The sequence below is a fragment of the Salinivibrio sp. EAGSL genome (assembly GCF_013366455.1).
Classification (GTDB): Bacteria; Pseudomonadota; Gammaproteobacteria; order Enterobacterales; family Vibrionaceae; genus Salinivibrio; species Salinivibrio costicola.
In genome coordinates this window covers 1-57,671 of record NZ_JABWMG010000017.1, presented here as the reverse complement: position 1 = coordinate 57,671, position 57,671 = coordinate 1, and the positions used below count along the sequence as shown (strand labels likewise).

The window sequence follows — 57,671 nt, the reverse complement described above, 5'->3', positions numbered from 1 at the left end:
AAGCCAACATGGTGGTCATAAAATTGAATACGCGTTTTAAGTGCAAGCTGCACACTTTGCCAATCTTGTTGTTCAAAGCGTTCTTGTGCGCCCGATGTCACATCAAGAAAGCGACCGTACATGGCATCCGAGCCTTGTAAGATGGTGTTTGCAACCAGCTGCGCCATGGCGTCCTGTGTCATTTTCGCTCCTTTCCGTGAACGTTTTTCCCTCGGTTCAAGCTCGCAGAGTTTTGCTGAAAAAGCAATCGGCATCACTTTTTTGTTGACCTTGGCAGCATGATTCGATACACCTAAGGGGAACTCAACAAAATAAATGATAAACGCAACACACATGCAACTAACGATCAGCACCTTGACCACCACAACCACCATTATTACTGGCACACTTTGTGTTGGTGCGGGCTGATACGCACAGAATTTCCAAAAAAAGCCCGTACCTTCCCAGGTACGGGCTTTTTTTTATCTTAAAGAGAGAGGTCCCAAAAGGATGCGAGTTTTAAAATTTGGTGGTACATCGTTGGCCAATGCCGAACGATTTAGCCGCGCTGCCGATATTATTCTGAGTAATCAAGGACAAAGTGATGTCTCTGCGGTTTTGTCCGCGCCTGCTAAAGTCACCAATATTTTGGTCTCAGTGGTCGACAACACGGTCAAACATGGTGAGGCAGAGCTGCCACTTAAAGAGTTAGAAAGCCTTTTTACCGATCTTTTTCATGGGCTTGCCGAGTGTCAACCTAACCTTGAAACTCAGCCTCTATTTGACAAATTAACCCGTAGTCTCGGACAGCTTCGTCAATATGTGCACGGCATGAGCCTGCTCGGTTTGTGTCCCGATAGCACCTATGCGCGCGTGGTAAGCAAAGGGGAGCGTTTATCGGTAGCGGCAATGCATGCGCTCTTAGAAGCTCGTGGCTATGCCGTGTTTGATATTGACCCCGTTAATTATTTTGCTGCGTCGGGCAGTTATTTAAGTGCCGAAGTGGATATCGAAGCGTCATCGCAGCGATTTAAACAATCTCCGATCCCGGCGCAACATATCGGGCTGATGCCAGGCTTTATGGCCGGAAATGAAAACGGTGAGCTGGTTACGTTAGGGCGAAATGGCTCTGATTACTCGGCTGCTGTGCTGGCTGCGTGTGTGCGCGCCCAATGTTGTGAGATCTGGACTGATGTTGATGGCGTTTACAACTGTGATCCGCGTCTAGTGCCTGATGCACGCTTGCTAAAATCACTGAGCTACCAAGAGGCGATGGAGCTGTCTTATTTTGGGGCCAAAGTTCTCCACCCTAAAACCATTGCGCCGATCGCCCGGTTCCATATTCCTTGCCTCATCAAAAATACCGCCAACCCGCAAGGTGCAGGCACCCTCATTGGTGATGATAGTGGCGAGGACAAGCTGCCAATCAAGGGGATCACTACCTTAAGTGACTTGAGCATGGTGAATCTGTCAGGTCCGGGCATGAAAGGGATGGTGGGGATGGCATCACGCGTGTTTGGCGCCATGTCGTCGGCTGGGGTATCGGTTGTTCTTATCACTCAATCATCCTCTGAGTACAGCATTAGCTTTTGTATTCAAAACCAAGATAAAACCAAAGCAGAAAAAGCACTGAGTATCCACTTTGAGCTCGAGTTGAAAGACGGCTTGCTCGAGCCGGTTGAGTTTATCGATGATCTTTCAATTGTTTCCTTGGTGGGTGATGGTATGCGCACATCAAAAGGGGTCGCATCGCGCTTTTTCACCTCTCTGGCGGAAGTGAATGTCAATATTGTTGCCATCGCTCAAGGCTCATCAGAGCGTGCAATTTCGGCTGTTGTTCCCTCAGAGCGGGTATCCGAGGCGGTCAAAGCCTGTCACGAAAACTTATTTAATAGCCAGCACCATTTGGATGTCTTCATTGTTGGGGTCGGTGGGGTCGGCGGCGAGCTCATCGAGCAAATTCGTCGTCAGCAGGCCAAGCTTCGTCAGCAAGGGATTGTGATGCGTGTGTGTGGGTTGGCCAATAGCAAGGGCATGTGGCTGAACAGCCAAGGCATTGATCTGGATACCTGGCGCGATGATTTACCCAATCATCTTTCCGACTTCAGTTTGGCCGGCATGATCCAGTTAGTACAGCGTAATCACATTATTAACCCAGTGCTGATCGACTGCACCTCGAGCCAACAAGTCGCTGACCAATATACGGCGTTTTTACAGGCGGGGTTCCATGTGATCACGCCGAACAAAAAAGCCAATACCAGTAGCCTTGCGTATTACCACCAGCTGCGTCAGGCGGCGCGTGCAACCCATCGTAAGTTTATGTACGAGACCACGGTTGGTGCTGGCTTACCTGTGATCGAAAACTTGCAAAACCTGATTGCAGCCGGGGATGAACTGTCACGCTTTTCCGGTATTTTATCCGGTTCACTGTCTCACATCTTTGGCAAACTAGATGAAGGGGCAAGTTTTAGTGAAGCTACCAACGTGGCGCGAGAAAACGGCTTTACCGAACCGGATCCACGGGATGACTTGTCCGGGATGGACGTGGCGCGCAAGCTTCTTATTTTAGCCCGAGAGGCTGGCATGGAGCTTGAACTCGATGACGTCAACGTGGAGCCGGCCTTACCGCCAGGCTTTGATCAATCCGGTGACGTCGACAGCTTTATGGCTCGGCTTCCTGAGGCGGATGCTTATTTTAAGCAATGGTCGGAGCAGGCTGCGCAAGAAGGGAAAGTATTGCGTTATATTGGTGGGATTGAGAACGGCCAGTGCTTTGTGAAAATTCAAGCTGTCGCCAGTGATGATCCAATGAATAAAATCAAAGACGGTGAAAACGCATTGGCATTCTACAGCCGCTACTATCAGCCAATTCCGTTAGTTCTGCGCGGTTACGGCGCAGGGACTGCCGTAACGGCGGCGGGGGTGTTTGCGGATCTGATGCGAACACTCGGCTGGAAATTGGGAGTATAACCATGGCGGTACGTGTTTATGCGCCAGCATCGATTGGTAATGTCAGTGTTGGCTTTGATGTGTTGGGCGCCGCAGTTAGCCCTATCGACGGCAGTTTACTTGGCGATGTGGTTGAAGTAGCTGATGGGGGAAAAACGCCTTTTTCATTGCGCTGCCAAGGCCGCTTTACCGATAAGTTACCGTCGGATGAGCAAGATAACATTGTGTACAAAGCTTACCTGGCATACGCCGCAGCCTTGCAGGCGAATAATCAGCCTGTCAAACCTGTCGCTATGGTATTGGAAAAGAATATGCCGATCGGGTCGGGGCTGGGATCTAGCGCCTGTTCGATTGTGGCCGCTTTGGATGCGTTAAACCGCTTTCACGATCATGCGTTAGATGAAACCACCATGCTGGCGCTAATGGGAGAGATGGAGGCATCGATTTCAGGCAGCCTTCATTATGATAATGTCGCGCCCTGTTACCTCGGTGGGTTACAGCTCATGCTCGAAAGCCAAGGCGTGATCAGTCAAGCGGTGCCGCACTTTGAAAACTGGTATTGGGTCATGGCCTATCCTGGTATCAAGGTATCGACGGCTGAGGCCCGTACTATTTTACCCGCGCAATATCGCCGTCAGGATGTGATCGCACACGGCCGTTATCTCGGTGGTTTTATTCATGCGTGTCACACCCAACAACCTAAACTGGCGGCCAGTTTAATATGTGATGTGATTGCTGAACCTTACCGACAAAAATTACTCCCTGGTTTTGCTGAAGCACGGGCGCACGCGGCAAACTGTGGGGCATTGGCTACGGGAATATCCGGCTCAGGACCCACCCTGTTTAGTGTCTGTGACGATCAACAGGTTGCTGAACGTTTGGCGCAATGGCTGCGTGAGCAGTATGTACAAAATAACGATGGCTTTGTTCATGTATGTCGCATTGATGGACAAGGCGCAAAAGCAATAGGAAGTCATGCATGAAGCTTTACAACATAAAAGATCACAGCGAAGTCGTTTCGTTTTCTCAAGCGGTTCAGCAAGGGTTAGGGCGTGGACAAGGGCTGTTCTTTCCCGATGCTTTGCCACAGTTTGATGACATGGATGCACTGCTTGCCATGCCATTGGTTGAGCGCAGTACCGAGATCTTGTCGGCACTGATTGGCGAGGAGTTGCCCAAAAGTCATGTGCGTGAGCTGGTCAGCGAAGCGTTTAATTTTGACGCTCCGCTTAAGCAAGTGGGCGAACATATTCATGCGCTCGAGCTTTTTCATGGGCCGACATTGGCGTTTAAAGACTTCGGCGGCCGTTTTATGGCGCAGTCAATTGCAGCGGTGTCTGATGGTAAAAAGATCACTATCTTGACTGCAACGTCCGGGGATACAGGGGCCGCGGTTGCTCACGCCTTTTATGGGATCGACAATATTGATGTGGTGATCTTATACCCAAAAGGCAAAATCAGCCCACTGCAGGAAAAGCTCTTTTGTACCCTTGGCGGCAATATCCATACCGTCGCCATTAATGGCGACTTTGATGACTGCCAAAGCCTCGTCAAACAAGCCTTTGATGATAACGAACTGCGACAGACGATAGGGCTTAACTCGGCAAATTCGATCAATATCAGCCGTTTGATGGCACAAATCTGTTACTACTTTGAAGCGGTCGCCCAAGTGCCCAAGCACAAACGCGATCAATTGGTCATGGCCGTGCCGAGTGGTAACTTTGGCAACCTGACGGCCGGGTTACTGGCCAAAGCGATGGGGTTACCGATTAAACGGTTTATTGCCGGAACCAATGCCAATGACACGGTACCGCGTTATTTGCAATCCGGTCAGTGGGCACCGCATCAAACCGTGGCAACCTTGTCAAATGCGATGGATGTGAGTCAGCCGAATAATTGGCCCCGTATTGAAGAGCTGTTTCGCCGTCAGCAATGGCCGTTAGCTGAGCTCGCCTCTGGGTGGGCAGACGATGAAGAAACGGCAGAGAGCTTACGCGCGTTGGCTCAAGCCGGCTATTTATGTGAACCTCATGGGGCAATTGCTTACCGGTTACTTGAGCAGCAACTTGAAGATGGGGAAGAAGGGATCTTTTTATGTACGGCTCATCCGGCGAAGTTTAAAGAGTCGGTTGATGCCATTTTAGAAAAAGATATTCCCTTGCCCGGTCCGTTAGCCAAGCATGCGCAGATGGCACTGTTATCTAGCGAGCAAGACGCTGATTTTACCGCTTTAAGGGCGTATTTACTTCGATTGGCAAACGCGTAATAAAAAAAGCCCGCTCTCTACGTAGCGGGCTTTTTATTGGGTGTATCGACCTTTGTTTATAGCGAGCTAGTAAAGGTGCGAGTAATCACATCACGTTGCTGCTCAGGTGTTAGCGAGTTAAAACGGACGGCATACCCTGATACGCGAATGGTCAGTTGCGGATATTTCTCTGGATGCTTGGCGGCATCTTCCAACGTTTCGCGCTTCAGTACATTAACGTTGAGATGCTGGCCGCCTTCGTTAACGGCTTGGGTTTCGATTTCGACTTCGCGATAGTCAAACTCACCCAAAGAAGACAAAGCAACTTCTTGGTCTGCTTCAAAGCCCTGCTTTGCACAAACACAACGAGCTTGGTCTGCGTCTTTATTGATCAACCAGATAGAATTGATAAGGTCATCATTGGCCGCTGAGGTTACTTGAATGCCGGTGATCATGGCCTATCCCCTTTATTGATAGTGACTTTAATGATGTAAGATTTCATCATTTTGAGCCCTTATATATACGCCTTTTTCGATGTATATATATTGATTTAGGTCAACTTATAACCATTTTTAGGGGGCGGGTATTTATCTTGCATCAACATAAGTTCATTTATTTCAGTTATGTAGCACGTATTTAAGTGCAATAAAAACCTATTCGTATTAAAGAACTTGTCTGTGTTGTTATTTTATTACAAATGAAAGTTTTTATGCGCTCTTGTGTACACTCACAGGCTCTGTCTGGGCTCTGTCGGTGTGCGATAAGGAGGCAGCATTGCACTATCGGTGCGCAACTACGTAGGTGTGAGTCGGGAGGTTGAATTTAACTATATGATTAATATAGAATAAAAAGGTTGGCATTAATCTTTCATAAGCAATATGGCCTTAATAAAGAGGCGACACCTTTGTAGCGAGATAAGGAGCGACTTATGACTCAGCCAACCACGACCATGCCCCGTACTAGCTTGCCAACGCCAAACCGTGCGGTTCAAGGCCGCTGCCAGCGTCACTATCACGCCCACACCGAGCGAACAAAAGATCGGACTCCCCACTGATTTTAAGCGGCTGCCTCGTTAAAATAGCGCCGGTGTGATGATAAGGAGCAACCATGACTCAGGCGCAAACGTGGCAGCAGGTGCTGGCCGAAGAAAAACAACACGCGTATTTTCGCGATACCTTAGCGTATGTCGACGGTGAAAGAGCCAAGGGCGTTCCGATCTTTCCCCAAAAAGACGATGTGTTTAATGCTTTTCGATTCACCGAGCTTGGTGATGTAAAGGTGGTGATCTTGGGTCAAGATCCCTATCACGGACCGAACCAAGCACATGGACTGAGCTTTTCGGTACGGCCAGGGGTAAAAACACCGCCTTCATTGGTCAATATTTATAAAGAGCTTGCGACTGACATTGACGGTTTTAAGATCCCCTCGCACGGTTACTTACAAAGTTGGGCGCAGCAGGGTGTGTTACTTCTCAATACGGTGCTGACCGTGGAGCAGGGTAAAGCGCATTCACATGCTAAGTTAGGTTGGGAAACATTGACTGACCGCGTGATCGATGTGGTGAATTCGCAATGCGAAGGCGTTGTTTTTTTACTGTGGGGGGCACATGCACAAAAAAAAGGCAAAGCCATTGACCGTGATCGCCACCATGTATTGACGGCGCCTCATCCCTCACCGCTTTCAGCTCATCGTGGTTTTTTTGGTTGTAAACACTTTTCAAAAACCAATGCATATTTGCTCGAGCAGGGAAGCAGTCCGATTGATTGGCAACCGCGTTTAGATGACGAGACAGCGGATAAGCATGGATGAACGGTGAAGCGCTAGCCGATAAACAGACGCTAAGCGGATAGATGAGCGTTAAGCGGACGGATCCGCGTCGGATTGAAGATAAAAAAGGTGCTCATTGAGCACCTTTTAGTCATTTTATGTTGAGGGTGAGTTAATCGAGGTCCAGTTGAGAGAAATCGCCAAAAATATCGATGTCTTCCAATTCTTTTTTTAGCCGCTGTTTATCTTTCAGCGCTTCAATTTCTCTCCATTTACGTTTGACTGGTTTTGCGCGTCCATTGCGCCGTGGTGGGTCTTGCTCAAACATATCGTTAAAGGCAATGTTTTCCATAGTCACCTCTTTTCACCTTGCGGTTAGTTTTTTAATACCACACTCACCCCTAACATAAAATTGAACTATTTCTCATTTGTGGCAGTGAGATGAAGTTTTTATGAGATTGCGCTCACTGATTTTCCAAATCAGTGACGATTCACTCAACAGCGGCGAGTTTAAATTGACCTCGGTAGCCGTTCACGCGAAGATTGCGCGCCATATCATCATTCCTTTTTAATATGACGAGGGACAGTCAATTGAGCCTACTCACTTTTATCAATGATCTGATTTGGGGCTCGGTACTCATTTATGTGCTCATTGGCGGAGGTATCTTTTTCTCGCTGACGTTGGGCGGTATCCAATTTCGTCATTTCTCGCATATGTTCTCTGTTATGCGTCATAGCCGCCGCCATGACCACGGTAGCATTTCCTCTTTTCAAGCCCTTTGTACGGGTCTCGCGGCGCGCGTGGGCACGGGGAACATGGCCGGTGTGGCGGTGGCATTGTCGTTAGGTGGGCCGGGTGCCATTTTTTGGATGTGGCTGATGGCATTTCTTGGTATGGCAACGGCCTTTGCCGAAAGTACCTTGGCGCAAGTGTATAAGGTACAAGATCCCGACGGTTATTTTCGCGGTGGGCCGGCTTATTATATGGAGCATGGTCTTGGCATGCGTTGGATGGGGATCCTTTTTTCTATTTTACTCATTCTCGCCTTCGGGTTGGTGTTTAACTCGGTCCAAGCCAATTCTATTTCGCAAGCGGCTCAAGTGGCGTTTGGCTGGCCTCCTGCATACGTAGGCGCAGGGTTGGTGCTGGTCAGTGGGTTGATTATTTATGGCGGTCTGCGACAGATAGCCCGAACCGCAGAAGTCGTCGTCCCAGTGATGGCGCTGCTATATCTTTCGCTGTCCTTGTATGTGGTGATCATGCACCTTGATCAGGTGCCAGCCGTCTTTATGCTGGTGATAAAAAGCGCGTTTGGTTTACATGAGGCGGCATCCGGCGCGTTGGGTTATACCTTGGCGCAAGGCATGATCCAAGGGATTAAACGCGGCTTGTTTTCGAATGAGGCCGGGATGGGATCTGCCCCGAACGCGGCAGCGTCAGCGACGCCTTATCCGCCACATCCTGTCTCTCAAGGCTATGTGCAAATGCTCGGGGTTTTTGTCGATACTTTGGTGATTTGTACCGCAACTGTGGCGATCATTCTTCTGTCTGGAGAGTATATTCCCGGGGGGGAAGTGACGGGAGTTGAATTAACACAGCGGGCACTAAGTGCACAAGTTGGGGGGTGGGGAGAACAATTCGTTGCCGTGGCGATTTTTTTCTTTGCATTCACCTCGATTATTGCCAATTACTCGTATGCTGAAACCAATCTACTTTTTATCAATGGCCGCTGGCGTCCGGCACTCCCTTATTTTCGTGCGCTCGTTTTAGGTATGGTCATGTTTGGTGCATTGGCGGAGCTACCGCTTGTTTGGACGCTGGCAGACGCATCCATGGGGATGATGGCGCTCGTCAATATGATCGCGATTTTATTGCTGTCGGGAATAGTGAAACGTCTCGCGGCCGACTATCACACACAACGTTCGTTAGGGCGGGTGCCTGTGTTTGATAGTCGCCGGTTTCCTGAGTTACATAGCCAATTAGATGAAAAAGCGTGGCCGCTTCCTAAGCGCTAGGGGCAACGGTGTTTTTTTTGCACCGGAATGATAGGCTTAGCGATAGACAGACAACAAAGGGGTTAGCAAAATGCTGATTGTGGTTTCTCCGGCAAAAACGCTGGATTATGAGTCACCGTTACCAACCGAACGATACACAAAGCCGCAGTTCACTCCGCATTCAGAGGCGTTGATAGCGGTATGCCGTCAACTGACGCCTGCCGATATCGGCTCATTGATGAAGGTGAGTGATAAAATTGCTAGCCTGAACGCGGTACGCTTTGCTGAGTGGTCACCGACATTTACACCTGACAATGCTCGCCCTGCAGCCTTGGCGTTTAAAGGGGATGTCTATACAGGCTTGGATGCAAATTCGATGTCAGAGCAGGACTTTGACTGGGCACAAGCGCATTTTCGAATGCTTTCTGGCCTTTATGGCCTATTGCGTCCGCTTGATTTGATGCAACCTTATCGCCTGGAAATGGGCACCAAGTTAGCGACGCCGCGTGGCGATAACTTGTACCAGTTTTGGGGCGATATCATCACAGATGCACTCAACGAGACGTTAGCGACGCAAGACAATCCGCTACTGGTCAATCTCGCCTCCAATGAATATTTTAAAGCGGTCAACAAGAAAAAACTCGCAGGTGATATTATCACGCCCGTCTTTAAAGACTGCAAAAATGGGCAGTACAAGGTGATCAGTTTCTACGCGAAAAAAGCCCGTGGGATGATGGCGCGTTATCTGATTGATCAACGAGCGACATCCGTGACAGATATTAAAGGGTTTGATGTTGCTGGTTACTACTTCAGTGAAGAACTGTCTAAAGGTAATGAGTTGGTATTTCTGCGCGACGAGCAGTAAAGACAAGACTGTGAGTAGTAAAAAAGCCCCAATCGGGGCTTTTTTTGATCGACGCTACTGGCGCGTTATCTCAGTGTAAGATACGTGCACGTATGGTGCCTTCAATGGCTTTGAGTTTTTTCAATGCTTTATCCGCTTGCTCCATCTCCACATCAATGACCACATAACCAATCTGTGCCGACGTTTGTAGATACTGAGCGGCAATGTTAATGCCCTCATCGGCAAAGGTGGTATTAATTTTGGTGAGCACACCCGGGCGGTTGGCATGAATGTGCAGCAAGCGTGAGCGACCTTGATGCTCAGGCAATGACACTTCAGGGAAATTAACACACGATAGTGTCGACCCGTTGTCCGAGTATTTGATTAATTTTCCTGCCACTTCAAGGCCAATATTTTCTTGGGCTTCATGGGTCGAGCCGCCAATATGTGGCGTGAGTAACGCATTATCAAAGGCCTGCAGCGGTGAACTGAACGCTTCTTTATTGGTTTTTGGTTCCACAGGAAAGACATCGATCGCGGCCCCTGCGAGGTGCTGACTTTCTAAAGCGCCGCAGAGCGCGTCAATATCAACCACGGTCCCTCGTGAAGCATTAATAAAGATTGCACCCGGCTTCATGCGTGCGAACGCGTCGGCATCAATCATATTTTGTGTGCTTGCGGTTTCTGGAACATGCAAAGAAACAATATCACTGCGATTCAGTAACTCCGTTAGCGAGTTAACTTGAATGGCATTACCGAGTGAAAGCTTGTTGTCGACATCATAGTAATAGACTCGCATCCCGAGGTTTTCGGCCAAAATACTGAGCTGAGTACCAATGTGGCCATAGCCAATGATCCCAAGCACTTTGCCGCGCGCCTCGTAAGAACGTTCAGCCGATTTTAACCATTCGCCACGGTGAGCCTTGGCGTTTTTCTCAGGAATGCCGCGCAGTAGCAACAAAATTTCACCCAGTACGAGCTCGGCGACGCTGCGAGTATTTGAGAAGGGCGCGTTGAAAACCGGGATACCGCGTTTCGCGGCGGCATCGAGATCAACTTGATTGGTCCCGATACAAAAGCATCCGACAGCCACCAGTTTTTTGGCCTGCTTAAAAACAGCTTCGGTGAGCTGGGTACGTGAGCGTAACCCAACAAAATGCGCGTCTTTGATCGCGGTTTCAAGGTCTTCACCGGTGAGTGAGCCTTTGTGATACTCGATATTGGTGTAACCCGCTTGTTTGAATGATTCAACGGCTGTGGGGTGGACGCCTTCGAGCAGTAAAATTTTTATCTTATTCTTGTCCAATGAATAGTGTGACATGTGGGCTGTTCTCTTCCTTAGAAACAATAGTGGGTCGCAATGTTGCGCCTGAACGCCGGGGGGTATCGTCACCCTTTCCCCTAGATTTCTGGTGAAGACAGTGCAATGGGTGACGTGGTCAGTAGCCTGATCTTTTTACGCCAAGTCGCACATGGGCCTGCGATGAACCGGTATCAGAACAGTGACCAAGATAACAAAAATTTATATAAGGGGTAAGAATTATCCGTTCTATGCCATAAAAAAAGCACCTTTAAAAAGGTGCTTTTAACTTATTGATTACATTGAGCGCAAACGGTTGGTTTTTAATGCTGCTAATGGGCAGGTATAAGCCGTTGATCTGCAGGGTTATGCGTTTATTCTGCCGCTTTTTTCACCCCGGAATCGGTGCCGGTTAGGACGATATCGGCACCACGGTTGGCAAATAAGCCTACAGTCACCACGCCCGGGATCCCATTAATGGTATCTTCGAGACCTTTAGGATCCTGAATCTTGAGGTTATGAACATCCAAGATAACATTGCCGTTATCAGTCACCACGCCTTGACGATAGCAAGGATCACCGCCCAGCTTGACAAGCTCTCGTGCCACGTAAGAGCGGGCCATTGGGATGACTTCGACAGGGAGAGGGAACTCGCCAAGCACATCGACGTGTTTGGTATCATCGATAATACAGATAAATTTATCGGCAATGGCGGCAACAATTTTCTCGCGCGTCAATGCGGCGCCGCCGCCTTTAATCATATGATTGCGCTTATTGATTTCGTCCGCACCGTCAACATAGATATCGAGGTGACCCACTTCGTTGGCATCAAAGACTTCAATCCCTAACGCTTTTAAGCGCTCGGTCGACGCGTCTGAGCTTGATACCGCCCCTTTAATTTTTTCTTTCATTGGCTCAAGGGCATCAATAAAGTAATTCACTGTCGAGCCGGTGCCAACGCCAATAATACTGCCTGGCTTAACATACTCTACCGCCGCTTCACCGGTGGCTTTTTTCTTTTCGTCCTGGGTCATGGTAACTCCTGCGTAACGGGGAATAAGGCGTGATTATAGCGAAGCCAAATCGTGGCGTCAGGCTATGGGTCGCGAAATCGATGTGAGTCAACGTCTTAGTTGGCGAAATGATGGCTCACCAATGCCAGTGTTGGCTTGGTGTCAGTATATGGGGTAAAGGAATATCCCATTGCTCGCAAGGTAATGAATGCCAACGTTGGCAATCATGGGCGAGGCCAATGGCGGTCGCATTTGGCGCGCACAAACCCAGCGTGCGATCATAATAGCCGCCACCCATGCCTAGGCGCTGGCCGTCGGCGTCAAAAGCCACTAATGGCGTGGCGATGATGTCCAGTTTTGAGCTAGGGATCAGGGTGCGAATATCTAAAGTGGGCTCGGCAATGTTATAACGATTAAGGCGCATGCGCGTGTGAGGGTGGTACTGTAAAAACAGCAAATGGCCGCGACTGAACGGATGAACAACCGGTAAATAAACCTGTTTTCCTGCCTGCCAGCAGGCGTTGATTGCCGGTTGGGTATCCAACTCACCGTCAAAAGAGAGGTATAAGGCGATACGCTGCGCATGAACGACGTCAGGTAATGTCATAAAGCGTGCCGCAACCTGCTGGGCCGCCTCGGTTTGCTGTTCAGGCGAGAGCTGGCGACGCGCGTGACGGATGGTTTGGCGAATCTGCTGTCTGGGCTGCATAACTGTCCTTAATGCTAGCCTGTAAAGGAGGGCCCCGGGATGCCGTTGGGATCGATGGCCCTTGAACCCGCTGGTTCAAGGCGGGTGGGTAGTATAAACCGTAGGCTTCTCGGTACGAGCCGAGCTTGCTCAGTAGCTTATAACAACACACCCTTCGGTTTGCTTATCGGCTCAGGGACGTTGATCCGCTGACAAACACCCCAGGGAATTCGATTATTTTTGCGATCCTTGCACTGCCACTGCTTTATCGAGTTGGGCGGTCATCAGGGCGGTTCGTTGCTTGACCTGATCTTCAACTGTCTCCAACGCTTGTTTGGCATCATTTAATTCATGACAAACATTCAAAGCGGCAATGGCAATTAGCTGCTCTGTATTGGTTACTTTAGTGCGCTCTGCCAGCCGATGCAACCGTTGATCGAACTCGTTTGCTGCATCTTTAAGCGCTTGCTCTTGTCCAGGCGGACAATTGACGCGAACAAGGCGATCCAGGATTTTAATTTCAACCGGTTGTGTGTTCATAGTCCCAAGCTGGCTCCTCATACGGCCCGCAATGTCGAGGGCCAGATACAGAATAATGGCGCTATTCTAGCAATTATTTTCCCGAATACACTACATCGAAAGCCGCCTTGGTGAGTGATGCAGAGAATTTAGACAAAAATGGACACCGAGGGGTTGATCTTTATCATCGTGGCAACGGCCTTCCTGCTTTTACACTGGGCTTGTGGCCACCATAATGGACAGAATAATTCTGCATCGCACAAGCTGGCCAAGAATCACGGGTTTTTTCGCTGAGTGATTCAGCCCTGTGGTGTGAAATGCTAAACTAACCCACTTATTTTTGAGCGCACGACCAAGGGCAACATTGTGACTGAAACCCGTTTACCCGCATATGCGAAGACTGCAGAAATATTAACAGCAGATAGCCTGGCGGTTACGCCGGCAGAAATGCATGGATTGATCGCCGGCATGCTAAGTGGTGGCTTGGCACTGGAAGAGGGGAGTTGGCTAACCATGCTTTATGATTATACCAACCAAGGAATGGGCTGGCCGACCGAGTCAAAAACCTTGGCCATGCAGAGCTACCATCAATTGAAAACCCAACTGACAGGAACGGATTTAGATCTCGATATTTATGTTCCGGATGATGAACACTCGGGTGTCGTTGCCCGTGCAGAAGCGTTAGTGGAATGGATTAATACCTTTCTTGCTGGCGTTGGTCTGATTGGGACAAAGGGGCGTAAACTATCCAAAGACGTCACAGAAGCGCTCAGCGATTTAAAGGAAGTGGCGCAGTTAGGGATTGACGAAGACGGGGATTTGCAAGAGCAAGCGGACTTGCTTGAGCAGGTTGTTGAGCATGTGCGTGTGTGTAGCTTGGTTGTCCATGCCGAGCTTGGCGCACGTCTTGAAACTGACGACGAGACGCCAAAAACACGCCATTAACCGCAATGACGTCTGCGGTTTGAGGCGTGGTGATGACTCAGGGTGAGGAAAAGTAGGATGAAAGCCTATGACATAGTGATTGCTGGTGGTGCAATGGCCGGCGCAACCGCGGCACTGGCGTTAGATACGCTAAGTGGCGGGATGTTACGTATTGCGGTCGTTGAGGCGATGGTGCCAAACCATGGTGATCACCCAGGTTATGATGCGCGGAGTATCGCGTTAGCCGAGGGCAGTTGCGCTGCTTTTGAGCAACTGGGACTTTGGGAGGCGTTGGCGCCGTTTGGCACACCGATCCAACATATTCACGTTTCAGATCGTGGTCATGCTGGGCAAACGCATATTGATGCGCAAACGCAGGGCGTGTCATATCTCGGTCAGGTCATTGAACTGGCAGATGCCGGCGCGGTATTGCACCAAAAACTGCATGCGCGTCCCGCCATCGATGTCTTTTGTCCTGATGCAGTGATCGCGATTGAGCGAAAGCTTGACGCTGTTACTGTCACACTTAAACAAGGACAATCGCTAACGGCATCATTACTCATTGCCGCCGATGGCGGTCGCTCACCTTGTAGTCGTTTGCTCCATCTCCCCCGGCAGCAGCACGACTTTGGCCAAGTGGCTGTGATTGCCAATGTGTCTACGGCGCTTCCGCATCAAGGTCACGCCTTTGAGCGTTTTACCGACACGGGGCCCGTCGCGTTACTGCCCATGTCGCAAGGACGTTGCTCATTAGTGTGGTGCATGACTCCCGATGAGGCGCAACCGCTCACCCAAGTCAGCGATTCGGTTTTTTTACAACGCTTACAACAGGTTTTCGGTTGGCGTCTTGGTAAGTTACTTCATGTCGGAGAACGTCATACCTACCCGCTGGTGCTCAATCAGATCGTGCGGCCGGTGAGTCATCGTGTGGCGGTAGTTGGCAACGCAGCACAAAGTTTACATCCCATTGCAGGACAAGGCTTTAACCTCGGCCTGCGAGATGTCATCACGCTGGCTCAAACTGTCAGCGCAGCCTTCCAGCGCGGGCAAGATATTGGCGCGATACCGGTCCTGATGGATTATGCCAGTCAACGCCAGCCAGACAGAGATACAACCGTCGCACTAACATCAGGGCTCGTTCATCTTTTTTCTAATCAGAGTGCACTACTTGCAGCCGCACGGAACGCAGGTTTGGGGTTGATGTCGACCATAGAAAGGGTGAAACAACCCCTCGTGCAACGCACCATAGGATGGGTAGAACCGAAATGAAGATGATCAATGCAGATGTCGCGATTGTAGGTGGCGGAATGGTGGGGCTAACACTTGCCGCCTCACTGGCAGAAACGGACTTACGCATCGTTGTGATTGAAGGTAAAAAACCGGTAACAACACTAGACGATCTACCAGAAAACCGTGTATCGGCACTGAGTCGCGCGAGCGAGAATATGCTTCGTGCCTTAGATGTTTGGCCGGGTATCGTCGCACGCCGACTGGCAAGCTATCAAAAAATGCACGTTTGGGAGAAAGATAGCTTTGCGCAAATTGATTTTGACGCACAGGCATTTGGTCAGCAAAACCTAGGACACATTGTTGAAAACCGCGTGATTCAACTTGCCCTGCTCGACAAAGTGCAGCAGCAGAGTAATGTCACTATGCTCATGCCTGAGCAGTGCCAGTCTATGATGCAAGGTGAGCGCGAAACCTGGTTGCAATTGGCCTCGGGAGGTGGTGTGACGACAAAGCTGGTTGTCGGAGCCGATGGCGCTCGCTCATGGGTGCGCGAGCAAGCACACTTTCCATTGGTTCAGCGAGATTATGGACACCATGCTGTGGTGGCAACGGTACGTACAGAAGCCCCTCATCGAGGCGTTGCGCGTCAGGTTTTTACGCCTGATGGCCCTTTAGCGTTTCTACCACTGTCCGATCCGCATTTATGTTCCATTGTTTGGTCGGTGCCGCCTGAACAAGCGTCGGAGTATCGCGACATGGCGTCTGATGGATTCGAGCGGGCGCTCACGGCTGCCTTTGACGCTAGATTAGGCCGATGTGAGGTGGCCGGACCGCGTGCGAGTTATCCTCTTACCATGCGTTATGCTCAGAATTTTGCCTCTGAGCGCATTGCCCTTATCGGTGATGCCGCACATACCATTCATCCGCTTGCCGGCCAAGGGGTGAATTTAGGGATGTTAGATGCGGCCGCGTTAGCACAGACACTCGCGCAACTTTCAGAAAAAGGGAAAGATGTCGGGGCGTATGCGTCACTGCGTCATTTCGAGCGTTGGCGTAAAGCGGAAGCCATGCAAATGATTGCGGCGATGCAGGGATTCCGGAGCTTGTTTGATGGTCAAAACCCAGTGAAAAAGCTCGTTCGTGGTGTAGGTATGCGCGCGGTGAATCACCTACCCGGCGCCAAACAGCCCTTTATGGCCAAAGCCTTGGGGCTAGAGGGAGAGCTCCCTGATCTCGCGAAGTCACCTGCTCGGCGCGCCCATTTTTCTTGATCGTGTGACAACGGAAATTGGCGAAAAAAAGAAAATATGCTAAACAGCATGACGAACAGCTTGTCTGGAAGTTTGTATTTACCGACGGATGTTGCACATTAGCACTGGATACAACCAGAGCCTACAACCTGAGTATTGGGTATAACAAGGTCATTGGGTCTAACAAGGAACAATATTATGAGCGATATTCCATCCGGATTAAAATTTACTGAGACGCATGAGTGGGTGCGTCCTGAAGGGGAAGGTCTCTTCACCATTGGCATTTCCGATCATGCTCAAGCGTTGCTTGGTGATATGGTTTTTGTTGATTTACCTGATGAAGGTGACACCTTTGATGCCGGGGATGATTGCGCAGTGGCCGAGTCGGTCAAAGCGGCGTCAGATATTTATGCGCCGATTTCCGGGCAAGTGATCGCCGTGAATGAGGAGTTGGATAGCGCCCCAGAGTTAGTCAACAGCGATCCTTACGGCGATGGTTGGCTCTTTCAAGTTCAAGCCACTGACGAATCAGAAATTGATGCCTTGTTTGATGCACAAGGGTATGAAGAAACCTTAGGCGACCAAGATGCCGATTAAGGTGTAGTACCAACCGTGTGCCACTAGCATTGACAAGTGAGGGATCCTGGCGGGATCCCTTTCTGTTTATTGGCTTCCCGGTAAGTGATGTCGGCGTGATCAAGCGCCGCGGTCACCTGTGTTTGCCAAGCCGCATGGGGAGATGTCAAGCTCACCACTTATTTATCGTCAGTCAGAGAGTAAGGTAGAGGCTCACGCTGCCAGATAAACTCTGGCGCATCCGCTAGGCGAAATGCTGTCTCGTCATCGAGGTTGTTTGGCAGAACCGCTAGCACTGCTGCCTGGCCATTAGCTTGACGGTAACCGGCAATCACGGTTCCACCAGAGCGCCAGTTTTCACCGACAGAACGCTCGATTTTATCCCCTGCTACCGGTGTATGTGTGGCTTGTCCTGTGAGTTTATACATAGCCCGCTTGTTTATTCCTCGGTATTTAGCGCGAGCAACGGTCTCTTGGCCGGTATAACAGCCTTTGGTGAAGCTGATGGCATTCAATGCCTGCAAATTCAACGATTGAGGAATAAACTCACCACTGGTTGCGGCTTCTATGCGAGGGAGTGCGGCATCGATTTCATATCGATCCCAATATTCACTGCTGAGAAGGACCGCGGACGACTGATACTGATTCACGAGCGCGGTTGCCGCATCGGGAGTGATCGCGAGTAACCAACGATGAGGCGCGATCATCACCGCCGTTCCCTGCTCGCCCTGGCGGACGTTACCTTGTGGGCCAAAGTGGTCAGTCACCCACTTTTCCGCTTGGGCGCCAACCACGCCAAGAAGTACGCAGTCGACTTTATCAAATGCGATCTTAGAGAAGATGGCGTATTTTTTGACTTCCTGTAATTGGGTTGCCTCAATCGATGCCGGCTGCACCATGGCTAAGCCATCTTGGAAGTGGAAAAAACGTAACACGGACCAGACTTTACCTTTTGGATCGCAATGCGCCGCTAAGGTCGATTGATCCACGTCGAGCTGCTCAATATCGCAAGTGAGCTGGCCTTGTAAGTATGACTTAGTGTCGTCGCCACTAATTTTGGTTAACGCCCAATTATCGAGGGCAACAATGGCCAGTTCCGGCGTCTGGTCACTGGGGTGTTGTGCCACAGGCTCAAAAGCTTGGGTTTGATACCATTCGCTCATATAAATCACGCTCTCCGTTGAGAAAACACAGGCTATCTCTCGTATAGTAATGGTGCATAACAGGCTTGTCAGCCTTTGTATTGTAAGGGTATTGCGCCAAACGACGGATTAACGCTAGAGAGCTCTCAGATTCGTCTTTTCTTTTTTGGGAAAAGTGGTCGTCAGACCCTGGCGTTGATAGTATCCATCCACTGATATCAGTGATAGAGGTCAACATGGTTAACACTGAAGATAAAGCGCGAATTCGTTGGGCATGCCGTCGGGGGATGCTGGAGCTTGATGTATTGGTCATGCCCTATTTTGAGGCATGCTACGACACATTGAATGAAAATGAAAAACAGGATTTTGTCGCATTTTTAGAAAGCGCCGACCCGGATCTGTTTGCCTGGCTGATGGGGCATGGTAAACCTGACGATCCTAAGATGGTCTCTGTTGTCGAGAAGGTAGTTGCCTATAACCGAAGTAAGTTGCGTACATAGCCAACTCCATTGCCCGCGCTATGTCACCGTCTGTTTATTCCTGGTCGGCATGATGGTGGCATGGCTATTGGCGGTGCATGTGTCCCTCCCGCTTTGCGCGCGTGCTTTCCTGATGCTTCACGTTGTCCGTGAATTGATTCACTTTCAACACCGACTGGTCGAGAGTACCGGCTGTGTCACTGTGTATTTTGATGATTGGATAAGGCTACCCAGCGGCGAACGCCAACCCATCACATGTATCTGGGCGACGCCTTGGCTGATGATGCTCAAAGCGCAATCGGATGCGCGCTGTTTGTATTTGTGGCGCCATGGCTTGCCGGACTATCATTTTCGTCTGCTTTATCGGCATTATTGTCAACCAAAGCAGGATAGTTTGTGACATATTTATGACGCCTTGGTTGCCTTGCTTTACTTTTTCCTAACATCGCCGATAGTTAGTGCAAGTACGTGATTAATCCAGTCTTGCTCTGAAGGTGTTGTAGGGTCGTTATGAAAATAAAACACAAGTTACTTTCTCTTACCGTGATGTCGGTGTTGGCATTACTCGCTGTGATGGCTGCGGCCTGGAACGCGGAAACGCGGTTAGATAAAATGCATCGCCAGTTAACCGCGGTGTCCGATCTCGAGGTCGTACTGCTTAATTTACGCCGTAATGAAAAAGACTTTCTTGCTCGGATGGATCCCAAATACCTCTCTCGGTTTGAAAACAACGTCGCAACCTTTAATCAGCAACTGACCGACTTTCGAGCACGCAGTGCCTCCCTTGGGTTAGAAACCGTCACGATTGATGACGTTAAGACAGCCATGCAAGCTTATGCAAATGGGTTCAGCGAACTGGGTGACGGCTACCAAACATTAGGTTTAACGACAGAGCAAGGCTTAAGAGGCCAAATGCAAAGCGCGAGTCAAGCGCTCGTGGCCGCAACTGAAAACGATATTGTGCTGGAAAGCAGTGCTCGCTTGTTAGTGGCGGACGCCAAGCTGTTTGTTCAAAGCAGTCATCTGGATTACATCGACCAATACCAAAATCATATGGATGCCTTAACAGATTATCTGGAAGGTGACCTATTGGCACTGTTTAAAGCTCACCAGTCTGAAGTTGAAAACGTTGTTGCGCAGAAAAAAGCATTAGGTTTGGCGCCAGATAAAGGGCTTTTGGGCGAGATACGGAGTCAAACGCATCAAGTGGAAAAAATGTTTGATGCGTTAAGCAAAGAATACCAACAAGCGATCGATCAAGCGCTACGCCAGACCATGATAGTGACGGGGTCGATAGTATTGGTGTTAGCGATCATCATGACGGTGGTTTCTCTGTGGATGAACCGAGGTATTCAACGGCGCATCGCGCTGTTCAGTCAGCAGATGGCGGCCATTACTCAGCAACGGGATCTGACCTTGCGCGCCGATGAGGCTGGGCAAGATGAAATTTCACTGATGGCAAACGATGTCAATCAGATGCTGAGTAGTATCCAAAAAATGGTGGTCGATGTTAGCCGAGCGGTGCAGGCTTTACACCAAAGTGCAGAGCAGGTGGAGTCTCGCACCGAGCAAACCGGCACCGCACTGGCGACGCAGCTGGATGAAACGACCCATGCTGCAACGGCGATGAATGAAATGGAAAGCACGATTCGGGATATTGCCGGCAATACCGATCAGGCGGCTGATAACGCGCGAACCAGCCTAGGTCGTGCGCAAAATGGACAGCAAGTGGTGGATGATACCCGGGCGATGATCATGACATTGGCCGAGACACTCAGCAATACCAGTAACGAGGTGCTTGAACTGAGTAAGCTGTCTGAGACCATTGGCTCGGTATTGGATGTCATTAAAGACATTTCAGAGCAAACGAATCTGCTGGCGCTCAATGCTGCCATCGAGGCCGCGCGTGCGGGGGAGCAAGGACGAGGGTTTGCAGTAGTCGCGGATGAAGTGCGTCAATTAGCGACTCGTACCCGGCAATCGACCGATGAAATATCGGGCATTATTACTTCGCTGCAGGCGCAAACACAGTCAGTAGCAGAGCGTATGGAGCAAAGTCGAGAAGATGGCGAAAGCTCTGTCACCAAAGTAGATGCCGCCTCGCAAGAGCTGTCACAGATTATGCAAGATATGCAACAGATTATGGATATGAGTACGCATATTGCGACGGCGATAGAGCAGCAAAGCTCGGTTGCTAAAGAAGTTAACCAGAACGTACACAACATTCAAGACATTGCCCAGACGAGTACTGAACGCGCGAGCCAAAACCGTCAAGCTGCTCATCAAGTCGCAGAAGAAGCGGCTAACTTAGAGCGGGCCGTAAGTGAATTTAAAAGCTAATCATACGGCCAGTCGAGAGACTGGCCGTTGTTTATTGCGACGATACCATGCGCCACATTAGCAAGGCTGATCGGGAACGAGGATGGTCGGACCTGATTGGGCATGAGTGTCAGGATAGTCAATGGTGTAATGTAGACCACGACTTTCTTTGCGTTGCATGGCACAACGCACCATCAATTCAGCGACTTGGAGTAAATTACGTAATTCGAGCAAGTTATTCGAGACACGAAAATTAGCGTAGTACTCGTGCGTTTCTTGTTTAAGTAGCTCAATGCGACGCAAAGCACGTTCTAAGCGCTTGGTTGAGCGCACAATCCCCATATAATCCCACATAAACAGGCGCAGCTCATGCCAATTGTGCTGAATCACCACTTCCTCATCGGAACAAATCACTTGGCTCTCATCCCAAGCTGGCAACGCTGTGTGTGGCTCTATATGGTCTGAGTGGGCTTTAATATGCTCAGCGGCAGACCACGCATACACCACACATTCGAGCAAGGAGTTAGAAGCCATGCGATTTGCACCGTGTAGCCCGGTATAACTCACTTCACCAATGGCATATAAACCAGGCAGATCCGTAGTGCCATTTTTATCCACCATCACACCACCACAGGTATAGTGAGCGGCCGGAACTATCGGGATGGCGTCTTGGGTCAAGTCAATGCCGTACTCTTTTAGCTTCTCGTAAATGGTGGGGAAGTGCTTGGTGATAAATTGCGGATCTTTATGGCTGATATCGAGATACATACAATCAGCGCCAAGCCGTTTCATTTCATAATCAATCGCACGCGCCACGACATCACGGGGAGCAAGCTCACCACGCGGATCAAAGTCTTGCATAAAGCGCGATCCATCCGGGCGTTTTAGGTGCGCACCTTCACCACGTAATGCTTCGGTTAGCAAAAAGTTACGCGCGTCAGGGTGGTATAAACAAGTCGGGTGGAACTGATTGAACTCAAGATTCGCGACACGGCAACCTGCTCGCCATGCCATCGCAATGCCATCACCAGAAGAGACGTCTGGGTTAGAGGTGTACTGATACACTTTAGACGCGCCACCTGTTGCCAGCACCACATAATTGCAGCGGACAGTTTCTACAACTTCTTGATTGCGATTCCAAATATAGGCCCCTAACACATGATTAGGGCCGCCGAGTCCGACTTTTTTACGCGTGATAATGTCCAGCGCGTTATGACGCTCGAGTAGGGTGATATTAGGATGTTGTCGAACGTTATCTTGCAATGAATTTTGCACCGCCATACCGGTTGCATCGGCGGTGTGTAGAATACGTCGATGACTATGACCACCTTCGCGAGTGAGATGATAACGCGGGGTTTCATCATCACTGTCTTCTTGATCGAAGGGCACGCCGCCATCAATCAGCCATTGAACACAGTCTTTGGCGTTACGGGCGATAAAGTCGACAACATCGGTATCACAGATACCGCCACCGGCTATTTGTGTATCTTCGACATGGGACTCCACTGAGTCTTGTTCGTCAAAAACAGCGGCGATGCCGCCTTGTGCGTAGAGTGTCGCCCCTTCACTGAGAGGGCCTTTACTGAGTACGATAACCCGGTGCGTGGGCGCCAAACGTAGCGCCAACGATAAGCCAGCGGCACCGCTGCCGATGACCAACACGTCACATTGATGTTCCTGAGTTGTGGTCGTCATGATCCCTAATCCTCTTTCTGCGCTCCCAATGTTACACCAATTTGACGCGGCCGCGCGCGCTAAGATCAAATCCAGTCTTGCTTGGGTGAAAGTTTGCAACCGTGGCATTGTTTGGGGGACAATACACGCAGCCAAAGACGCGCGCTTTGGTCATTCCGTCACAGTAATGTGATTTCACGCATAATAAAACCAACATGGTGAGGAACTTTTCTCCTAAGCGGTCATCGAATTCTCAGCGAAAGCTCGCAAGCGGGTTTAACCGCGCTCTGACAACGTCGGACCTAGAATGTCGATAATCGGGCGAAAAGATCAACCAAGGAGTAAACGCTCGAATGGGCGAGCAGCTAACCGACCAGGTTCTAATAGAACGTGTACAGAATGGTGACAAGCAAGCTTTCAATCTGTTAGTCGTCAAATATCAAAATAAGGTATGTAACCTTATTGCCCGCTATGTAGGCTCACACAGTGGTGATATTCCGGATATCGCACAAGAAGCGTTTATTAAAGCGTATCGTGCTTTGCCGGGGTTTCGTGGCGAAAGTGCGTTTTATACTTGGTTGTATCGCATTGCAGTGAACACCGCGAAAAACCATTTGGTGGCACAAGGACGACGTCCACCAGGCAGCGATATTGACGCCGACGAAGCAGAAAATTACGAAAGTGGGGGGTCGTTAAAAGAAATATCGAACCCTGAAAACTTGATGTTGTCTGAAGAATTGAGGCAGGTGGTGTTTTCGACCATTGAAACACTGCCTGACGACTTAAGAACCGCAATCACCTTACGCGAGCTCGATGGGCTCAGTTATGAGGAAATTGCACAGGTAATGGATTGTCCAGTCGGTACGGTACGGTCGCGTATATTTCGAGCGCGTGAAGCGGTAGAAAAGCGCATCCGGCCACTGATGAAACGGTAACGAGTTTTACTGGCTGCATGACGGTGACTTGAATGACGGATAAAGAAAAAATTTCGGCGTTATTAGATGGCGAACGGGTGGACACGTCGGTGATCCATGACATAGAGCGAGATAATAGCGCACAACAGACCTGGAGCGACTTCGGCATCATTCGTGATGTGATGCGTGGTGACGCGCCTGGCTCGTTGCAATGGAACATTGCCGATTCTGTCGCGTCCGCGTTGGAAGCAGAACCGGCTTATCAAGGCGCTCACGTTGACAGTAACGTGCACCCGATGCACGAGTCACAGCCGCGTCCGGAAAAGGCGCGTCGCCACCTACCTGGCTGGCTGCAACAGCTCACTCAGGTCAGTGTCGCCGCTTGTGTTTCTCTCGCCGTGATCGTAGGCGTGCAGCATTATAACCAGTCTGAACCAACGTCTCCGGGGGTTGGCAATCAAACCCAACCGCCAGTATTGGAAACGATTCCTTTTGCAGGTGCTGCTGAACCGGTGAGTTTAAGCCGGAATGATTTGCGTGCGACGCCTTCAGAATCTGAAATGATGGAGCAGCGTCGGCGCGTAAATGCAATGCTCAAAGACTATGAATTGCAGCTAAGGTTGAATAAGGATAGTCTGTCTAGCAATCAGACAATGGCACCGTCGACAAGCAGTAGTAAGCAATGAAAAAAACTCTGATCGGTGCGCTTGCGCTGGTCAGTTTGATGTCTGCGCAAGCCTCGGCCGAACCCTCTGCCGAGGCTTTGTTACATCAAATGGATACCGCAAGCGATACCTTGGACTATGAACTGTCCTACATTCTCGTTGGTAAAAATAGCCTAGAGCCACTGCGTTTTCGCCATGCACGTATAGGTGGCGAAGCGTTTGGTCATCTCATGTATTTGAGCGGTCCGTCGCGAGAAGTGATTCGTCGCGGAAAGGAAATCAGCTATTTTGAACCTGGTTATGACCCTTTCACGATCGCCAGTGATCATATGGTGGCACCATTGCCTACCCTCATTCAGGCCGATATTGATATACTGGCAAACCATTATGACTTTGTCTCGATGGGGCATGCGCGCGAGGCGGGCATGGATTGCCAGGTTGTACGTATCACACCGAAAGATGGTGAGCGATATTCGTACGTGCTTTGGCTAGACCAAGACAGTCACCTACCGGTGAGAGCCGATTTACTTGACCGAGATGGGGATCCGCTTGAACAGTATCGCGCCTTATCTCTGGTGGTTACGCCTAAAATTAACGACGCGATGCAAAAACTCACGCAGTTAGCCCTGCCGCCGGTATTAACCCTCCCACAAACAACCCGCCGCTCTGACCTGGATTGGCAGGTGACGGTGCTGCCAGATGGCTTTAAGCCTGTATACAGTAACCGCCATCGTTTAATGATGACTAAGCGGGCAGTGGAAAGCCAAATGTTTAGCGACGGCCTTTTTAGTTTTTCTGTTTATTTAGCCAAAGCCGACGATGTCTCCGTGCGTAAACAGATAGTGCGCCAAGGCCGACGGACGCTGCACAGTGTTATCAATGGCAACGCCGAAATTACAGTGGTGGGGGACATTCCACCGGAGACCGCTAAACGGATTGCTGATTCGGTTCGTATTAATCGCATGCCAACATCACAGACAGAGTAAAAGGTTGCACCATGATTAAAGCACTGGCGGAGGTAACAGGGTACCAAGACGGCTGGCTGTCCCTTGCCTGTCAGCAGCAAACCAGCTGTGGCAGCTGCAAATCGCAAAGCCAGTGTGGCACTGGCATTGTGTCCAAGGCCCTACCCGGAAAAGTGAACCATGTCAGCGTTCGTTCGCCAGAACCGCTGCCGACAGGAACTCTCGTTGAAATTGGCCTCGGTGAAGCCACCTTGGTACGCTCGGCGCTCGTGGTTTATATGGTGCCATTAATGATGATGTTCGTGGGCGCCTTACTGGGACAATTTTTCTTTGCCGCGTTGGCAGGCAGCGGTGAAGGAGGTGTTATCGCACTGAGTCTAGGCTTCGGTGCCCTTGGGGTCGGTATCGCACGACGTTTAGCGAGATATGTCGGGAGTGCCGAACAGCAGCAACCTGAGCTTCTGCGTATCATGGGAGAGCCAATTTCCGAGTTGGCAGTGATAAATACCAGACACCAGGATAGCGACTAGCCACTATTTTCGGTAGAATCCAGCCCAATTGATCTTAGGATCCCATTCTTATTGATAACGAGTAAGTCACACCCACTTATGAAGCATATTCGTAACTTTTCGATCATCGCCCATATTGACCACGGTAAGTCGACGCTTTCTGATCGACTCATTCACGTATGCGGCGGCCTTACTGACCGGGAAATGGCAGAGCAGGTCCTTGACTCCATGGATCTGGAACGTGAACGCGGTATCACCATCAAAGCACAAAGTGTGACACTGAACTATAAAGCCAAAGACGGCAATGAGTATCAGTTGAACTTCATCGATACGCCAGGACACGTCGACTTCTCTTATGAGGTGTCGCGCTCACTGAAGGCATGTGAAGGTGCTTTGCTGGTGGTGGATGCAGGACAAGGGGTTGAAGCACAGACGCTCGCCAACTGCTACACCGCAATGGATATGGACCTTGAAGTGGTCCCTGTCCTGAACAAAATCGATTTGCCGGCCGCCGATCCAGACCGTGTGGCGCAAGAAATCGAAGATATTGTTGGTATTGAAGCCATTGAAGCCACGCGTTGTTCAGCCAAAACAGGGGTTGGAGTCGATGGCGTACTCGAAGATATTGTTCGCCTTATTCCACCGCCGGAAGGTAACCCCGACGCCCCCACTCAAGCGTTGATTATCGACTCTTGGTTCGATAAATATCTTGGCGTCGTCTCGTTAGTGCGCATTCGTGAAGGCTCGCTCAAAAAAGGCGACAAAGTGAAAATCATGAGCACGGGCCAAGAATGGAACGTGGACAGCATTGGCATTTTCACGCCCAAGCGTAAAGAGCTTAATGGTTTGCAAACCGGTGAAGTAGGCTGGGTGATCTGTGGGATCAAAGATATCCTCGGCGCACCCGTGGGCGACACCATCACCCATGCCAAAAACGGCTGCGAAAAACGGATTGAAGGGTTCCAAAAAGTTAAGCCTCAGGTGTACGCGGGCTTATTCCCGATTTCATCCGATGATTATGAAAACTTCCGTGATGCCTTGGATAAGTTAAGCCTCAATGATGCGTCGCTTTTCTTTGAGCCAGAGAGCTCTGCGGCGCTTGGCTTCGGTTTCCGTTGTGGTTTCCTTGGCATGCTGCACATGGAGATCATTCAAGAGCGCCTGGAGCGAGAATACGACCTTGAGCTGATCACCACAGCCCCTACGGTTGTTTACGAAGTCACGCAAAACGATGGTGAAGTCATCTATGTAGACAGCCCAGCCAAGCTGCCCCCAGTGAATGACATTCAAGCCATTGGTGAGCCTATCGCGCGTTGTAATATCTTGGTGCCCAATGAATTCGTCGGCAATGTGATCTCCTTGTGTGTTGAGAAGCGTGGTGCCCAAGTGGATATGGTTTATCACGGCAATCAAGTTGCGCTGACCTATGACATACCGATGGCGGAAGTCGTGTTGGACTTTTTCGACCGTATTAAGTCAACATCGCGCGGTTATGCCTCGTTAGATTATAACTTCGAACGTTACGACGTGTCTGACATGGTACGGGTGGATATCTTACTGAATGGCGAGCGTGTCGATGCACTGGCGATTATTACGCACCGTGCTCATGCGCAACCGCGTGGTCGCGAGCTAGTGGAAAAAATGAAAGAGTTTATTCCGCGTCAGCAGTTTGATATCGCCATCCAAGCCTCGATTGGCAATCACATTATCGCCCGTTCAACCGTCAAGCAGTTGCGTAAAAACGTCACGGCAAAATGTTACGGCGGTGATGTGAGTCGTAAGAAAAAACTATTGCAAAAACAAAAAGAAGGTAAGAAGCGCATGAAGCAGGTCGGTAATGTCGAGCTGCCGCAAGAAGCTTTCTTGGCCATTTTGCATGTGGGCAAAGATAAATAACAACGGATTCCATGATGGCCAATACGTTTTCTTTAATTTTAGTGCTGGTGACCTTGGTCACCGGCTTGGTTTGGGCGTTAGATAAATACCGCTGGGCGCCGCGTCGCCGCCAGGCTGCAGGCAAAGCACTGAAGGTCGCACAGACTGATTTGGATGCCGAACAAGTCGCGAAAGTGATGCCACAACCGAGTTGGGTTGAGAATCTGGCGTCTATTTTCCCGGTGATCGCGGTGGTTTTAGTGTTGCGATCATTCATTTATGAGCCTTTCCAAATTCCGTCCGGATCGATGATGCCAACCTTATTGGTTGGCGATTTTATTTTGGTGGAAAAATTTGCCTATGGGCTGCGTGATCCGGCTTTTCACACTGAACTGGTTGATACTGGCAAACCTGAGCGCGGTGACATTGTGGTGTTTAAATATCCGCCGCAGCCGAATATTGACTACATCAAGCGTACGGTGGGGCTACCCGGCGATACCATTGTGTATGAAGATAAGCGCTTGTGTATTCAGCCTAAAGGCGAAGCGCAGTGCCAGCCTGTCGCGATAGATAACATTCAGCCTAGTGAATTTGCACAAGGTGGTGTGAATCTGGTGCAAGCACAAGAGCAGCTGGGTGAGCAAGCGCATCAGATCCTTGTCCATCCGAATAAGCGCGATCGAATCAGTGCCTATCAGCCACGTCCGGGCGTCAATCGTTGGGTGGTGCCGGAAGGGCATTACTTTATGATGGGTGATAACCGCGATAACAGTGCGGATAGCCGCTTTTGGGGCTTTGTGCCTGAGCGCAACTTAGTCGGCAAAGCGGTGGCTATTTGGGTCAGCTTCGAATTCGAGCGCAACAGTGACAGCTGGCTACCATCGTGGATACCGACAGGGATACGCTTTAACCGTATTGGTGGAATTGATTAATTCTGGACTATGATGACAAAACTAACAGATAAATTGCAGCGAGAGATCGGCTATCAGTTCAGCAGTGCTGCATTGCTTGAACTGGCGTTGACGCACCGTAGTGCCAATGGCACACATAATGAGCGTCTCGAATTTTTGGGTGACTCAATTCTTAGCTTCGTGATTGCCGAGGATCTTTATCATCGCTTTCCGAAAGTGGATGAAGGGGATATGAGTCGGATGCGCGCGACCTTAGTGCGCGGTAATACACTAGCCGAAATTGGGCGGGAGTTTTCTCTGGGCGAAGTCATGCGCCTTGGCCCAGGAGAACTTAAAAGTGGCGGTTTTCGCCGCGATTCGATTTTGGCTGACGCTGTAGAAGCATTGATTGGCGCCATCTTTTTAGACAGTGATATCAACCGGGTACGAGATATTATCTTGCAATGGTATCAGCAGCGACTCGAAACCATTGAGCCGGGTGTCAGCCAAAAAGATCCGAAAACCCGTTTGCAAGAGCTCTTGCAGGGAAAACGTAAACCGTTACCGTCTTATACGGTGATGAAAGTGAAGGGTGAAGCACACAACCAAGAGTTTACGGTAGAGTGCCAGATATCAGGACTGGAGCGTTCTGTGATTGGAAAAGGCAGTAGTCGTCGCAAGGCAGAGCAAGCGGCTGCAGAACTCGCACTACAGAAGTTGACATAATGACTGACACACAGCGCTGCGGCTTTATTGCCATTGTTGGCCGCCCGAACGTAGGAAAATCAACATTGCTGAACCGCTTGGTAGGGCAAAAGTTGTCGATTACCTCGCGTAAACCCCAAACCACGCGTCACCGAATCATGGGCGTGGATACCCGGGATAACTACCAGGCGGTGTATGTCGATACGCCTGGGCTACACATTGAAGAAAAGCGCGCCATTAACCGTCTTATGAATCGGGCTGCAAACAGCTCGTTAACCGACGTTGAATTAGTATTGTTTCTCGTGGATGGTACACATTGGACCAATGACGATGAAATGGTGCTTAATAAGCTAGCGCGTTCAGAATTGCCGACGGTTTTGTTGGTCAACAAAGTGGATAACGTTAAAGAGAAGACGGAGCTGTTTCCGCATCTACAAGCGTTGTCAGAGAAGATGCCGTTTGTCGACGTGATCCCGGTTTCAGCGAAAAACGGGACCAATATTGATGTGGTCGAGCAGCGTGTTCGTGATGCGTTGCCGGCGTCTGAATTCTACTTCCCTGAAGAATATGTTACCGACCGCTCTCAGCGTTTTATGGCCTCAGAAATTATCCGTGAAAAGCTGATGCGTTTTACCGGTGAAGAGCTGCCTTATTCAGTGACGGTTGAAATTGAACGTTTTGACTACAACCCTGAAACCGATGGCTTTCATATTAATGGTTTGATTTTAGTTGAGCGTACCGGCCAGAAGAAAATGGTCATTGGTAAAGGCGGCGAAAAGATCAAACGCATTGGCCGAGAGGCACGCTTAGACATGGAAGATCTCTTCGAACGTAAGGTCTATCTTGAGCTTTGGGTGAAAGTGAAATCCGGCTGGGCTGATGACGAACGCGCGTTGCGCAGTTTAGGCTATATCGACGATCTTTAATTGGCCCGATCATCGGGTCCATGCACTCAGGAGAGGGTGAGTGGAGGGCTTTCAACGTGGTTTTGTGCTGCATTCGCGCCCCTATAGTGAATCGAGTCTGCTCTTAGATGTGTTCTCTGAGTTCGAGGGGCGTATCACGCTTCTCGCCAAGGGAGCACGTCGTCCCCGTTCGGCCATAAGAGGCGCACTGCAGCCTTTTACTCCCTTGCTGCTCAAGTGGGGGGGACGCGGTGAATTACGTACATTGCGCAGTGCTGAGGCCACAGGCCTCGCGCTGCCTTTATCAGGCAATGCTCTGTATTCCGGCTTTTACCTCAATGAGTTAGTTATGCGTGTGCTTGAGCCTCATACGCCTTACCCAGCGTTATTTTTCGATTATGTCACCGCCCTAACCCAGCTTGCCCGCTATCATAACCCAGAGCCTGCATTACGCTGCTTCGAGCTTGCGCTGTTAGAAGCACTGGGCTATGGCGTTGATTTTCTTCATTGTGCTGGTAGCGGCGACCCGATCAACGATAATATGACGTATCTATATCGAGAGCAGCAAGGCTTTGTCGCGTCGATCATGAAAAGCCAACATCGGCAATTTACTGGCGCTGATCTACGAGCGTTGGCGACACGACATTTTGAAACGGTGGCACAGCTGCGCGCCGCCAAGCGTTTTACACGTATGGCGCTCAAACCTTATCTTGGCCCTAAGCCGCTAAAAAGCAGAGAATTGTTTAGAAGGAAATAATCATGGATAAAATTTACCTCGGTGTGAACATTGATCACGTTGCGACGATACGTAATGCACGTGGTACCGCGTATCCGGATCCGGTTCATGCGGCGGAGTTAGCTGAGCGTGCTGGAGCGGCAGGGATCACCGTGCACCTTCGTGAAGATCGTCGCCATATCACTGATCGCGATGTCCGTTTACTCAAAGAAACGCTACAAACGCGTATGAATCTGGAAATGGCGGTGACCGATGAAATGGTTGAGATTGCGCTCGAGATTCAACCTGAATTTGTTTGTTTGGTCCCGGAAAAACGTGAAGAGCTCACCACCGAGGGGGGCTTGGATGTCGCAGGCCAGCTGGATAAAGTGAAAGCGGCAACCCAGCGTCTGAGCGAAGCTGGGATTAAGGTTTCCCTTTTTATTGATGCTGATCGCAATCAAATTGAAGCGGCTCATCAATGTGGTGCGCCCTTTATTGAGCTGCATACGGGCCACTACGCGGATGCAACCAATGACAACGATCGCCAATCGGAGCTTAAAAAGATCTCCGCAGCGGCAAGCTCTGCTGTCGACTTGGGGATCAAAGTGAATGCGGGTCATGGCCTGACGTATCATAACGTCACTCCCATCGCGGCGATGCCAGAAATGCATGAACTGAATATTGGTCATGCAATCATAGGTCGTGCAATGTTTGATGGTTTGCAAAAAGCGGTGGCGGATATGAAAGCGATTATGGAAGCGGCGCGTCGCTAAATGGCCATTGTTGGAATTGGTACAGACATTGTTGAGATTGCGCGTATTGAAAAAGCGTTTGCACGCCAATCGCGCTTTGCCGATCGGATCCTAACCGATAGTGAGCGGGAGCATATGGCAACACATCATGCGCCTGCTCGTTACTTGGCCAAGCGCTTTGCTGCGAAAGAAGCCGCGGCAAAAGCGCTAGGAACCGGGATTGCCGATGGTGTCACGTTTCATGATTTTACCATTACGAATCAGACTTCCGGCCAGCCAGCCCTAAGCCTTTCTGGCCGTGCTGCCCAATTGGCACGCGAGCGTGGCGTTGCGCACTGTTGGCTGACCTTATCGGATGAAAAGGCCTACGCGATCGCGTATGTTATCTTAGAAACGGGTTAACAGCCCTGCGCGTTATCGAGATATTGCGGTGCCAGTTGCTCAATATGTGCAATCTCATCTTGGAGCTCTAACAGCTCAGGTTCGACAGCTGCGATATCTGCCCCGGCTTTTAATTGCGTTTCTAACTCGTGACACAGGCTTTTCAGTTGAGGCACACCGCTATAAGCACAGCTACCGTGGAGCTTGTGGATGGCTTGCCATAAGCTATCGGTCTCTGACTCTCCCGCCAACGCACTAGCGACCACCTTCTTCACTGACGTAAAAGAGGCGAGTAACATTTCTAGCATTTCTTTGGCGAGATCGGCCTTGCCTGCTGCTTGGTTGAGCGCCCGCTGCCAGTCCAGATGACGCGCACTGTGATCCTGGTTAGCCGAATAAGTGGGTAATGGCGCGGCTTGATGAGGTGCTACCGTGTCATCAAAATGCAGCCAACGGCTCAGGGTGCTTTCTAGCATGGCCTCTTCAATGGGTTTGGTGAGGTAATCGTCCATCCCGGCATCAATAAGGCGCTCACGCTCACCAGGCATCGCATGAGCGGTTACCGCTACAATCGGCGTTTGCTGGTTGAGTCCCGCTTTACGAATTTCTTGGCTAGCGGTGACACCGTCCATTTCGGGCATTTGAATATCCATCAAAATGATATCAAAGGCGTATTGGTGTGCCAGTGACAGGGCTTTGACGCCATCATCTGCGGTCACGACTTTCTCTACCCGCTCAGCCAGCAAGGCCGTGATCAGTTTCAAGTTCGCGGGATTATCATCGACAGTCATCACGGTGTAGGGCGCTTTTTGCGTGGTGTTAGGTTGAGGTAGCGGCAAAGGCGCCGGCTCGGGTGAACCAAGCAGTGTTTCCAATAGTTTACGCTGCGGGATCGGCTTGGCGACACACGCTCGTACACCGGCTTTCAAAAGATGCTCGGATGCTTCGAGTTCGGTGGTGGGTAAGCAAACCACCACTGACTGCGCTTGCTGCTCACAGAGACTGACTGCATCTTGCATCTCACTGAGCGCAGGCATGCTCCCAGCATCAAAACAAAGGAGAGCAAAATGATACTGACGGTCAGTGAGCACATGGGTGCCGGACGCGGTATCAACGTTTAGGCCCACCTGGCTCAGTCGTTTGCGCAAAATCTCTCTGGTACGCGCATTGGGCTCCACAATCAGAATATCGCGCCCGACCAAAGACTCGATGTCGAGTGGCTGCGATACCGGTAAATCAGTTTGTGTCAGCTGCAGCGTAAACCAGAATGATGAACCTTGGTGAAGGCGACTGGTAAAGCCAATATCGCCGCCCATTTGTTGGACTAATTTTTGCGTGATCACAAGCCCGAGCCCAGTACCGCCATAACGGCGCGAGATACTGGCGTCTGCCTGTCTAAACGCTTGGAAAAGCTGCGCTTGTTGACGTTCAGAGATCCCAATGCCGGTGTCTTTGACCATCAATTGCAGTTCGACGGTTTCATCGTGTAGCTGTTTAAGATCGACACTGACATCAATATTACCTCGCTCGGTAAATTTCGCCGCGTTGCCAATCAAATTGATTAAAACTTGTTGGATACGAAGCGGATCGCCAACCGCTCCCGCAGGAATCCGAGCATCGGTGCGCAGGGTTAGCTCTAGCCCTTTCTCATGCGCCATAGGCGCGAGTAGGCGCATCACTTCGTCGAGCATCTCTTGCACGTCGAACGGAATGTTTTCTAACAGCAACTTACCCGCTTCCAGCTTAGAGAAATCTAAGATGTCATTGATGATCGTCAGCAGGTTATTGGCGGATTTTTCAATGGTGAGAAGGTAATCTCGTTGACTACTACTGAGCTCGGTTTTTAGCATTTGTCGCGTAAAGCCAATCACCCCGTTGAGCGGTGTACGCAGCTCATGGGACATATTGGCGAGAAACTCAGATTTAACCCGTGCCGCTTCTTGCGCGTTTTTCTTGGCAATGTCTAACTCAACGTTTTGGATCTCGAGCTGCTCTAAGGTTTCGCGTAGATCACTGGTCGCCTGATCAATACTTTGTTGCATTTCCAAATGGTATTCGGACAATGAGATTGCCATTGCATTGATGCCATTTTTTAAGGTATCCAGCTCGCCGAGCAGCTCACCTTCAATCCGCACGTCAAGATGGCCTCGTCGAATTCTATCGACCAAGGTCACCATGTTGCCGATTGGATGAGTCACATCGGCAATCAAACGGTAAGCGAAAAAGCAGGAGAGAATCCCGCCCAGCGCGACCATAACCAGCGCTGTGATCATTTCCTGGTACTGTTTCAACCGTACTGAGCTAAGGTCCAACTCCATCGCGATATACCCCAAAGGGCGCTCGACATTGAGCCCGGGGGTAAAGCGTCCAATTTCTAAAATCGGTGCACGCAAAATCAAGGTATCTTGCTGTTGGCTAACCTGTAATTGTGTGGGAATAGGTTGGCCACTATCGACGGAGAGCATGGCTAAATTGCGGTGGTAATTCGAGGTCACAAACAGCTCGTTACGACGATCGAACACGGCAATACTTCGCACAAACTGAGAATGCTGGCGGTGAGCAAAGCCGATGAGCCGGCGCACGTTTTCACGACTGTCATTTTTCAATCCCACTTCGCTGGCAATGGCGAGCGGTTCTATAATCGCAGAACCGGTTACCGTGAGTTGCTGTTCAAGGTCTTGATAGCGGGTGCTGGTGAAAAATGCACTGAGTAATAGCCCAACAATGAGTGTCGGTGCAATAGTGAGTACAGAAACACGAGTGCGGAGGCCATATTTGGTCATGCTAGATAAACTATGGGAAAATAATGACGACAATTAGCGCCAGTGTACATGATTCAATCACAAAATAGTCAGCGAACTATCACAACTCCCACTGGCAGGATCTCTTGACTGGCTTGGCAACAAGCTTTAAACACTGGAATACGACATGGCGCGCTTTTTTAAGCCCGAAAAAAATAAAAAGGTTGAGCAAAAGCATCAGCTGATAACCATTAAACGCTTAGACCATCATGGCGATGGCGTTGGCTTTTTGGATAAAAAACCGGTGTTTGTCCCAGGTACCTTGCCGGAAGAGCAAGCCTTGGTACAGCTGACCGAACAAAAGCGGCAATATGCGCGCGGCCAATTAATTAAACTCGATAGCCACGCCACACAACGTGTTGAGCCAGGGTGCCCGGTTTATCAGCAGTGCGGTGGTTGCAGCTTGCAGCATCTAAGCCATGAAGGGCAGGTTACGCATAAACAGCAAACGTTGAATGAGCTGATGCAAAAATTTGCTGGGGAAGAGGCAACACTCTCGGCACCTATTACAGATAGGCCATGGCAGTATCGGCGTCGTGCACGCATCAGTCTTCAGGTTGATAAAAAGGGGGCATTGGCAATGGGGTTTCGTGCTCGCCAACGCAGTGCGATTATCAATGTTAGCCATTGTCCGGTCCTGAGTGAGTCATTGAATACTTTGCTTGCGCACTTGCGTCCGTGTTTGGATGGCCTGCGTGGTCGACGTATTTTGGGTCATCTTGATCTGATTGAGGCTGACAACACCACGGTAGTGTCGTTGCGTACCACCAAGGTATTGCATAGTGATGACCGTCAAGCATTGTGCCACTGGGCAGAAACTCAAGGCTGCACCTTTTATCTTCATCAAGGCGATGGCGTACCTGAACGTCTTATCGGCGCCGCGCCAGATTACCAAGTGGCGGGATGTCGCCTTGCGTTTCAACCGAATGACTTTATTCAGGTCAACCCGACGGTCAATCAGAATATGGTGTCACAGGCACTGGATTGGTTAGCACTAGAGAAAGAAGATCGTGTCTTGGATCTCTTTTGTGGATTGGGTAACTTTAGTGTCCCCGCTGCCAAACTGGTTGGGCACGTTGTCGGGGTGGAAGGCGTGCAAGCCATGGTGAATCAGGCGGCAGATAATGCGAAGATAAATGGTTGTGATAACACCTTTTTTTATCAAGCTGATTTAAATAGCGACGCGTTAGAAGGAGAGTGGACCCATTTCGATTTTACCAAAATCTTACTCGATCCGGCACGCGCAGGGGCTGCGGGTGTTATAGACTTTGTGGCACAATCGAGGGCTTCACATATTGTTTATGTGTCCTGTAATCCTGCCACCCTGGCGCGCGATGCCCGCGTGCTGCTTGATAATGGTTATGCACTTGTCAAATTAGGGATGCTGGATATGTTCCCACAAACAGGACACATGGAATCGATGGCCTTGTTTAAGCCGGTGACGAACAAGCGGGCATAAGCGTTTAGTGGCTTGTCGTTATCGACATGCCTCTCTTGTCAGTAAGAGAGTTAAGGATAGGAACAGTTATGGTTGCGGTACGAGAAGCCCACCTACACGAAGATGAAACATTTGAGCTTAACACCTGGGTTAAGCGACTCGGGCAAGACGCATCGACGACACAAGCCTTGTTAGACGGCTACCAATATTGTCGAGCATTGAGTGACGATGAATCAGCACTCAGCCAGCCTTTGTGGCGAGGCCGAGAGATGATCGAAATCCTCGTGACATTAAGCATGGATGCCGACACCTTGCTGGCCGCGCTATTATTTCCGATGGTCGACGCCGAACTGGTCACCCTGGAGACACTGGCGGACGACTATTCGATGTCGATAGTCAACCTGATTCGCGGTGTGCAGCAGACCGCTGCGATTCGGCATTTAAATACCCAAGCCGACGATGAGGCCACGTCTTCGCAAGTTGATAATGTGCGTCGTATGTTGCTCTCTATGGTGGAAGACTTTCGTTGCGTGGTGATCAAACTCGCCGAGCGTATTTGCCATTTACGTGAAGTGAAAGATGCGCCAGAGTCTATGCGTCAGCAAGCAGCGAAAGAGAGCGCTAACATTTATGCGCCTTTGGCTAACCGATTGGGAATTGGTCAGCTAAAGTGGGAGCTTGAAGATTACGCGTTCCGTTACCAACATGCGCAAACCTATAAACAAATCGCCAAGCAGCTGGCCGAGCGACGCATTGACCGTGAAAACTATATCAGTGCCTTTGTCGAAGGGCTCCAGCAGGAAATGGAAGCGTCGCATATTAATGCACAGGTATATGGACGCCCGAAGCATATTTATAGTATCTGGCGCAAAATGCAGAAGAAAAACCTGGAGTTTGATGAGTTGTTTGATGTGCGCGCTGTGCGCATCATTGCGGATCAACTTCAGGATTGTTACGCCGCATTAGGTGCCGTCCATACCCAGTTCCGTCATCTACCCAAAGAATTTGATGATTATGTCGCCAACCCCAAGCCGAACGGTTATCAGTCAATTCACACCGTGGTGCTGGGGCCGGAAGGCAAGCCCGTTGAGATTCAAATTCGCACCAAACAAATGCACGATGATGCAGAGCTAGGTGTAGCGGCCCATTGGAAATATAAAGAAGGCTCAGCCAGTGGCCGCAGTGGCTACGATGAAAAAATCACCTGGCTGCGTAAGCTATTGGCATGGCAAGAAGAAATGTCTGATTCGGGCGAAATGCTTGATGAGTTGCGTAGCCAAGTGTTCGACGATCGGGTGTATGCGTTCACCCCGCGCGGCGATGTCGTCGACTTACCTATAGGGGCAACGCCACTTGATTTTGCCTACCACATCCATTCAGAAGTGGGTCATCGTTGCATTGGTGCCAAAGTAGAAGGGCGAATTGTTCCGTTCACCTATCACCTACAAATGGGCGACCAGGTTGAAATCATCACGCAAAAAGAGCCTAACCCGTCGCGAGATTGGCTCAATCCCAGCCATGGATTTGTTAACTCAAGTCGTGCGCGCGCCAAAATAAATGCTTGGTTCCGCAAGCAAGACAAAGACAAGAACATTGCTGCCGGTAAAGAAATCTTGGATACCGAGCTACAAAAAATTGGCGGCATCAGTAAAGATGCCAATTTGGCGCTAAAACGCTTTAACGTTAACACGCTGGACGAGCTTTATGCCGGCGTGGGCAGTGGTGATTTGCGCATTAATCAGGTAGTGAACCATATTAATGGCCTGATTAATAAACCGAGCCTGGAAGAAGAAGAGCAGCAGTTGTTAGAAAAACTGCAGCAAAGCGAACAAAAACCGAGCACCGGCAAAGCCCACCGCGATGCCGTGGTTGTCGAAGGTGTTGATAACCTGATGACGCATCTCGCGCGCTGCTGCCAGCCGTTGCCGGGTGATGACATTAAAGGATTTGTTACCCAAGGGCGTGGTATTTCGGTCCATCGTGCAGATTGCGAACAGCTCAATGAGCTTAGCCATCATGCACCGGAGCGGATTATCGCCACGGTGTGGGGGAAAGGCCATATTGGTCAATACCATGTACGCATTCGCCTTTCGGCAAATGAACGAACCGGGCTGGTCAAAGATATCAATAACGTGCTAAGCAATGAGAAAGCACGGGTAGCCGGGATGCAAAGCCGGGTTGATTATAAAAAGCAAATGTCGATCATGGACTTTGATCTCGAAATCTCTGATTTAGATACCTTAAGCCGCGTTGTAAACCGGCTTGAACAAGTGAAAGACGTGGTCGAAGCGAAACGCCTCCGCTAATACATTCGCCCTGTTTCGACAGGGCGTTTTTTTCATGAAGGAACCTTCTTATGGCGTCAATTGACAACTTACTGGCGATCATGGCGACCTTACGCGACCCTAATCATGGTTGTGACTGGGACAAGGCACAAACCTTTGCCTCTATCGTGCCTCATACTTTAGAAGAGGCGTACGAAGTGGCTGACGCCATCGAGCGTGAAAACTGGTCGGACCTAAAAGATGAGTTGGGCGACCTTCTTTTTCAAATTGTGTTCTACAGTCAATTAGGGCGCGAACAACATCGATTTGATTTTGACGATGTCGTCAGTGCAGTGTGCGATAAGCTCACGCGTCGTCACCCTCACGTATTCGGTCCTAAAGATGCGGACGGGAAGCCATTAAGCTCGCCTGATTGGGAAGGTATTAAGGCGCAAGAGCGCGCAGAGAAAATGCCCTCAACCCAATCCTGCAGTCTATTAGATGGCGTGACTCAGGGGTTGCCCGCGTTAACTCGCGCCCACAAGCTACAAAAACGATGTGCAAGGGCAGGGTTTGATTGGCCAACCGTGGCGCCGGTTATCGAGAAGGTGCGAGAAGAGCTGGAAGAGGTCGAACATGAATTGGCACAGACACCGGTTGACGCAAGCCGTGTGGAAGACGAAGTTGGCGATCTTTTGTTTGCTGTCGTCAATGTCGCGCGCCACCTAGGCACGGATGCTGAGCAGGCGTTGCGCGCAGCCAATCAGAAATTTGAACGTCGCTTTCGTGGCGTTGAAAATCAATTACGTGATAATGGAAAAAATATTCAACAATGTCAGCTGGATGAACTAGAATCGGCGTGGCAAGCGGTTAAAAAAGACGAGTAAGGTAATATCCTGTAATTGGCATAATTGATTTGTGACAATTAAAAACACCAGGGTGTGTGGTAGCTTTCACATTGTGGGAGTCAGTGGGGTCTGGTATCATAATATCCCGTCCAGAACTTCATTTATTTCCTCTAAATCCAACTCTCAGGTTTAGCATGACGACGAACTACATTTTTGTTACGGGCGGTGTTGTATCCTCCCTCGGTAAGGGTATTGCTGCAGCCTCATTAGCAGCCATTCTTGAAGCGCGTGGCCTTAACGTCACCATCATGAAACTCGACCCTTATATTAACGTGGATCCAGGGACAATGAGCCCTACCCAGCACGGAGAAGTATTCGTCACGGAAGACGGCGCAGAGACTGACCTTGATCTCGGTCACTATGAGCGCTTCATTCGCACTAAAATGACCAAGCGTAATAACTTTACCTCTGGCCGTGTTTATGCGGATGTACTGCGCAAAGAGCGCCGTGGAGACTACCTGGGGGCGACGATTCAGGTGATCCCACATATTACCAACTCGATCAAAGATCGCATCGTCGCAGGCGGTGAAGGTCACGATATTGTGATCGTCGAGATCGGCGGAACGGTCGGTGATATTGAATCATTACCATTTTTGGAAGCGATTCGTCAGTTGACGGTAGACGTGGGCCGCGAACATGCCATGTTCATGCATCTGACATTAGTGCCTTACTTGGCTGCGGCAGGCGAAGTAAAAACCAAGCCGACCCAGCACTCAGTAAAAGAGCTTCTGTCGATTGGTATTCAGCCGGATGTGCTGGTATGCCGTAGTGAGCGTCCAATTCCTGCCAATGAACGCGCTAAGATTGCGCTGTTCTGTAATGTGGCGGAAAAAGCGGTGATCACCATGAAAGACGTCGACTCTATTTACAAGATCCCATCGTTGATCCGTTCGCAAGGGTTGGACGATTTGGTGTGCAAGCGCTTTGGCATTGAAGCCGTAGAAGCTGACTTGTCTGAATGGGAGCAAGTGAGCTACGAAGAAGCCAACCCAATGGGTGAAGTCACCATTGGTATGGTCGGTAAGTACATTGAATTGCCGGATGCGTACAAGTCCGTCAATGAAGCGTTAAAACATGGTGGGTTGAAAAATCGCCTGACCGTCAACATCAAGTACGTGGATTCACAAGATCTTGAAACCCGCGGCAGTGAAATGCTGAAGGACTTGGACGCGATTCTCGTCCCTGGTGGATTTGGTGACCGCGGCATTGAAGGTAAGATCCTTGCGGCACAATATGCACGTGAAAACAATGTGCCGTATCTGGGTATTTGTCTTGGTATGCAGGTGGCGTTGATTGAATACGCACGTAATGTCGCCGGCATGGAAGGCGCTAACTCGACTGAGTTTAGCCAAGAAAGCCCTTATCCTGTCGTTGGCCTGATCACTGAGTGGGTCGATGAAGAAGGCAAAGTGGAAGAGCGTAGCGAGACGTCAGATCTTGGTGGCACCATGCGCCTAGGCGCGCAGCTTTGCCACTTAGCTGAAGGTTCGAAAGCGCATCAGCTCTACGGCAATACCCAAATCCATGAGCGCCATCGCCACCGTTATGAAGTGAATAATCTGCTACGTCCTAAGCTAGAAAAAGCAGGATTGTCAGTTTCTGGTCTGTCTGCCGATAAAAAGCTGGTAGAGATCATTGAAAACCCAGCACATCCTTGGTTCGTGGCGTGCCAGTTCCACCCGGAATTCACTTCAACGCCGCGTGATGGCCATCCACTGTTTGCTGGATTTGTTGCTGCGGCAGGCAAAAAACAGCGTGGTGAGCTATAAACGACATTCGAGCGGTAGCCCAGAAGGCGGCCGCTCTTTATTTTTAAAAACAATGACAGACGAGAGGAATCACAATGTCTAAGATCGTTAAAGTTCTAGGTCGTGAAATTATTGATTCACGCGGTAACCCTACCGTTGAAGCGGAAGTTCACCTAGAAGGTGGTTTCGTTGGTATGGCAGCAGCTCCTTCTGGTGCATCTACGGGTTCTCGCGAAGCACTAGAACTGCGTGACGGTGATAAGTCACGTTTCATGGGTAAAGGCGTACTGAAAGCGATTGAAGCTGTGAATGGCCCAATCGCAGAAGCATTGCTGGGTAAAGACGCTAAAGCGCAAGCAGATATCGACCAAGTGATGATCGATCTCGACGGTACCGAGAACAAATCTCAGTTCGGTGCTAACGCTATCCTCGCGGTTTCCTTGGCGAACGCCAAAGCGGCGGCAGCGGCAAAAGGCATGCCTTTGTTCGAGCATATCGCTGAGCTAAACGGTACTGCGGGTCAGTTCTCTATGCCTCTGCCAATGATGAATATCCTGAATGGTGGTGAGCACGCGGATAACAACGTTGATATCCAAGAGTTCATGATCCAGCCAGTCGGTGCTAAGACGCTAAAAGAAGCGCTGCGCATCGGTGCAGAAGTATTCCACAACCTTGCCAAAGTACTGAAAGCCAAAGGCCTAAGCACTGCTGTTGGTGACGAAGGTGGTTTTGCGCCTAACCTAGAGTCAAACGCAGCAGCACTCGCTGCGATTAAAGAAGCGGTTGAGCAAGCAGGCTACGAGCTGGGTAAAGACATTACTTTAGCAATGGACTGTGCAGCGTCTGAGTTCTATGACAAAGAGCAAGGCATCTACAACATGAAAGGTGAAGGTAAAACCTTCTCTTCAGAAGAGTTTAACCACTATCTTGCTAAGCTGGCTGAAGAGTACCCAATCGTGTCTATCGAAGACGGCCTCGACGAGTCTGATTGGGACGGCTTTAAGCACCAAACCGAACTGCTGGGTGACAAGCTTCAGCTGGTTGGTGATGACCTGTTCGTGACTAACACTAAGATCCTGAAAGAAGGCATCGACAAAGGTGTGGCGAACTCTATCTTGATCAAATTCAACCAGATCGGTTCGTTGACTGAGACGCTGGCTGCAATCAAGATGGCGAAAGACGCTGGTTACACGGCGGTTATCTCTCACCGTTCAGGCGAAACTGAAGACGCAACCATCGCTGACTTAGCGGTGGGTACTGCAGCAGGCCAAATCAAAACCGGTTCGATGAGCCGTTCAGATCGCGTTGCTAAGTACAACCAGCTTATCCGCATCGAAGATGCACTGGGTGAAAAAGCACCGTTTAACGGTCTAAAAGAAGTGAAAGGCCAATAATCGGCACTTAGACACTTTTATTAGAAAAGCCGCGCCGTTTAACGGCGCGGCTTTTTTTCGTTTAGGAAAACCATGACACCAGCGACCTGATCCGCTAGCCTATGCGACTAGAATTCTATTGTGCAAATACGTCGAGCCGATATAGGAAGGAGTACAGGTATGAGGCTGCTATCGGTTGCGCTGTTTCTCACGCTTGTTTGGCTACAATACGATTTATGGTTAGGCAAAAATGGCGTGACAGATTACTGGCAAATTGAAGCCAATGTCGCCGTGCAGCAACAGGCCAATCAAAAACTCGTGACGCGTAATCAACAAATGTACGCGGAGATTGCGGATTTAAAACGCGGTCAAGAAGCGATTGAAGAGCGCGCACGTAACGAGCTTGGCATGATCAAACCCGACGAAACATTTTTCCGATTGGTCGATACAAGACAATAACCGATTACCGCCTGTAGGCGGTACTAACAAAGAAGATAACTTGTGGTCGAACAAACCTCTTTGCAGCCTGGCGCTTTGCGGTCGGGTATCAGTGCCGTGGTCCCTGCCGCCGGGGTAGGACGCCGAATGCAGGCTCACTGTCCTAAACAATACCTTACTTTAGCAGGCAAAACGCTGCTTCAACATACCGTTGAGCGCTTGCTGGCACACCCTACGATTAGTTCGGTGGTGATTGCGATTAGCGCTAACGACGGTTACTTTGCGCAAACTGGCCTTGGTGAGCATGCCGATGTGCAGGTTGTGACCGGGGGGCTAACTCGCGCAACCTCTGTACAAGCTGGATTGGCGGCGGTGACAACCCAATGGGTCATGGTGCATGATGCGGCACGACCGTGTGTGACGCATGCAGACATTGATGCGCTGATCGCGCACGCGCAATCTCATCAGGACGGAGCCTTATTGGCGGCGCCAGTGAGAGACACGATGAAGCGCGCGAATGACGATGGACAAGTGGCACATACGGTTGAGCGCGAAGCGCTTTGGCATGCCCTGACGCCACAAATGTTTTTAACTCAAACACTAAAACGTGCACTGGAAATAGCCGGTGATCAGGTCACCGATGAAGCTTCCGCGATTGAAGCGATCGGCGGACATCCGATTTTGGTGCCTGCGAGTGCTAGCAATATTAAGGTCACCCATCCAGAGGATCAGTGGCTTGCAGCGTTTTACCTTTCACAACAAGAAGGCCAAGCATGATGCGAATTGGACACGGCTTTGACGTGCATAAATTTGGGGGCGATGGCCCGGTTATTATCGGTGGGGTGGCAGTGCCTTATGAGCAAGGACTGATCGCGCATTCAGACGGTGATGTTGCCCTCCATGCGTTATGTGATGCTTTACTGGGCGCGATTGCCGCCGGCGATATTGGCCAGCATTATCCAGATACCTGTGAAGAATGGGCTGGGGCCGATAGCCGGATGTTACTGCGAGACGTTTACACCAAAGTACGAGCGAAAGGCTATCAGCTCGGGAATGCGGATATCACCATTATTGCCCAAGCACCTAAAATGGGCCCGCATATTCAAGCGATGCGCGCGGCGATCGCAAAAGACTTGTGCGTGGAAATGGGCGCGGTCAACGTCAAAGCGACGACGTCAGAGCGTCTTGGTTTTACTGGCCGTAAAGAAGGCATCGCGTGCGAAGCCGTTGTCTTATTGAATAAAGAGGCTCTATGACAGACTTACTGGCACCTTTAGCGTACTCACATGGTCAGCCGACACAGTCCGGGACCTTAAAAGCCTCTCCAGACGATTTTATTGTCTCAGAATCCCTCGGTTTTACGCCATCTGGTCAAGGCGAGCACTTTTTAGTCCGAATTAAAAAGCGGGGTGAAAACACGCAATACGTAGCTAACGAACTGGCAAAAGCCTGTGGTGTTACCTCGCGCCAAGTCAGCTGGGCCGGTTTAAAAGATCGCCATGCGGTAACAGAGCAATGGTTCAGCGTTCACCTGCCAGGAAAAGATGATCCGGATTTAGCGGCGTTTGTCGAGACCCATCCGGGTGTTGTCAGTATCGAGGGCACCGCACGGCATCAACATAAACTACGTCCGGGTGATTTGATTGGTAATCAGTTTACGCTCTGTATTCGTCAGCTTACCGATCCGCAAGCATTGCTCCCTCGTCTTGAAGCCATTGCTAAAGAGGGCGTCCCTAATTATTTTGGCGCTCAGCGATTTGGTCGCGAGGGCAACAATGTGGCGATAGCTCGTGCTTGGGGGCGTGGAGAGCGCAAAGTCCGGGATAAGAGTAAACGTAGTTTTTATCTCTCAGCTGCGCGTGCGTTGTTGTTTAATCAAGTGGTTTCTGCGCGATTAAAGGCTGGCTTGTTTGACCAGACACTGGCTGGTGATTTATGTATGGACGAGCAAAAACAAACGTATACGGTCGAGGCCGGTCTTCAAAAGCCAACCATTACTGCACCGATGACGGGTGATAATGCTTTACCGACCACCGCTGACGCCGAGCAGTTTGAGTTAAATGTGGTAGAACAAGAGCCAGATTTATTGGCGGTGATTCGCGATAATCGCATGCGTCATGACCGTCGCCTAATACGTTTACTGCCTCAGGCCATGACGTGGTCGCACGATACTGATACCTTGACCGTCAGTTTCTTTTTACCTGCGGGGGCATTTGCGACAGCAGTGATGAGAGAAGTTGTGATTGCAAATGAACAAGGAGAGCGTGATGCGCATATTGATTAGTAACGATGACGGCTACCATGCGCAAGGGATCCAAACATTGACCGAGGTGTTATCGAGTATTGCTGATGTCGTAGTCGCCGCGCCGGATCGTAACTGCTCAGGGGCCTCCAACTCGTTAACGTTGGAAAATCCATTACGGGTACGTGAACTGGGTCCCCAACGTTATGCGGTTCAAGGCACCCCGACGGATTCGGTCCATTTAGCCCTGCGGGAGCTGTTGCCGTGGGAGCCCGATTTTGTGATTACAGGGATCAATCATGGGGCGAATTTGGGTGATGACGTACTGTACTCGGGGACGGTCGCTGCGGCAACAGAAGGATTTTTCCTCGGCGCGCCAGCAATCGCAGTCTCACTTTGTGGTCATCAACACTTTGACACTGCGGCACATGTGGTGAAACAGTTTTTAGCGAAAAACCAGCGTCATGAGGCGCCGAACCATCGTTTGATCAATATTAATGTGCCGGATGTGCCTCTTGACCGTCTTGCGGGTTGGAAAGTGACCCGTCTTGGCGCCCGCCACCACGCAGAAGATGTGATAAAACAAGGCGATCCGCGAGGTAAACCGATATACTGGATTGGCGCGCCGGGTAAAACACAAGACGCAGGACCAGGAACCGACTTCCACGCGATTTCTGAGCAGTTTGTCTCTATCACACCACTGCAAGTGGATTTAACCGCTCATGATACGCTAGGTGTGTTTTCGCAATGGCTGACTGAGTAGTCCCCTCGCGTGCCATACTGGGCTAGCCGCAATGAGGCGGCAGCCTTATTTATCGATTCAAACTCAGTGATAAAGGAAGCAGACGTTGAGTCAAGCGCAATCACTTATTCAATTTTTGCAACAACAAGGTGTGACAAACACTGACGTTTTAGATGCCATGCAAGCCGTGCCCAGACATTTATTTGTCTCTGAAGCCATGACCCACCAGGCCTACGGAAACAATGCGTTACCGATTGGTTGGGGACAAACCATTTCACAACCTTATATTGTGGCTAAGATGACATCGCTACTCAATTTGCAACGAGATAGTCGCATTTTGGAAATTGGCACTGGGTCCGGTTATCAAACCGCCATCCTCGCGAACTTGGTCGATCATGTTTATTCTGTCGAACGGATTAAACAATTACAAATGCTGGCCAAACGGCGCCTTAAACAGCTGGATATTTATAACGTTTCCACCAAGCATGGAGATGGTTGGCAAGGTTGGCCGAGTAAAGGACCGTATGATGCTATTATGGTCACCGCGGCAGCCGCCAACATTCCGGAGGCTTTGTGTGAACAACTTAATGATGGCGGTGTGATGTTGATTCCCATTGGTGATGCTGAGCAAACGCTGATGAAAGTCACGCGTGACGGAACGAGATTCGACACCGAGATGGTTGAATCGGTTAAATTTGTTCCCCTTGTTGCGGGCGAACTGGCATAAACTGCCTGAGCGATGGAGCTGTGTTTTAAAATAGATGAAAATCGCGCTTTTTCTGTCACTATTAGTTTTTTTATCTGGTTGTTCCTGGCGAGGACCGGCACCGGTATCCAGTGTGACGCCCGATTACACCAGTGTGGATAGAGGCAGCTACCGCGGTAGCTATTATGAAGTGAAAAAAGGCGACACGCTTTACTACATCGCTTACATCACGGATCGCGATATTGACGATATCATCGAGCATAATAATTTACAGCCTCCTTACACCATTTATCCCGGGCAGACACTGGCATTGTGGAAGCCCGCTTATCAGCGTCCCGATGTGGCTAAATCGCCCACTAGGGACCAATCTTCCTCATCTTCTTCTGCTGCCGAGGTCGTCGCCAATGGCGCTTCTGTGGCCGCTGCCACAAAAGCCACTGCAAGTGCTGCGTCGGTAGCAGCATCTTCTAGAAAAGGCGCCGATCCTGGCAAATTCGAGGGGAAAAAGAAGTCAAAAACCGCGACTCAACGCACAAAAGACGTTGAATCGGACCCTTCAGCGGGGTACAGTCAAGTAAAAGAAAAAAGTAAAAAAGTTGTTAATAAGCGGACCGCTAGCGTATCTAACCAACAGATTACCTGGCAATGGCCAGCAAAAGGCCGAATGGTGTCCCGATTTTCTAGTACAGAGCGAGGCAATAAGGGCATAGATATTGCTGGGCAACGAGGACAACGTATTCAGGCAGCGGCAGATGGAAAAGTCGTTTACGCCGGAAGCGCGCTTCGAGGTTACGGTAAATTAATAATAGTGAAACACAATGATGATTATCTGAGTGCGTACGCGCACAACGATTCGTTTTATGTTTCAGAAGGCCAAGCTGTCACGAAGGGGCAAAAAATAGCTTCAATGGGCAGTTCTGGTGCAAACAGTGTTCGGTTGCATTTTGAAATTCGCTACAAAGGAAAATCGGTCAATCCGTTGCATTATCTGCCAAAGCGTTAGCACAGGGGCAAAACCAAAGTGATAACGCTGCAGCCACCGATGTGACGGGGCCGGTTAAAGCAGAAACACATTCTGCTTTGCTGCTACGTCATAAGGGAGGCGCTATGAGCCAAACAAATACCGCAAAAAAACTGGACGGCTTGAATCAAGACGTGGAATTGGACACCGTTGAGGCGCAAGCCCCAGAGGTGGCCGAAGAAGTCGAAGAGGCTGTTCAGCAACAAGCAGCCACGTCCAAAGCCTCTGATGCCACCCAACTTTACCTAAGTGAAATCGGCTTCTCACCACTTCTTACTGCCGAAGAAGAGGTGCTTTACGCACGTCGAGCGCTACGGGGTGATGAGGTTGCCCGTAAACGTATGATTGAGAGTAACTTGCGATTGGTGGTTAAAATCTCGCGTCGTTACTCGAATCGGGGGCTAGCGTTATTGGATCTGGTTGAAGAAGGGAACCTTGGCCTGATCCGTGCCGTAGAAAAGTTTGACCCAGAGCGCGGCTTCCGTTTTTCAACCTATGCAACCTGGTGGATTCGCCAAACCATTGAGCGTGCCATTATGAACCAGACGCGTACCATTCGTCTGCCTATTCATGTCGTCAAAGAGTTGAATGTGTATCTGCGTACTGCCCGTGAATTAGCGCAAAAGCTAGATCATGAGCCGACAGCGGAAGATATTGCCGCGCAGCTTGATAAGCCGGTTGAAGATGTAAATCGTATGCTCCGCCTCAATGAACGTATTGGCTCTGTGGATAATCCGATTGGTGGTGACTCAGAAAAAGCGCTGTTGGATATCATCCCTGACGAAAAGCAGGATGGGCCTGAATACACCACGCAAGACGATGATATGAAGAAATCGATTGTGCAATGGCTACAGGAGCTGAATCCGAAGCAACGCGAAGTGTTGTCGCGCCGGTTTGGTCTTCTGGGACATGAAGCCTCTACGCTGGAAGATGTTGGGCGTGAAATTGGCCTAACCCGTGAGCGGGTTCGTCAAATTCAAGTGGAAGGCCTACGTCGTTTACGCGACATGCTGACCCATCAAGGGCTAAGTATTGAATCGCTCTTTAATGTCGAACAATAGACAACACTACCCAAATCATAGAGCAACATTAAAACGGGACAGCAAAGGCTGTCCCGTTTTTTGTTGTGCGGTCATCGATGCTTTGGTGATGATTAATGCGCGATAATCAATGCGAATGGCTTCACCTGGCGTGATTAACGTGATTGCTGCAATGCTTTAAGGGCATAAAGCGCATCTAAGGCCTGACGCGGGGTCATTTCATCTGGATTGAGTGCATCAATTGCATGATCTAATTCACTGGGCTCGGGGAGCAAAGGCAATTGCGTCGGTATTATTTTACCGACCGACTGTTTGGTATTTGCCGTGTGCTGGCCGCTTTGCTCAAGTTGGGCCAGCTTATGTTTGGCGCGGCGAATGACGGGTTTGGGAACCCCGGCCAGGCTTGCGACTGCTAAACCATAAGATTTACTGGCTGCTCCCTCTTGTACCGCGTGCATAAAGGCGATTTCATCGCCATGCTCCATCGCATCTAGATGAACGTTGACCAAGCCTTCCATTTGTCCTGGCAGTTCGGTGAGCTCAAAGTAATGTGTGGCAAATAGGGTCATGGCATGGATTTTTTCTGCCAGCCACTCGGCACTGGCCCATGCTAAGGACAAGCCATCATAAGTACTGGTGCCGCGTCCAATTTCATCCATTAACACCAAGCTGTTGGCCGTGGCATTGTGAAGAATGTTCGCGGTTTCTGTCATCTCTACCATAAATGTCGAACGCCCTGAGGCAAGGTCATCGGACGCGCCAATACGGGTAAAGATACGATCAACAGGTCCAATGGTGGCGTGCTCGGCGGGCACATAGGCACCGATATGACTTAGCAAGGTGATCAAGGCTGTTTGACGCATATAGGTAGATTTACCCCCCATATTCGGACCGGTAATGATCAGCATGCGGCGTTCAGGATTTAATGTGATCGGGTTGGGGATAAACGGATCCGTCATGACCTGCTCAACCACCGGGTGTCGACCCGCTTCGATATCGATCCCCGGTTGTTCGGTCAATGTTGGGCGATGATAGTTGAGGCTATCAGCACGCTCCGCGAGGTTACACAATACATCTAACGCGGATAACGCCTCTGACGCTTGCTGTAATCGCGCCAAATGTGGCAGTAACTGATCAAACAATTCGTCCCATAAGCGTTTTTCGAGCGCCAACGCATTAGACCGAGAGCTTAACACTTTGTCTTCATGCTCTTTTAATTCTGGGATGATGTAGCGCTCGGCATTTTTAAGCGTTTGACGGCGAATATAGTGCGCAGGTACCCGATCACTTTGCGCGCGGCTGATTTGAATATAAAAACCATGCACCTGGTTATAACCCACTTTCAGCGTGTCATGCCATATTGCTCGCGCTCGCGGGTTTCTAGTTCTTCTAAGTAACGTGATGCGCCTTCGGACAAGTCGCGCCACTCATCCAGTTCCGCGTTGTACCCTGGCGCAATCACGCCGCCATCACGGATCACTACCGGTGGATTGTCGACGACGGCCCGCGTGAGTAGATCGTGTAACTCCGGCATCGGAGTGGTGGCTTTTTGGTGATCGGAGAAGGCACTGTGGTCAAGCTCGGTGAGCAATGTTTGCACCTCAGGTAGCTGCGCCAATGCAGTACGTAGCCTTGCCATATCACGCGGGCGCGCTGAACGCATGGCCAAGCGAGCAAGGACACGTTCAATGTCTCCCACCGGCTTGAGGGCGTCGCTAAGATCCGTGTACAAGCTATTGTCTAGCAGGGTGCCAATGGCATCTAAGCGCTGATTGAGCACTTGGCGATCGCGCAAGGGTTGATGTAACCAGCGTTTGAGTAAACGGCTGCCCATCGGTGTCGTGGTTTGGTCTAGCACCTCGGCCAGCGTGTTATCGGTGCCACCGGCGAGATTTTGGGTGATTTCTAAGTTACGTCGTGTTGCAGCATCAAGCACGACAGAGCTATCTTGCTGATCTTTAACAATGGCACGAATGTGAGGCAGTGCAGTACGCTGCGTTTCTTTAGCATATTGTAAAACACAGCCTGCCGCGCTTAGCCCAAGAGAGCAGTCCTCGACGCCAAAGCCAACTAAATCGCGCGTACCAAACTGGCCGGTCAATTGGCTGCGTGCCGTGTCTAAATCAAACTCCCATATTGGACGGCGTCTTGCACCGCGGCTCACCGATAAGAGATCGGGGTAGGGGAAGTCCTCTGGATACAAGAGTTCGACAGGCTGAGTACGCTGCAATTCCGCCTGCATCTGCTCATAGGTTGTCGGCTCAGTCAGAACGAATCGCCCAGAGGTGATATCTAAAGTTGCAAAGCCAAACTGGTCGTTATCGCACGTCAATGCGGCCACTAGGTTGTCGACGCGTTCACTCAGCAATGCCTCATCAGAGACGGTACCCGGTGTCACGATGCGTACCACCTGGCGCTCAACCGGGCCTTTACTGGTGGCAGGATCACCAATTTGCTCGCAAATGGCAACGGGTTCACCCAATTGCACCAACTTGGCTAAATAGCCTTCCACGGCATGATAGGGCACGCCTGCCATGGGGATCGGTTCACCGCCTGAACTGCCGCGTTTGGTCAATGAAATATCTAATAATTGAGAGGCGCGTTTGGCATCGTCGTAAAAGAGTTCGTAAAAATCTCCCATACGATAAAAGAGCAGCTCTTCAGGATGCTGCGCTTTAAGTTTGAGATACTGTTGCATCATGGGAGTGTGCTTTTCGAGCGCTTGTACTGTCACGACTAGACCTGCAAAATGGAACGTTAAGGGCGTTAGAATACGTGATCGGACCGCAAGGGGTAAAGTTGTGGTGCAGGTTTCTCAACCCAATAAAAAGGAGTGCGCAGTGGACCCTTTATTCTCATTGGCAAAGCGTTTGGGTGATGCCCTATTGGATACAGAATTAACCGTGACTACCGCGGAGTCATGCACCGGCGGTGGTATTGCCTATTGCCTGACCGATGTGCCAGGCAGCTCGCAGTGGTTTCAGCAGGCATGGGTTACCTATAGCAACACCGCAAAGCAAGCATTAGTTCATGTCTCCACGGATTTACTGGCCCAGTATGGCGCAGTGAGCGAGCCTGTGGTCAGCGCGATGGCGGAAGGTGCATTGGCCGAGGCTAACGCAGGATTAGCGATTGCGGTCAGTGGTGTTGCAGGACCGAGTGGTGGTAGCGATGATAAACCGATCGGTACTGTTTGGTTTGCTTGGGCGTGGCACAATGGTGAAACGGATAGTGAAGTATGTCATTTTGATGGTGATCGGCGCGCCGTGCGTGAACAAACCATTGAACATGCACTCTCATTTGCGCTACAGCGATTGTCGCCATAATCGGAGGCGTGTCGCATCCGATAGATTTTTTCTAAACAGGGCTAGACACTGTATAAATGGACAGTATACTTAGCCCCATTAATGATAGCTTTTATCTCATAGAGATAGCGTTTTATTTCCTGGAGACCGAAATGGACGATAACAAAGAAAAGGCGCTCGCAGCCGCACTCGGGCAAATCGAAAAGCAATTTGGCAAAGGCTCAATCATGCGTCTGGGTGATGACCGTACCATGGACATCGAAACCGTATCGACCGGCTCTTTGTCTCTGGATATTGCGCTAGGCGCCGGTGGCCTACCATTTGGTCGTATCATCGAAATCTATGGACCTGAGTCATCAGGTAAAACGACATTGACCCTAGAAGCCATCGCTGAAGCACAAAAAAAGGGCAAGACTTGTGCGTTTATTGACGCGGAACACGCACTCGACCCAATCTATGCGCGCAAGCTGGGTGTCGATATTGATAACCTGTTGGTGTCTCAGCCCGATACTGGCGAACAAGCTTTGGAAATTGCTGATGCGCTGACGCGTTCCGGGGCCGTTGATATGATTGTTATCGACTCGGTCGCAGCCTTGACGCCAAAAGCTGAGATTGAAGGCGAAATGGGCGACTCCCACATGGGTCTGCAAGCACGTATGCTGTCACAAGCGATGCGTAAGCTGACCGCCAACATCAAAAACAGCAATACCATGATGGTCTTTATCAACCAAATTCGGATGAAGATTGGTGTGATGTTTGGTAACCCAGAAACGACCACAGGCGGTAATGCATTGAAGTTCTATGCATCGGTCCGTTTAGATATTCGCCGCATTGGTGCGATTAAAGAAGGCGATGAAGTGGTGGGTAACGAAACCCGCGTCAAAGTGGTAAAAAACAAAGTCGCCGCACCGTTTAAACAAGCAGAGTTCCAAATCCTTTATGGTCAGGGCATTAACTTGCAGGGCGAGCTGGTGGATCTGGGTGTGAAACATAAACTGGTAGAAAAAGCCGGAGCTTGGTACAGCTACAAAGGCGATAAAATTGGCCAAGGTAAAGCCAATGCATGTAAATACCTGAAAGAAAACCCCCATATTGCTGAAGAAATTGACACCACCTTGCGAGAGATGTTGCTGCAGCCAGGCCTGAACAACGAAGCTGTAGACGCCAACGTTGAGGCAGATACTGAGGACGAGAAGCTGTAATGGCGGCATCGTGCCAAGAAATAGCGGTGGGCCTGTTGGCTCGCCGCGATCACTCTGTCCACGAGCTAACACAAAAATTGTCTCAACGCGGATTTGATGACGACGCAATTACCCTCACTATTAATGACTGCTTAGAACGAGGCTGGTTAGATGACGCGCGCTTTGCTACCAGCCTGTTGCGTCAGGGAATAAACAAACATCATGGCTGGTTGCGTATCTGCCAAGATGCGAAACGTAAAGGCGTTGATATTGAGCTACTCGCCCGCGCAGAGCAAGACGCTGAAGTGGATTGGTACCTAGTCGCCAAAGAAACAGCGATACGTAAGTATGCTGACCTAGATGGCCGTCTTCCTCCTGTTGAACACAAGGTGAAAGCGAAACGCATGCGTTTTTTACAATCGCGCGGTTTTAACTTTGATCAAATCCAATACGCGCTGAATGACGACGATATCGACCCGCATTTCTAAACCAATCCTACTCTGTCTCTTTTCCCCACGCGATCGGTTGTTTACAATGGCGTAAACAATACGATGCTCCCATCGCGTCATTACCATAACCGGTTGCTAACGCAATATTCGATTATCAGGATTAGCCAATGTATATGAGCACTGATGAGATCCGTACAGCGTTTCTCAAGTTCTTTGAAAGCAAAGGGCACCAGATTGTGCCTAGCTCATCGCTCGTCCCTGCCGACGACCCAACACTGTTGTTCACTAATGCAGGCATGAACCAATTTAAGGACACCTTCTTAGGGGCCGAGAAGCGAGACTACACACGTGCGACCTCAGCACAACGTTGTGTGCGCGCCGGCGGTAAACATAACGACCTTGAAAATGTAGGCTTTACCGCTCGTCATCACACCTTTTTTGAAATGCTCGGTAACTTTAGTTTTGGTGACTACTTCAAAAAAGACGCGATTGCTTATGCGTGGGCGTTTTTGACCGAGACGATCGGTTTGCCAAAAGAAAAACTGTTGGTGACCATTTACCACACTGATGACGAAGCGTTTGATCTTTGGCATAACACCATCGGTGTACCGGCGGATCGCATTGTGCGTATCGGCGATAAAGAAGGCGGAAAGCCGTATGAGTCAGACAACTTCTGGCAAATGGGGGATACCGGACCTTGTGGGCCTTGCAGTGAAATTTTCTACGACCACGGTGAGCATATCTGGGGAGGGCCTCCAGGTACGCCTGAAGAAGACGGTGATCGCTTCATTGAGATCTGGAATATCGTTTTCATGCAGTTCAATCGACAAGCTGATGGCACCATGGAGAACCTCCCTAAACCGTCAGTTGATACGGGAATGGGGATTGAGCGTATCGCCGCGATTAAGCAAGGCGTGCACTCCAACTATGAAATTGATGTTTTCCAGCAATTAATTAAGCAAGTGGCTGACATCATCGGAGTTGAAGACCTGACCAATCAGTCTTTGCGTGTGGTCGCTGATCATATCCGATCTTGTGCGTATTTGATTGTCGATGGTGTGATGCCTTCTAACGAAGGGCGCGGCTACGTGTTACGTCGAATTATTCGTCGTGCGGTGCGTCATGGTAATAAGTTAGGCAGCAAAGACACCTTCTTCTACAAGTTGGTGGGGCCGTTGGCCACCATCATGGGCACGGCCGGCGAAGATCTGCGTGCGCAGCAAACCATGGTTGAAAAAGTCCTAAAAATTGAAGAAGACAACTTTAGTCGTACTCTTGAACGCGGCATGTTAATGCTAGAAGAAGCGTTAGATAAAGTGGATGGCGATGAGTTGGATGGCGAGACCGTCTTCAAGCTTTACGATACCTACGGCTTTCCAGCGGACTTAACCAACGATGTCGCGCGTGAGCGCGGTTACCGCATTGATGAAGCCGGTTTTGAAGCGGCGATGGACGCTCAGCGTCAACGCGCGCGTGAAGCCGGTCAATTTGGCACCGATTATAACCAAACGATTAAAGTCGACCACGGCTCTGATTTCTGCGGTTACACAGGCACAGAGGCGAAAGGTCAGATCACTGAGATTTTCGTGGAGGGTGAACCGGTCGACCATCTGGCATCGGGCGATCACGCGGTGGTTATCCTCGACCACACCCCTTTCTATGCCGAAGCCGGTGGTCAGTGTGGTGATACAGGCATCATTGATACCGACCAAGGGCGTTTCACGGTAACGGATACCCAGAAGATCGGGCAGGCGATTGCTCATTATGGTGCTTTATCCGACGGACAGCTAAGTGTTGGCGCGCAGGTAATCGCGCAAGTCGATGCCAAGCGTCGTCATGCGGTGGCCATGAACCACTCAGCCACGCACCTGTTACATGCAGCGCTCCGTGACGTGCTCGGCGATCACATTGCGCAAAAAGGGTCCTTGGTGCGCGCTGATGGTTTGCGCTTTGATTTTTCTCACTTAGAGCCTGTGACTGCCGATGAGCTAAAAGCGGTAGAGCGTATCGTTAATGAGCAAATTCGCGCTAACAATGCAGTACAAACGGAAGTCATGGATATCGACGCTGCGAAACAAAAAGGCGCGATGGCATTGTTTGGTGAGAAATACGACGACGAAGTGCGCGTATTGAGTATGGGCGACTTCTCCATCGAGCTTTGCGGTGGCACGCATGCCAATCGTACCGGCGACATTGGTATGTTCAAAATCGTTTCAGAGGCAGGTATTGCAGCTGGAGTGCGTCGTATCGAGGCCATTACAGGTCAAGCGGCGATAGATAATGTGTACCAAACCCAAGCCGACTACGAGGCCAAATTGGATGAAGTGCATGGCAAAGCTAAAGGGTTGGAGAAGAAAATCCAACAACTGAAGCAAAAGCTCGCAGCACAAGAAAGCGCTGGATTGATTAATCAAGTGCGCGAAATCAATGGCACTAAGGTACTGATCAGCCAACTCGATGGGGCAGATAACAAGGCACTGCGTAGTATGGTTGATGATCTCAAAAACCAAATGGGGAGCGGGATTGTGCTTCTCGGCAATGTCGCCAATGATAAAGTAGGCCTGATTGCGGGTGTGACCAAAGATCTCACCGGTACAGTGAAAGCGGGTGAGCTGGTCAATGTTGTCGCGCAACAAGTCGGTGGTAAAGGCGGTGGTCGCCCTGATATGGCGCAAGCGGGTGGTAGCGATGTAAGCGCATTACCCAGCGCGTTAGCCGCTGTCGATGCTTGGCTTGCCGAACGGTTATAATTCGCTAAAAAGCATTTAAGAAAAGTCAAGAAGGTCGCCATGCGCGGCCTTTTTTTGTGATCTAGATTAATAATTGCACTTTTTTTTTGATTCTGTATAGTGCAACGCCTTAGGCGATGTGTCGGTGCTGAGCGGTGATATCGCTTACATTTTATCGCTTTGCTGACCAGTGCAACACTGATTTCTCTTACTCTGTTGTCTCAGATCACGCGCCTTTATGGCTAACGGTATGATGATAAAACAGTAAATTTCTCTGCCCTTTTCTGGATATGGTGTGATAATTCGGCCATAGTGTGAAGTGCGGGTAACAAAACCTCCCGCATTGGCATCACGAGCAGGGAAATAATCCAACGATTGCAGATAGCGAGCCGATACGCTGGCGGGTTATCTGGCTCAGAAACTAATTGAATAAATAAAAGATTGATACTCAAGGAGTAGAAGCATGCTGATTTTGACTCGCCGTGTTGGCGAAACCTTGATGATTGGTGATGAAGTCACCGTCACTGTGTTGGGTGTAAAAGGTAACCAAGTACGTATTGGTGTGAATGCACCGAAAGATGTCTCTGTACACCGCGAAGAGATCTACATGCGTATTCAAGCCGAAAAAGGCGCGCCAGCCGGTAGTCAAAACGACTACTAACAAAGCAAAAGAGGTCGACCAGGGTCGGCCTTTTTTATGGTTGGTTTTCCCATAAAATCAAAATGAAACGGCGATAAAACCAACAATAAAAACACCTGGTGGGTGATAATTGTCCATTTGTTAGTAACAAGGCGACTTTTCCCCGAAAAGTGTTTGACATATATCTGGCTCAAAGTAATATGTGCACCCGCAGCGACGGTGAGGTGGCCGAGTGGCTGAAGGCGCTCCCCTGCTAAGGGAGTATACGGTTTGTAGCCGTATCGAGGGTTCGAATCCCTCCCTCACCGCCATGTTGTTGCAAGCAAGATAGATGCGCGTCCGTAGCTCAGCTGGATAGAGTACCTGGCTACGAACCAGGCGGTCGGAGGTTCGAATCCTCCCGGACGCGCCACTACTTGCGGTGAGGTGGCCGAGTGGCTGAAGGCGCTCCCCTGCTAAGGGAGTATACGGTTT

The 57,671-nt window shown here is 50.1% G+C and carries 53 protein-coding genes, 2 tRNA genes, 1 other RNA gene, 1 pseudogene and 1 other annotated feature (1 of these 58 running past the window's edge); of the genes and pseudogenes, 45 read left to right on the top strand and 12 right to left on the bottom strand.

Features of this window, described 5'->3' with window-relative positions:
* A protein-coding gene (gene aceK, locus HLG76_RS11425; protein WP_175993677.1) for a bifunctional isocitrate dehydrogenase kinase/phosphatase crosses the window boundary here: on the bottom strand, positions 1-182 show its beginning. The gene continues 1,558 nt to the left of window position 1, outside the view; only the first 182 of its 1,740 coding nucleotides appear in the window; its start codon is at positions 180-182; the stop codon falls past the left edge of the window.
* A 164-nt stretch (positions 183-346) separates the two neighbouring features.
* Positions 347-464: a sequence feature (Thr leader region), on the top strand.
* Between the two features lie 25 nt (positions 465-489).
* Between aceK and thrA the strand changes: the two genes are divergently transcribed.
* The 3 genes from thrA to thrC are packed head-to-tail and all read left to right on the top strand — an operon-like array spanning position 490 to position 5,194.
* On the top strand, positions 490-2,949 hold the full coding sequence (thrA, locus tag HLG76_RS11420; protein WP_077576420.1) for a bifunctional aspartate kinase/homoserine dehydrogenase I: 2,460 nt from the start codon (positions 490-492) through the stop codon (positions 2,947-2,949).
* Between the two features lie 2 nt (positions 2,950-2,951).
* The gene (gene thrB / locus HLG76_RS11415; protein WP_077576421.1) at positions 2,952-3,911 is read left to right on the top strand and encodes a homoserine kinase; all 960 of its coding nucleotides are present in this window, start codon (positions 2,952-2,954) and stop codon (positions 3,909-3,911) included.
* The gene (thrC, locus tag HLG76_RS11410) at positions 3,908-5,194 is read left to right on the top strand and encodes a threonine synthase (protein ID WP_077459807.1); all 1,287 of its coding nucleotides are present in this window, start codon (positions 3,908-3,910) and stop codon (positions 5,192-5,194) included. Before thrB ends, thrC begins: the two co-directional genes overlap by 4 nt.
* Before the next feature lie 56 nt (positions 5,195-5,250).
* Here thrC and grcA read toward each other — a convergent pair whose 3' ends face one another.
* Positions 5,251-5,628 (bottom strand): autonomous glycyl radical cofactor GrcA, encoded by a 378-nt coding sequence (gene grcA, locus HLG76_RS11405; RefSeq protein ID WP_021022125.1) that lies wholly within the window; start codon positions 5,626-5,628, stop codon positions 5,251-5,253.
* A gap of 473 nt (positions 5,629-6,101) precedes the next feature.
* Here grcA and HLG76_RS15115 point away from each other — a divergent pair, with 473 nt between their 5' ends.
* A complete protein-coding gene (locus HLG76_RS15115; RefSeq protein WP_274532491.1) occupies positions 6,102-6,227 on the top strand; it encodes a hypothetical protein in 126 nt (41 codons plus the stop codon).
* 53 nt (positions 6,228-6,280) lie between these two features.
* Entirely contained in the window at positions 6,281-6,982 is a 702-nt protein-coding gene (gene ung / locus HLG76_RS11400; protein ID WP_175993676.1) for a uracil-DNA glycosylase, read from the top strand.
* A 130-nt stretch (positions 6,983-7,112) separates the two neighbouring features.
* On the opposite strand, the gene HLG76_RS11395 is transcribed toward ung, so the two are convergent.
* The gene (locus HLG76_RS11395) at positions 7,113-7,292 is read right to left on the bottom strand and encodes a DUF3545 family protein (RefSeq protein WP_025674805.1); all 180 of its coding nucleotides are present in this window, start codon (positions 7,290-7,292) and stop codon (positions 7,113-7,115) included.
* Between the two features lie 239 nt (positions 7,293-7,531).
* Between HLG76_RS11395 and HLG76_RS11390 the strand changes: the two genes are divergently transcribed.
* Together HLG76_RS11390 and yaaA are read left to right on the top strand one after the other, a co-directional pair.
* On the top strand, positions 7,532-8,956 hold the full coding sequence (locus tag HLG76_RS11390) for a sodium:alanine symporter family protein (protein WP_236719522.1): 1,425 nt from the start codon (positions 7,532-7,534) through the stop codon (positions 8,954-8,956).
* Between the two features lie 70 nt (positions 8,957-9,026).
* Positions 9,027-9,800 (top strand): peroxide stress protein YaaA, encoded by a 774-nt coding sequence (yaaA, locus tag HLG76_RS11385; RefSeq protein WP_175993675.1) that lies wholly within the window; start codon positions 9,027-9,029, stop codon positions 9,798-9,800.
* Between the two features lie 70 nt (positions 9,801-9,870).
* On the opposite strand, the gene serA is transcribed toward yaaA, so the two are convergent.
* The 5 genes from serA to zapA all read right to left on the bottom strand — a co-directional run bounded on the left by serA (position 9,871) and on the right by zapA (position 13,320).
* On the bottom strand, positions 9,871-11,100 hold the full coding sequence (gene serA / locus HLG76_RS11380) for a phosphoglycerate dehydrogenase (protein WP_021022120.1): 1,230 nt from the start codon (positions 11,098-11,100) through the stop codon (positions 9,871-9,873).
* 353 nt (positions 11,101-11,453) lie between these two features.
* On the bottom strand, positions 11,454-12,113 hold the full coding sequence (gene rpiA / locus HLG76_RS11375) for a ribose-5-phosphate isomerase RpiA (RefSeq protein WP_077646675.1): 660 nt from the start codon (positions 12,111-12,113) through the stop codon (positions 11,454-11,456).
* A 115-nt stretch (positions 12,114-12,228) separates the two neighbouring features.
* Positions 12,229-12,801 carry a 5-formyltetrahydrofolate cyclo-ligase gene (locus tag HLG76_RS11370; protein ID WP_021022117.1) on the bottom strand — a complete coding sequence of 191 codons (573 nt, stop codon included), beginning with the start codon at positions 12,799-12,801 and terminating at the stop codon, positions 12,229-12,231.
* Between the two features lie 27 nt (positions 12,802-12,828).
* Positions 12,829-13,011: non-coding RNA, 6S RNA (ssrS, locus tag HLG76_RS11365), on the bottom strand.
* 3 nt (positions 13,012-13,014) lie between these two features.
* Positions 13,015-13,320 carry a cell division protein ZapA gene (gene zapA / locus HLG76_RS11360; RefSeq protein WP_077459802.1) on the bottom strand — a complete coding sequence of 102 codons (306 nt, stop codon included), beginning with the start codon at positions 13,318-13,320 and terminating at the stop codon, positions 13,015-13,017.
* 345 nt (positions 13,321-13,665) lie between these two features.
* Between zapA and HLG76_RS11355 the strand changes: the two genes are divergently transcribed.
* The 4 genes from HLG76_RS11355 (at position 13,666) to gcvH (ending at position 17,300) form a co-directional block, all read left to right on the top strand.
* Complete coding sequence (locus tag HLG76_RS11355; RefSeq protein WP_077459801.1) at positions 13,666-14,244, top strand: UPF0149 family protein; 579 nt, start codon at positions 13,666-13,668, stop codon at positions 14,242-14,244.
* 57 nt (positions 14,245-14,301) lie between these two features.
* Positions 14,302-15,492 (top strand): 2-octaprenyl-6-methoxyphenyl hydroxylase, encoded by a 1,191-nt coding sequence (gene ubiH / locus HLG76_RS11350; RefSeq protein WP_175993674.1) that lies wholly within the window; start codon positions 14,302-14,304, stop codon positions 15,490-15,492.
* Positions 15,489-16,724, top strand: coding sequence for an FAD-dependent 2-octaprenylphenol hydroxylase (locus tag HLG76_RS11345; protein ID WP_175993687.1), 1,236 nt, complete (start codon positions 15,489-15,491; stop codon positions 16,722-16,724). Before ubiH ends, HLG76_RS11345 begins: the two co-directional genes overlap by 4 nt.
* 177 nt (positions 16,725-16,901) lie before the next feature.
* Complete coding sequence (gene gcvH, locus HLG76_RS11340; RefSeq protein ID WP_021022112.1) at positions 16,902-17,300, top strand: glycine cleavage system protein GcvH; 399 nt, start codon at positions 16,902-16,904, stop codon at positions 17,298-17,300.
* 158 nt (positions 17,301-17,458) lie between these two features.
* Here the strand turns inward: gcvH and ygfZ are convergent, their stop codons facing one another.
* Positions 17,459-18,442 (bottom strand): tRNA-modifying protein YgfZ, encoded by a 984-nt coding sequence (gene ygfZ / locus HLG76_RS11335; RefSeq protein ID WP_175993673.1) that lies wholly within the window; start codon positions 18,440-18,442, stop codon positions 17,459-17,461.
* Between the two features lie 215 nt (positions 18,443-18,657).
* Between ygfZ and HLG76_RS11330 the strand changes: the two genes are divergently transcribed.
* The 3 genes from HLG76_RS11330 to HLG76_RS11320 all read left to right on the top strand — a co-directional run bounded on the left by HLG76_RS11330 (position 18,658) and on the right by HLG76_RS11320 (position 21,240).
* Positions 18,658-18,921: a succinate dehydrogenase assembly factor 2 gene (locus tag HLG76_RS11330; protein ID WP_021022110.1), complete on the top strand. Its 264-nt coding sequence runs from the start codon at positions 18,658-18,660 to the stop codon at positions 18,919-18,921.
* Entirely contained in the window at positions 18,890-19,300 is a 411-nt protein-coding gene (locus tag HLG76_RS11325; RefSeq protein ID WP_131826334.1) for a hypothetical protein, read from the top strand. The genes HLG76_RS11330 and HLG76_RS11325 overlap by 32 nt, the downstream gene beginning before the upstream one ends.
* 110 nt (positions 19,301-19,410) lie before the next feature.
* Positions 19,411-21,240, top strand: coding sequence for a methyl-accepting chemotaxis protein (locus tag HLG76_RS11320; RefSeq protein WP_175993672.1), 1,830 nt, complete (start codon positions 19,411-19,413; stop codon positions 21,238-21,240).
* Positions 21,241-21,297: 57 nt separating this feature from the next.
* Here HLG76_RS11320 and nadB read toward each other — a convergent pair whose 3' ends face one another.
* Positions 21,298-22,914 carry an L-aspartate oxidase gene (nadB, locus tag HLG76_RS11315; protein ID WP_175993671.1) on the bottom strand — a complete coding sequence of 539 codons (1,617 nt, stop codon included), beginning with the start codon at positions 22,912-22,914 and terminating at the stop codon, positions 21,298-21,300.
* A 332-nt stretch (positions 22,915-23,246) separates the two neighbouring features.
* Here nadB and rpoE point away from each other — a divergent pair, with 332 nt between their 5' ends.
* From rpoE to acpS, 11 genes are all read left to right on the top strand, one after another.
* Positions 23,247-23,828: an RNA polymerase sigma factor RpoE gene (rpoE, locus tag HLG76_RS11310; protein ID WP_021022105.1), complete on the top strand. Its 582-nt coding sequence runs from the start codon at positions 23,247-23,249 to the stop codon at positions 23,826-23,828.
* Positions 23,829-23,860: 32 nt separating this feature from the next.
* Positions 23,861-24,493: an RseA family anti-sigma factor gene (locus HLG76_RS11305; RefSeq protein ID WP_077459794.1), complete on the top strand. Its 633-nt coding sequence runs from the start codon at positions 23,861-23,863 to the stop codon at positions 24,491-24,493.
* Positions 24,490-25,458: a sigma-E factor regulatory protein RseB gene (gene rseB, locus HLG76_RS11300; RefSeq protein ID WP_021022103.1), complete on the top strand. Its 969-nt coding sequence runs from the start codon at positions 24,490-24,492 to the stop codon at positions 25,456-25,458. The genes HLG76_RS11305 and rseB overlap by 4 nt, the downstream gene beginning before the upstream one ends.
* A gap of 11 nt (positions 25,459-25,469) precedes the next feature.
* Positions 25,470-25,967 (top strand): SoxR reducing system RseC family protein, encoded by a 498-nt coding sequence (locus tag HLG76_RS11295; protein WP_077669334.1) that lies wholly within the window; start codon positions 25,470-25,472, stop codon positions 25,965-25,967.
* 78 nt (positions 25,968-26,045) lie between these two features.
* Positions 26,046-27,842 (top strand): translation elongation factor 4, encoded by a 1,797-nt coding sequence (lepA, locus tag HLG76_RS11290; protein WP_077660071.1) that lies wholly within the window; start codon positions 26,046-26,048, stop codon positions 27,840-27,842.
* 14 nt (positions 27,843-27,856) lie between these two features.
* On the top strand, positions 27,857-28,753 hold the full coding sequence (gene lepB / locus HLG76_RS11285; protein WP_077678779.1) for a signal peptidase I: 897 nt from the start codon (positions 27,857-27,859) through the stop codon (positions 28,751-28,753).
* Between the two features lie 12 nt (positions 28,754-28,765).
* A complete protein-coding gene (gene rnc / locus HLG76_RS11280) occupies positions 28,766-29,437 on the top strand; it encodes a ribonuclease III (RefSeq protein ID WP_028569567.1) in 672 nt (223 codons plus the stop codon).
* The gene (gene era / locus HLG76_RS11275; RefSeq protein ID WP_021022098.1) at positions 29,437-30,342 is read left to right on the top strand and encodes a GTPase Era; all 906 of its coding nucleotides are present in this window, start codon (positions 29,437-29,439) and stop codon (positions 30,340-30,342) included. Before rnc ends, era begins: the two co-directional genes overlap by 1 nt.
* Before the next feature lie 40 nt (positions 30,343-30,382).
* Positions 30,383-31,078 carry a DNA repair protein RecO gene (gene recO, locus HLG76_RS11270; RefSeq protein ID WP_175993670.1) on the top strand — a complete coding sequence of 232 codons (696 nt, stop codon included), beginning with the start codon at positions 30,383-30,385 and terminating at the stop codon, positions 31,076-31,078.
* Positions 31,079-31,080: 2 nt separating this feature from the next.
* Positions 31,081-31,812, top strand: coding sequence for a pyridoxine 5'-phosphate synthase (pdxJ, locus tag HLG76_RS11265; RefSeq protein WP_021022096.1), 732 nt, complete (start codon positions 31,081-31,083; stop codon positions 31,810-31,812).
* Complete coding sequence (gene acpS, locus HLG76_RS11260; RefSeq protein WP_175993669.1) at positions 31,813-32,193, top strand: holo-ACP synthase; 381 nt, start codon at positions 31,813-31,815, stop codon at positions 32,191-32,193. It begins immediately after the preceding gene.
* Here the strand turns inward: acpS and barA are convergent.
* Positions 32,190-34,955, bottom strand: coding sequence for a two-component sensor histidine kinase BarA (gene barA, locus HLG76_RS11255; RefSeq protein ID WP_175993668.1), 2,766 nt, complete (start codon positions 34,953-34,955; stop codon positions 32,190-32,192). The genes acpS and barA overlap by 4 nt on opposite strands.
* Positions 34,956-35,100: 145 nt before the next feature.
* On the opposite strand from barA, the gene rlmD reads away from it, so the two are divergent.
* The 13 genes from rlmD (at position 35,101) to rpoS (ending at position 48,914) form a co-directional block, all read left to right on the top strand.
* Positions 35,101-36,432: a 23S rRNA (uracil(1939)-C(5))-methyltransferase RlmD gene (gene rlmD, locus HLG76_RS11250; protein ID WP_175993667.1), complete on the top strand. Its 1,332-nt coding sequence runs from the start codon at positions 35,101-35,103 to the stop codon at positions 36,430-36,432.
* A 68-nt stretch (positions 36,433-36,500) separates the two neighbouring features.
* Positions 36,501-38,717 carry a GTP diphosphokinase gene (relA, locus tag HLG76_RS11245; RefSeq protein ID WP_175993666.1) on the top strand — a complete coding sequence of 739 codons (2,217 nt, stop codon included), beginning with the start codon at positions 36,501-36,503 and terminating at the stop codon, positions 38,715-38,717.
* A gap of 50 nt (positions 38,718-38,767) precedes the next feature.
* Positions 38,768-39,562 carry a nucleoside triphosphate pyrophosphohydrolase gene (gene mazG, locus HLG76_RS11240; protein WP_175993665.1) on the top strand — a complete coding sequence of 265 codons (795 nt, stop codon included), beginning with the start codon at positions 38,768-38,770 and terminating at the stop codon, positions 39,560-39,562.
* 155 nt (positions 39,563-39,717) lie between these two features.
* Entirely contained in the window at positions 39,718-41,352 is a 1,635-nt protein-coding gene (locus HLG76_RS11235; RefSeq protein WP_021022090.1) for a CTP synthase, read from the top strand.
* A gap of 74 nt (positions 41,353-41,426) precedes the next feature.
* Positions 41,427-42,725 carry a phosphopyruvate hydratase gene (gene eno / locus HLG76_RS11230; protein ID WP_077459783.1) on the top strand — a complete coding sequence of 433 codons (1,299 nt, stop codon included), beginning with the start codon at positions 41,427-41,429 and terminating at the stop codon, positions 42,723-42,725.
* Positions 42,726-42,884: 159 nt separating this feature from the next.
* Positions 42,885-43,163 (top strand): cell division protein FtsB, encoded by a 279-nt coding sequence (gene ftsB / locus HLG76_RS11225; RefSeq protein WP_021022088.1) that lies wholly within the window; start codon positions 42,885-42,887, stop codon positions 43,161-43,163.
* 42 nt (positions 43,164-43,205) lie between these two features.
* Positions 43,206-43,919 (top strand): 2-C-methyl-D-erythritol 4-phosphate cytidylyltransferase, encoded by a 714-nt coding sequence (gene ispD / locus HLG76_RS11220; RefSeq protein WP_021022087.1) that lies wholly within the window; start codon positions 43,206-43,208, stop codon positions 43,917-43,919.
* A complete protein-coding gene (gene ispF / locus HLG76_RS11215; RefSeq protein WP_077646658.1) occupies positions 43,919-44,398 on the top strand; it encodes a 2-C-methyl-D-erythritol 2,4-cyclodiphosphate synthase in 480 nt (159 codons plus the stop codon). The genes ispD and ispF overlap by 1 nt, the downstream gene beginning before the upstream one ends.
* A complete protein-coding gene (gene truD, locus HLG76_RS11210) occupies positions 44,395-45,426 on the top strand; it encodes a tRNA pseudouridine(13) synthase TruD (protein ID WP_077576437.1) in 1,032 nt (343 codons plus the stop codon). Before ispF ends, truD begins: the two co-directional genes overlap by 4 nt.
* Positions 45,410-46,147, top strand: a complete 738-nt coding sequence (gene surE, locus HLG76_RS11205; RefSeq protein WP_077459780.1) for a 5'/3'-nucleotidase SurE — start codon at positions 45,410-45,412, stop codon at positions 46,145-46,147. Before truD ends, surE begins: the two co-directional genes overlap by 17 nt.
* 85 nt (positions 46,148-46,232) lie before the next feature.
* Positions 46,233-46,853 (top strand): protein-L-isoaspartate(D-aspartate) O-methyltransferase, encoded by a 621-nt coding sequence (locus tag HLG76_RS11200; protein ID WP_077459779.1) that lies wholly within the window; start codon positions 46,233-46,235, stop codon positions 46,851-46,853.
* 34 nt (positions 46,854-46,887) lie between these two features.
* Positions 46,888-47,835 carry a peptidoglycan DD-metalloendopeptidase family protein gene (locus HLG76_RS11195; RefSeq protein WP_077660062.1) on the top strand — a complete coding sequence of 316 codons (948 nt, stop codon included), beginning with the start codon at positions 46,888-46,890 and terminating at the stop codon, positions 47,833-47,835.
* Positions 47,836-47,939: 104 nt separating this feature from the next.
* On the top strand, positions 47,940-48,914 hold the full coding sequence (gene rpoS / locus HLG76_RS11190; protein ID WP_077660061.1) for an RNA polymerase sigma factor RpoS: 975 nt from the start codon (positions 47,940-47,942) through the stop codon (positions 48,912-48,914).
* A gap of 134 nt (positions 48,915-49,048) precedes the next feature.
* Here the strand turns inward: rpoS and mutS are convergent.
* Positions 49,049-51,594: pseudogene (mutS, locus tag HLG76_RS11185) on the bottom strand (DNA mismatch repair protein MutS).
* Positions 51,595-51,733: 139 nt separating this feature from the next.
* On the opposite strand from mutS, the gene HLG76_RS11180 reads away from it, so the two are divergent.
* The 7 genes from HLG76_RS11180 (at position 51,734) to HLG76_RS11150 (ending at position 57,609) form a co-directional block, all read left to right on the top strand.
* Entirely contained in the window at positions 51,734-52,219 is a 486-nt protein-coding gene (locus HLG76_RS11180; protein ID WP_368656356.1) for a CinA family protein, read from the top strand.
* Positions 52,220-52,350: 131 nt separating this feature from the next.
* Complete coding sequence (recA, locus tag HLG76_RS11175; protein WP_021022081.1) at positions 52,351-53,400, top strand: recombinase RecA; 1,050 nt, start codon at positions 52,351-52,353, stop codon at positions 53,398-53,400.
* Positions 53,400-53,867, top strand: coding sequence for a regulatory protein RecX (locus HLG76_RS11170; RefSeq protein WP_021022080.1), 468 nt, complete (start codon positions 53,400-53,402; stop codon positions 53,865-53,867). Before recA ends, HLG76_RS11170 begins: the two co-directional genes overlap by 1 nt.
* Positions 53,868-53,995: 128 nt before the next feature.
* A complete protein-coding gene (gene alaS / locus HLG76_RS11165) occupies positions 53,996-56,578 on the top strand; it encodes an alanine--tRNA ligase (RefSeq protein ID WP_175993663.1) in 2,583 nt (860 codons plus the stop codon).
* 442 nt (positions 56,579-57,020) lie between these two features.
* Complete coding sequence (gene csrA / locus HLG76_RS11160) at positions 57,021-57,218, top strand: carbon storage regulator CsrA (RefSeq protein ID WP_021022078.1); 198 nt, start codon at positions 57,021-57,023, stop codon at positions 57,216-57,218.
* 197 nt (positions 57,219-57,415) lie between these two features.
* A tRNA-Ser gene (locus HLG76_RS11155) sits at positions 57,416-57,508 on the top strand.
* A gap of 24 nt (positions 57,509-57,532) precedes the next feature.
* Positions 57,533-57,609: transfer RNA gene (locus HLG76_RS11150), tRNA-Arg, on the top strand.
* The last annotated feature ends 62 nt before the right edge of the window (positions 57,610-57,671 follow it).

What these genes read in the sequence shown, in the direction of transcription:
- ubiH (WP_175993674.1), top strand. Translation starts at nt 14,302, where the DNA reads ATGAAAGCCTATGACATAGTGATTGCTGGTGGTGCAATGGCCGGCGCA.
- rseB (WP_021022103.1), top strand. Translation starts at nt 24,490, where the DNA reads ATGAAAAAAACTCTGATCGGTGCGCTTGCGCTGGTCAGTTTGATGTCT.
- relA (WP_175993666.1), top strand. Translation starts at nt 36,501, where the DNA reads ATGGTTGCGGTACGAGAAGCCCACCTACACGAAGATGAAACATTTGAG.
- ung (WP_175993676.1), top strand. Translation starts at nt 6,281, where the DNA reads ATGACTCAGGCGCAAACGTGGCAGCAGGTGCTGGCCGAAGAAAAACAA.
- thrC (WP_077459807.1), top strand. Translation starts at nt 3,908, where the DNA reads ATGAAGCTTTACAACATAAAAGATCACAGCGAAGTCGTTTCGTTTTCT.
- rpoS (WP_077660061.1), top strand. Translation starts at nt 47,940, where the DNA reads ATGAGCCAAACAAATACCGCAAAAAAACTGGACGGCTTGAATCAAGAC.
- thrA (WP_077576420.1), top strand. Translation starts at nt 490, where the DNA reads ATGCGAGTTTTAAAATTTGGTGGTACATCGTTGGCCAATGCCGAACGA.
- yaaA (WP_175993675.1), top strand. Translation starts at nt 9,027, where the DNA reads ATGCTGATTGTGGTTTCTCCGGCAAAAACGCTGGATTATGAGTCACCG.
- nadB (WP_175993671.1), bottom strand. Translation starts at nt 22,914, where the DNA reads ATGACGACCACAACTCAGGAACATCAATGTGACGTGTTGGTCATCGGC.
- recA (WP_021022081.1), top strand. Translation starts at nt 52,351, where the DNA reads ATGGACGATAACAAAGAAAAGGCGCTCGCAGCCGCACTCGGGCAAATC.
- mazG (WP_175993665.1), top strand. Translation starts at nt 38,768, where the DNA reads ATGGCGTCAATTGACAACTTACTGGCGATCATGGCGACCTTACGCGAC.
- HLG76_RS11305 (WP_077459794.1), top strand. Translation starts at nt 23,861, where the DNA reads ATGACGGATAAAGAAAAAATTTCGGCGTTATTAGATGGCGAACGGGTG.
- ygfZ (WP_175993673.1), bottom strand. Translation starts at nt 18,442, where the DNA reads ATGAGCGAATGGTATCAAACCCAAGCTTTTGAGCCTGTGGCACAACAC.
- surE (WP_077459780.1), top strand. Translation starts at nt 45,410, where the DNA reads ATGCGCATATTGATTAGTAACGATGACGGCTACCATGCGCAAGGGATC.
- HLG76_RS11195 (WP_077660062.1), top strand. Translation starts at nt 46,888, where the DNA reads ATGAAAATCGCGCTTTTTCTGTCACTATTAGTTTTTTTATCTGGTTGT.
- csrA (WP_021022078.1), top strand. Translation starts at nt 57,021, where the DNA reads ATGCTGATTTTGACTCGCCGTGTTGGCGAAACCTTGATGATTGGTGAT.
- ispF (WP_077646658.1), top strand. Translation starts at nt 43,919, where the DNA reads ATGCGAATTGGACACGGCTTTGACGTGCATAAATTTGGGGGCGATGGC.
- pdxJ (WP_021022096.1), top strand. Translation starts at nt 31,081, where the DNA reads ATGGATAAAATTTACCTCGGTGTGAACATTGATCACGTTGCGACGATA.
- ftsB (WP_021022088.1), top strand. Translation starts at nt 42,885, where the DNA reads ATGAGGCTGCTATCGGTTGCGCTGTTTCTCACGCTTGTTTGGCTACAA.
- HLG76_RS11345 (WP_175993687.1), top strand. Translation starts at nt 15,489, where the DNA reads ATGAAGATGATCAATGCAGATGTCGCGATTGTAGGTGGCGGAATGGTG.
- HLG76_RS11295 (WP_077669334.1), top strand. Translation starts at nt 25,470, where the DNA reads ATGATTAAAGCACTGGCGGAGGTAACAGGGTACCAAGACGGCTGGCTG.
- HLG76_RS15115 (WP_274532491.1), top strand. Translation starts at nt 6,102, where the DNA reads ATGACTCAGCCAACCACGACCATGCCCCGTACTAGCTTGCCAACGCCA.
- HLG76_RS11330 (WP_021022110.1), top strand. Translation starts at nt 18,658, where the DNA reads ATGGTTAACACTGAAGATAAAGCGCGAATTCGTTGGGCATGCCGTCGG.
- lepB (WP_077678779.1), top strand. Translation starts at nt 27,857, where the DNA reads ATGGCCAATACGTTTTCTTTAATTTTAGTGCTGGTGACCTTGGTCACC.
- acpS (WP_175993669.1), top strand. Translation starts at nt 31,813, where the DNA reads ATGGCCATTGTTGGAATTGGTACAGACATTGTTGAGATTGCGCGTATT.
- zapA (WP_077459802.1), bottom strand. Translation starts at nt 13,320, where the DNA reads ATGAACACACAACCGGTTGAAATTAAAATCCTGGATCGCCTTGTTCGC.
- lepA (WP_077660071.1), top strand. Translation starts at nt 26,046, where the DNA reads ATGAAGCATATTCGTAACTTTTCGATCATCGCCCATATTGACCACGGT.
- alaS (WP_175993663.1), top strand. Translation starts at nt 53,996, where the DNA reads ATGTATATGAGCACTGATGAGATCCGTACAGCGTTTCTCAAGTTCTTT.
- HLG76_RS11235 (WP_021022090.1), top strand. Translation starts at nt 39,718, where the DNA reads ATGACGACGAACTACATTTTTGTTACGGGCGGTGTTGTATCCTCCCTC.
- rnc (WP_028569567.1), top strand. Translation starts at nt 28,766, where the DNA reads ATGACAAAACTAACAGATAAATTGCAGCGAGAGATCGGCTATCAGTTC.
- HLG76_RS11170 (WP_021022080.1), top strand. Translation starts at nt 53,400, where the DNA reads ATGGCGGCATCGTGCCAAGAAATAGCGGTGGGCCTGTTGGCTCGCCGC.
- rpiA (WP_077646675.1), bottom strand. Translation starts at nt 12,113, where the DNA reads ATGACCCAGGACGAAAAGAAAAAAGCCACCGGTGAAGCGGCGGTAGAG.
- rlmD (WP_175993667.1), top strand. Translation starts at nt 35,101, where the DNA reads ATGGCGCGCTTTTTTAAGCCCGAAAAAAATAAAAAGGTTGAGCAAAAG.
- grcA (WP_021022125.1), bottom strand. Translation starts at nt 5,628, where the DNA reads ATGATCACCGGCATTCAAGTAACCTCAGCGGCCAATGATGACCTTATC.
- HLG76_RS11395 (WP_025674805.1), bottom strand. Translation starts at nt 7,292, where the DNA reads ATGGAAAACATTGCCTTTAACGATATGTTTGAGCAAGACCCACCACGG.
- gcvH (WP_021022112.1), top strand. Translation starts at nt 16,902, where the DNA reads ATGAGCGATATTCCATCCGGATTAAAATTTACTGAGACGCATGAGTGG.
- rpoE (WP_021022105.1), top strand. Translation starts at nt 23,247, where the DNA reads ATGGGCGAGCAGCTAACCGACCAGGTTCTAATAGAACGTGTACAGAAT.
- serA (WP_021022120.1), bottom strand. Translation starts at nt 11,100, where the DNA reads ATGTCACACTATTCATTGGACAAGAATAAGATAAAAATTTTACTGCTC.
- thrB (WP_077576421.1), top strand. Translation starts at nt 2,952, where the DNA reads ATGGCGGTACGTGTTTATGCGCCAGCATCGATTGGTAATGTCAGTGTT.
- eno (WP_077459783.1), top strand. Translation starts at nt 41,427, where the DNA reads ATGTCTAAGATCGTTAAAGTTCTAGGTCGTGAAATTATTGATTCACGC.
- HLG76_RS11320 (WP_175993672.1), top strand. Translation starts at nt 19,411, where the DNA reads ATGAAAATAAAACACAAGTTACTTTCTCTTACCGTGATGTCGGTGTTG.
- truD (WP_077576437.1), top strand. Translation starts at nt 44,395, where the DNA reads ATGACAGACTTACTGGCACCTTTAGCGTACTCACATGGTCAGCCGACA.
- era (WP_021022098.1), top strand. Translation starts at nt 29,437, where the DNA reads ATGACTGACACACAGCGCTGCGGCTTTATTGCCATTGTTGGCCGCCCG.
- HLG76_RS11370 (WP_021022117.1), bottom strand. Translation starts at nt 12,801, where the DNA reads ATGCAGCCCAGACAGCAGATTCGCCAAACCATCCGTCACGCGCGTCGC.
- barA (WP_175993668.1), bottom strand. Translation starts at nt 34,955, where the DNA reads ATGACCAAATATGGCCTCCGCACTCGTGTTTCTGTACTCACTATTGCA.